We start from the raw sequence: 57,671 nt of genomic DNA on the forward strand, positions 1-57,671 counted from the left end.
AAAACCAATGGACAAAAGGCTTGCGATGTCAGAAGGGGCTAGCGCTATTCCTCCAGCACGAAACTTCATAGGAATAAAGAACAATGTTAGTAAGCACGCAGCTATTATCGGAGTTTGGTTATTTATCGGTACAAAGTTCATCATAAATTTTGTAATAGCTGTTCCTAAAGTTATTCAAAGTAAACTGGTTACAACGTTCGACAAAAAAACAGGAAGCAGCTTCATAGGAGCTTTTACTACCCACTATGTGAAGTATTTTTGTTATTAAGTCATCGGATTGACCTTGTTTAAATAAATAAGTTTTATCTCCGATTACTTCATTTAGTCCGGGGACGTCCGAGCCTAGAACTGGTAACCCTTCAGCCATAGCCTCTACAGCCGCAAGACCAAAACCTTCTACTTTTGAAGATTGCACATACAGATCGAGACTAGATAAGAATCGAGGAATGTCAGATGTGATACCATACCAATGTATACGATGATCGCAGTTCAAATCTTTTGCTTTTTTTCTAAGAACTTGTTTTTTTTCTCCGTCTCCAGCTAGATGGAGGTGGTAGTTTTCTGGTAATTTAGCTATTGCACATATTAATGTATCGTGGTCCTTATAGTGATGAAGCCTACCAACCATTCCTATGTTTATAACTCCTTTTTTTTCTAGCGCCTTATATAATTTAGGTTGTCTAGAGAATCGATGAAGATCTACACCATTGAATATTACTTCATAGCGGTCTTTGTATGCTGGTATGAATTTAACTAATGCTTCTTGAACCTTGTGAGTGATGCAAATAGTTTTGTCATTGCTCATATAAAGAAGGTGCTCCATAAACTTAAATAATGGATAGTCCCTGCGTCGATTAGTTGTGTTATGTTCTGTTTGTATTTTCCTTTTTCCAAAGGAAAATAGAGCGAGGTATATAGAAGGAAATAAATGACTATGTACCAAATCTGGCCATTGGAGTATTTTCCATTTTTCAATTAGAGACAGTGACTTCCAAACATAGCACGTCACTTCACTTTCTTTCAGTTTTTCCTCGAAATCATTGTCTGGATTAAGAATGAGAACTCGTATTTTATATTGAGGCATATGCTGGACTACTAGATCTACAAGAAAGCGCTGTGCTCCACCATTGCTAGATAAGTCATTGATTATGTGTAGTATTTTCATTTAAATACTTTTCCTTGAGTGATAGGATTTCAGAGTTTGAAAAGAAACGTTGTGCTAATTTTGATGAGAACATTTCTTCAACGTACTCGGGTGTAGGTTGAAATTGCGTTTTGAATTCTTTCATTAGTGGCGAGTACCATTTGTTGTCTGATTGATTTTCATAAACAACATCCACGGGGTAACCTAAAAAGTCTTCAACTGCGGAGTTAGCCTTCGTTAGCTTGTCACTTCGAATGACCAACAGTGAGAAGTTATTGTTATGGTATGTTTGATAGCCTACTTCGTGATTAAAAGACTCGTTAAACACATCAATCCCTGTTAGTTGTTTGATCTCGTTGTCAAACCACTGCAGCGCATATTGATGATTCATGTGCTTATCAAATGCTTCTTGGAGTAATTGCGGTCGTTCGGTACGTATTGCGCTGTCATCCTTTAGATATTTGTCCGCCATCCAAAAAGGAAGTGCTTGAAAGAACATTGAGACATTTCGTCCGATCGGTTCACGCACCAGAGAGATAATTCGAACTTTTTTCTTGCGCTTTAACATATGGCTCATCGTTATACGCTTTAGTCGTCGCTTTAACGCATTGATCTGAGGCTTATGCAATTGCGCTCTAACGGGGGATATTTGTTTTTGCGCATCGACGGTCATAAGGTCGTGCAAGTGAATCGAGTTAGGAATGGAATGCTCTAATGCACTCGAACCTACTTTGCCCATTTGATAGATCAATACCGGCTGTTCTTGGCTTTTCAACGTTTGGTACCAAGATAGGTTTACGTTAGTAGGCGTATTTCTGGACATAAAGCGTCTCTCCTTCCTTGGCCTTGGCTTGTGTGATTAAGACGCCAAGAGATGGAACTGAGTGTTGTATTTGTTTAGATAACGCAAGGTTAACCAGTGATGATTTTGTTGATTCTGAGCGAATGACGGTGATCAGACCATTGGCATACTTACCAAGAATAAGTGCGTCACTCACTGACAATAGGGGCGGTGTGTCGATAATGATTCGGTCATACTTATTTTGAAAATGTTCGAGCAACTTTTTAAAGCGATCAGAAGCCAGTAATTCCTGTGGGTTTGGCGGAACTAGGCCGGCCGGTAATACATCTAAGTTGGCTTCTTTTATATGTGTAACACAATCTTTGATTGGCGTATCCATCGTCAGGATATGCGTTAAGCCAGGGCTTGATTCAGCAATACCGAATCGCTTTGCGATGGAAGGTCGACGTAAATCGCAGTCGATGATCAACACCTTTTCCATTTTTGAAAACGACACCGCCATATTGATACTGGTCGATGTTTTTCCTTCTTCTGGAATAGCAGAGGTAAAGGGCAATATCTTTTGCTTCGTGTTGGTTAATCTGAGCAGAAGCGAGGTTCTGACCGAGCGGCAAGCTTCACTAAATAGTTTTTCTTCATCATCTAAATACGCGCTATAACTGACGCCGTTTTTACGCAAATTGCGTTTTTTGACCATAGGAATCACACCTAAACACGTAACACCAAGTTTTTCCTGCACATCAGCTGTGCTTCGGATAACTTCTCGCATCGTTTCTAAGATGATGACTAGAGCGCAAGCAATGGCAAAGCCAAAAAAGGTGGCAATCAGTACCAGTTTGATTCGTTGTGGTGCCACCGGGAATAGAGGAATGATGGCTTTATCAGTAAAGCGAGCAGTGACATTCTTGTAGTCGCTGGTGGCGTTGGTCTCTTTCTCACGATTTAAGAACGCTTCATAGAGTGCCTTATTGGATTCAACCTCGCGTTTTAACTGTTCGTAACGCGCTTTTTGTGACCCTAACGATTGGAAGTCTGACTTTTTGTTATCGAGTTCTGCTCGAAGCATGTCCTCTTGCGCTTTTGCAGCAAGAAGGTCTTGTTGCTTACTGAAGGAAATGTCACGGATGAGTTGCTGGGTTCTTGATTGAATTTCAGCAAGCTGTGCTTTCGCCTGAATCATTCGATCATGTTTAGGTCCGTAGCGCTGTGCCAGTTCAGAGAGATTTTTGGCTGCCTGTGCTTCCGACAATTTTAGATCGCGGATTTGCGCTTGATTAGCGAATTCATCAATTGACAACAAGCTGTCTAAACTTTGCGAAGATTTACGTCGTAACAGTTGGATTAACGTCTGCGCTTCAATACGCTTATTAACAGTGATATTCAGCTTGCGAGTGAGTTCTTCTAGCTCATTTGCGTAAATTTCATCAATACCGTTTATATCGATCAACCCTTCTTTTAACAAGAATTCTTGCAGCGCTTGCTCCGAGTTACGTAATCGCTCCTCCAATTTTTGAGAGTTATTTGTCAACCAAGTAGCCGCATTTTGTGTAACGACCAATTTGGCTTCAAAATTTGCGTCAATATAGGCTTGGCCGACCGCGTTGGCGATTGTCATCGCAAGCTTAGGATCGGTAGAACGAAAGCGAATTCTGACTAATTGGGTGTTACGTACTGGCTCAATATCGAGTTTACTTCTGAAAGCTTGAAGTGCCTGATAATAGGACTCTGAAAACTGGGCGGTTTCTTTTGGGCTTGGTGCAACATTCAGTAGGTCTTGAACAAAAGGAATCGACTTTATTTGGTCGATTTTTTTATTTACCCCCCCTGAGCTTGTGAACTCAGGTAATTGGGTGAGGTTCAACTCTCTAATGACCTTATCTGCAATATGATTCGATTTTAAAATGGCGATTTGCGTTTGAAAGTACTCTTTTTTTGTCGTGTCGACGCCATATACTTCCTCGATTGAAAGGGCGCTTTTTTGCTCCTCTTGGATGAGTAGCGTAGCTGTAGCTTGGTATATCGATGCTTTGGAGTAGATATACCAAGTACAAGTTAATGAGAACAGAAGCGTGAATGCTGCGATGCTTAGCCAATTCTTTTTAATCGCTTTGAAGTGATGGCCAAAACGAATCAGTTCTACTTTGTTCATCTGGAGATTATTTGGATGAGTCCCGTTCATTTGATTCCCTGTCACTTAAAAGAAGCTCTGGTCAATAAATACAATGTCACCAGGTTCAACGTTGCGGTGCATACTGACTCCTTCCATCGTTTGACCCGTTTTATGCTTGGTTAGGTTAATGCCTTTGCGTGAGGCTCTGTCGGTCAAGCCACCTGCTAGAGCGATGGCCTTCTCTATGGTTAACCCTGGACGGTACTCAAATCCACCAGGTTTCCTGACTTCGCCATTAACGTAAAACAGACGAAAGTTATTGATGGTGACCATCACTTTTGGATTGATGAGATAATCGCCTTTTAAGCCCGTTTCTATTTCGTACTTGAGTTGTTTTGGTGTTTTTTTGATTGCTTTAATTCGGCCAAGGTAGGGGTAATCAAAGTAGCCATCTGACGTTATTAGAATATTTTTAATCGTAAGATCTTCTTCACCATAGACCTGCACGGAAATGGTATCGCCAGTATCGAGTAAGTAATCTTCCTCGTTTGAGTCAGCGTTGACCAAAGTGCTAAATAGCAACAACGCTACACTCATGAATTTGATGAATGCCTTCATTAATAATCCTTTTTACAGAGAAAACTGTGCGCTTAAAGTCCAAATATTTTGTTCGAAGCTATAATCCGATCGGCTAGAGTTTTTATCTTGGTATTGCCAATCGGCTTGCAGCTGTATCCAACGTTTGATCTGATAATCGATACCAAAAGATAGAGTGTACCGATCGTCGTTTCTGGAGATTCCCGTGTAATCATCTTGTTGATAAACAGCACCTAAGCGAGTTGCAAGGTAACTATTCCAATCGTGCTTCAGGTTCAGTCGGTAACGAGTTTGTAGGTTGTAATCGCCATCTTGATCGGGGTTAACCGCCGCTTGAGTGGTTTTCACGCTGACTAGAGTTTGTTCTTGAGGCAACCATTCAAAGCCGATATCCCAACTAAAGCCTTTAAATGTCTCTCGTTTAGCGCTGTCAAAATCTTTGATTTGATAACCGAGTCGAGCGATGCCTTTGGTTTTTCCTGTGACTTCCCATTCGGCACCGGTGTAATAGAAACTGGTGTTGTTATCTTTCGATGGCTGCGCAGAATTTCGGTGCTGATACTCGGTTACGATTTGGTTTGTTCCGACTAACCAATAGGTTCTTGGCGTCGCTCTTAAATAGAACTCCAAATGTGCATTGGGAGCTCGAAAATCGTTGTATTTAGTTTTAGCGTTTGGGCGACCAGGCAAGCCGTCACGATAGTTTTGATAGGTTTTATCACTATAGCCTAAACCGAATTCGAGTCTGCCTTTGGCACCGTTAGATCCAAAGACATAATTGGTTTTTACATCGTTACGGTTGAACTCTATTGGTGCGTCGATTGCGCTACCATTACCTTCGGTAATATCTTCTCCTCGAACTTCATGCTGGGCGCGAAAACGGTAATCAACCACTAAACGATGACGATGATTAAATTCGAAAAAGTTGGAAAACTGAAAAGTGTGGTCGTCGAAGTCGTTGCGATCGTCAGATGAAAAGCCAGCTTTTAACTTATATAAAATATCTGCGCGATAGCGATTCCGTTCTATACGTGCTAGTAAGCTTGGTTCTATACCCCAAATATTGACTGACTCTACATTGCCGGATTTTTCCGCTTTATTGATGTTGTCATCTCCCTCGTAGAAAGTTTTTACGAGGGGAATCAACTCTATACCAGACTCGGTTTGGTAAGCCATCGGTTCTGCGAGCAAGTCAGTAGAAAACAGACTCAATGCTATTGCCATTGTCAGTTTCTTCATAATCTCAACCTTAGTAAGCGTTAGCACCAGTGAAGCCTTTGAAAACGGTCATAAAGATGATTTTGATGTCCATCCAAACCGACCAATGGTGGATGTAATCCAAATCAAACTCGACTCTCTTTTCCATTTTTTCTAAGGTGTCGGTTTCGCCGCGATAACCATTAATCTGCGCCCAGCCAGTAATGCCTGGTTTTACTTTGTGACGTAGCATGTAGCGATCCACGATCTGACGGTATTCTTCATTGTGTGCCACGGCATGAGGGCGTGGGCCGACAATAGACATGGTCCCTTGCAGTACATTGATAAATTGAGGTAGTTCGTCCAAAGAGGTGCGACGTAGAAATCCGCCAAAAGGCGTAATACGAGGATCGTTCTTTGTCGCCTGTTTCACGTTGGAACCTTGATCCATGGTTGTCATTGAACGGAACTTCCAGACTTCAATCTTGCGTCCATCAAGACCGTACCGATGTTGTTTAAAGATGACAGGGCCTTTAGACGTTGCCTTAATGACAATCGCAATGACGAATAGAATAGGGGCGATTAAGACCAAAATAATGCTCGAAAACAAGATGTCTTCAAACCGTTTTACCCAAGAAGAAATTCCAGCAAAAGGTGTATCAAAGACACTTAGTGTTTGAACTTGGCCGATCTGCGCCCAACGAGAATGTAAAAGGTTATAAGTGAAGAAGTCGGGAATCAGATACGTATTTGCGGTGGTATCTGAGAATTGGTTAAGAAGTGACGCAATGCGCTCTTTTGCGTGCATTGGCATCGCGATATAGACGTAATCTACTTCCCCTTTTTTAGCTCGCTCAAGGGCGTGGTCAACAGCTCCTTTAATAGGATAATCAGAATTTGGCAATCTGTCGGAAGATCGTTCGTCGTAAAAGCCATCAAAAAGCACGCCGTGTTCTGTGTGGTTTTGAATTTCGTTAGCTAGGGTAATGCCGTGAGGAGTTTGGCCGATGATGATCGCAGTGCGAGTGTTGAATCCTTTCTTTCTCAAATAGGCTAATCCGGTACGGAATGTTACTCGCCATGCTAAGAACAGAGCGGGCGTAATCGCAAACCACAGCACTAAAATTGTGTTATCAAATAAGGTATGGACTTCAGAAAAATACAGCACAATAAAGATAAGTGCAGAAGTCACCGCCCAAGAAACACAGACAATAAACATCTGCTCTTTAAACGAACTGGTTCGCCAAGAGCGATACAGATTGCCGCTTTCTGCCATAAATAGAAAAGAGATGCCTCCAACGAAAGCCAATATGACGTAATCTTTCCCCATCGCAGTATTCATGTCTTTGAACACTAAAAGCAGCATAAAAGAGACGATGACAGCAAGATCTGAGATGCGATATAAAAAAGCGAACTCCATCTCATGAGAGCGGATAAGTCCTTTTTGTTTCATGACTCAGTTTCCCTTCTGACACGCTACCGCCCTTGGGTGTCTTCCCCAATTGCCGTGTCGTGAACGTTATTAGTAGTTAGTGCACAGAGCATTCTGTGGAATGCTGCTGAGTTTTTTGTCACGTGTAATTTCGTTGATAAGTGTAAAAATTTGCGTTGTTGAGGTAAGTGGAAATAAGAATGATATTTAGCCCTTTGGCTAAGTTTGGCGGGTTAGGAAAAAGCTGGTACTTACTTATGAGGGATGAGGAAAAGTATTAAAAATGAAGTATCAGTACAAAGACAATGGTTTATGTGAGGGTAGAAGAAACGGGTGATTTGATTCGTTCACGATTAATGATTTAGTATCGAATTGCTGATATTTATTAAGATAAAAAAATCCCTCTCAAGTGAGAGGGATTTTTGAGTAAGGACGAATGAACTATTCGACTTCTACGCCGTTTTCTTTGTATAGGCGGCGGCATGCGCGACCATCACTGTGGAACAGGTGACAACGATGAGCTGGAATACCGATCTCGATTTTATCGCCAGTGTCGACTGCAAGCGTGTCCGGCTGACGGAAAATAACGTCGGCGTCCGCGCCTTCTAGATTTAGGTATACTTGAGTTTCGTTACCTAGCTTCTCAACAATCATCACTTCACCGTGAATACTTGCATCAGCTTCAGAAGCGGATAATAGGTGCTCAGGGCGAATGCCTAAAGACATTCGGTCGCCGCGGTTAACTGTTGTACCATCCACTGGAATCCAGAAAGATACGCCGTTAGATAGTTGAACTTTGACGCGCTCTGCTTCTACTTCATCAATGAACACGCTCATGAAGTTCATTTTCGGAGAACCGATAAAGCCAGCTACAAAGCGGTTTTGTGGGTAATGGTAAAGCTCAAGCGGCTTACCAACTTGCGATACATAACCGCCGTCTAGTACAACGATTTTATCTGCCATTGTCATCGCTTCTACCTGATCGTGCGTTACGTAGATCATGGTACAACCAAGTTGGCGTTGTAGCTTAGTAATTTGTGCACGCATGTTTACACGCAGTGCCGCATCCAAGTTTGATAGTGGCTCGTCTAGAAGGAATACATTTGGCTGCGATACCAATGTTCGGCCAATCGCCACACGTTGACGCTGTCCACCAGAAAGTGCTTTTGGTTGGCGCTCAAGCAAGTGGCCTAGTTGTAGGATTTCTGCTGCTTGTTCAACACGCTTGTCGATTTCTGCTTTGTCTGCTTTTGCTAGTTTCAAGCCAAATGACATGTTGTCATATAAGTTAAGGTGCGGGTAAAGAGCGTAAGACTGGAATACCATACCAACACCACGTTTGGATGGTTCGACGTCATTCATGCGCTGGTCACCAATATACAAATCACCTGAAGTAATGTCTTCAAGACCGGCAATACAACGTAAAAGGGTAGATTTACCACAACCTGATGGACCTACGAAAACAACAAATTCACCTTCGTTGATTGTTAGGTCTACGTTCTTAGAAATCAGTACGTCGCCATACGCTTTACAAACATTTTTTAACGTGACACTCGCCATGTAGCTCGTCCTCGATCAATTTTTTATTATTCACCGCTCATCATTATATGAATTATCTAGCGAGCAGTAACAGTAGGAATCGGTAAGTTCTTGCGGTTGGTAAGAAAAGTAGGGTAGCACTTCAATAAAATGTCCTGAATAGAAGTGCTACCCATCATAGCCAAGTACGAGTTTCTCTCCCCCACATTATTCGTATTGTCTCCCCCGTGAAATAATTACCACAAACAACACTAATAATGACATTCCACTCGTCTGGCAATGCAAAACCAGCAAATCTTTTTCCTAATACGTAGGCACTGCTGGGAAAGGGTTCTTACCATCCACTCTTGGATGACTGCAGTTTCTAAGATTGTGCGTAGTGCGACATCCTCCTAATAGAAATAATTGTAGGGGGAGTAGAAAGGGAGGAGTAAAAAAGGAGGAGGAAGAAAGCAGTTGGTCGGAAATCACATTATTGCACCACCTAAAGTTGAAACCGATCACAGGAACTATCCATTTTGTGATTTGAGTCTCTTACCCTTGGCGATTTAGATCACGAAAATACGTCATAATTGTAAGGGCGTAGGGATTAGGAGGATGAGACATATTGGATTATTTCAGATGATATATGTCGAAATACGGCTGAACCTCAATGGACTAGCCCTACATCAAAAATATAAAAAGGATACGAACATGAAAAAGTTAAGCGCTGTAGCACTAGGTACTCTTGTTGCTTTGGGTTCTTTTGGTGCTAATGCTGCCATCGAAGAAGGACAACTTACTATCTGGATCAACGGTGATAAAGGCTACAACGGCCTTGCTGAAGTTGGTAAGAAATTTGAAGAAGACACAGGCATTAAAGTGACTGTGGCTCACCCAGATGGCCTTCAAGACAAATTCCCTCAAACTGCAGCGACTGGCGACGGTCCTGATATCGTATTCTGGGCTCACGACCGTTTCGGTGGTTACGCAGAAGCTGGCCTGCTAGCAGAAATTAAACCTTCTAAGAATATTCAAGAAGGTATCGTTGATTTCGCTTGGGATGCAGTACGTTACGACGGCAAATTGATCGGCTATCCAGTTGCGGTTGAGTCTCTATCTCTAATCTACAACAAAGACCTAGTTCCAAACCCACCAAAGTCTTGGGAAGAGGTTGCAGCATTAGATGCAAAACTTAAAAAAGACGGCAAGTCTGCAATCATGTGGAACCTAAAAGAACCGTACTTCACTTGGCCATTAATGGCGGCTGATGGCGGCTACGCGTTCAAATACACTTCTGAAGGTTACGATGTTAAAGACGCTGGTATCGCGAAAGAAGGCGTTAAAGACGCAATGAGCTTCGTAAAAGGCTTAGTTGATAAAGGCGTAATCTCTGCGGATATGGATTACTCCGTGTCTGAGTCTGCGTTCAACCAAGGCAAAACAGCGATGACGATTAACGGTCCATGGTCTTGGGGCAACATTGAGAAGTCTGGCGTTAACTACGGCGTGACTACGCTACCTAAGTTCCAAGGTCAATCTTCTAAGCCATTCGTTGGTGTTCTAACGGCTGGTATCAGCACTGCGTCTCCAAACAAAGACCTAGCAGTTGAGTTCATTGAGAACTACCTACTAACAAACGATGGCCTACGTATGGTTAACAACGATAAGCCTCTAGGTGCGGTAGCACTTAACTCGTTCCAACGTGAGCTTGATTCAGATACTCGTATCGCAGCAACAATGGACAATGCGATGAACGGCGAAATCATGCCAAATATCCCTCAAATGAACGCATTCTGGGGTGCGGCTAAGAACGCAATCATCAACGTAGTTGACGGTCGTCAAACTGTCGATGCAGCTCTTGCAGATGCAGAAAAACAAATGACTAAATAATTAAGTAAGACCTTTTTAAGGAGGAGGCAACTCCTCCTTACTTTTCTATATTTATTCTATATTCGCTAGCAGGTTCCCTATGCAGTCAGTTCAAGGTACAAATGCTATGACAGCACCAGAAGCCAGCCTTCCGAGCAGCAAAAAAGTGTTCATGAAATGGTCACTTTTAGGCACAGTCGGCATCATCAATGGCTACGCAACAATCCTTATGTATTCTCGCGGTGAGATTGCGTTTGCACTACTTACGCTCATTCTTACCGCTTTAGCGTTGTTCATCTTTGGTAGCAAAAAGACGTACGCACACCGTTACATCTACCCTGGTATAGCAGGGATGATCCTTTTCATTCTTTTTCCTTTGGCGTACACCATAGGTTTGGCGTTTACCAACTATAGCGCGAAGAACCAACTCTCTTTTGATCGCGCTCAGAACGTACTTTTGGACCGAACTTACCAAAGTGGTGATAGCTACCCGTTCACTTTGTATAAAACGGAGCAAGGCCATCAACTTGTGGTTGAAAAAGATGGTGAGCTACTTGCAAGCCCGACTTTTCAGCTTGATAACCTTTCAGCATCGGAGTTTGATCTTTCACCAATTGAAGAAGTGACGGGTGAAAAAGAATCAATCAAGGCGATTGTTAAGAACCGCAGTGCGTTGAGCAGTGTCGATTTACATTTGCCAAGCGGTGATGATATCCGTATGAGTGGGCTGCGCAAATTTGCTGCAGTTGTGCCTTTGTACACATTACAAGAAGATGGTGAAACGCTTTACAACAACCGGACTGAAGAAACGCTACGTCCAAATATGGAAGTAGGTTACTACCAGCCTGTCGATGAAAACGGTCAATTTGTTGGCAGCACAGTGTCACCAGGTTTCGTGGTGAACATTGGTACCCACAACTTTGAGCGTGTTTGGAAAGATGATGGTATCAAAGAGCCGTTTATCAGTATCTTTATCTGGACCATTGTTTTCTCTGCGCTAACCGTATTGTTTACGCTTGTTATTGGTCTTGTCCTTGCCAGTGTGGTTCAGTGGGAAGCACTTAAAGGTCGCTCAGTTTACCGTTTGTTGCTAATCCTGCCTTATGCAGTTCCGGCGTTTATTTCTATCTTGATCTTTAAAGGTTTGTTTAACCAAAGCTTTGGTGAGATCAACATGTTGTTGGAAGGCTTATTCGGAATTAGCCCGGCTTGGTTCTCTGACCCGTTCATGGCGAAAACCATGATCTTAATTGTGAACACTTGGCTTGGTTTCCCTTACATGATGATTTTGTGTATGGGCTTACTAAAAGCGATTCCAGACGATTTATATGAAGCATCAGCAATTGATGGTGCGAACTTTGTCACGAACTTCACACGTATCACACTACCAATGATGTTGAAGCCGTTAACACCATTGTTGATCGCGAGTTTTGCATTTAACTTCAACAACTTCGTACTTATCCAGTTGTTGACTGGCGGTGGTCCAAACATGATTGGTACATCAGAGCCTGCGGGTTACACCGACCTGCTAGTAAGTTACACCTACCGAATCGCATTCGAAGGTGCTGGTGGTCAAGACTTCGGTCTAGCAAGTGCAGTAGCAACGCTTATCTTCCTATTGGTTGGCGCATTGGCACTTATCAACCTACGCGTAACTAAAGTAGCTCAGGACTAAGGAGAAATTACAATGGCAATGGTACAAGGTAAGTCATTAAAGTATCGTGTTTGGGCTACTCATATTGCAATGTGGGCATTCTTGGCACTGATTATTTTCCCTTTACTGATGATCATCGCGATTTCATTCCGTGAAGGTAACTTTGCAACGGGTAGCCTGATCCCAGACAACCCAACACTTGATCACTGGAAATTGGCATTAGGTTTCTCGGTGACTAATCCAGACGGTACAGTTACACCGCCACCATTCCCAGTAATGACATGGTTGTGGAACTCGGTAAAAGTGGGTGGTATTTCTGCAATCCTAATCGTGGCGCTATCAACCACATCGGCTTACGCGTTTGCTCGTATGAAGTTCAAAGGTAAGAACACCATTCTTAAAGCGATGATGATCTTCCAGATGTTCCCTGCGGTGTTGGCACTGGTTGCTCTGTACGCGTTGTTCGACAAACTGGGTCAGTACATTCCTTTCCTTGGTCTGAACACGCATGGCGGTCTGATCTTCGCTTACTTAGGCGGTATCGCACTGCACGTTTGGACCATTAAAGGCTACTTCGAAAGTATTGACTCGTCTCTAGAAGAAGCAGCGGCTCTTGATGGTGCTACACCATGGCAAGCATTCCGTTTGGTATTGCTGCCACTGTCTGTGCCAATCCTAGCGGTAGTCTTCATATTGTCGTTCATCATGGTAATTGGTGAAGTTCCTGTAGCGTCACTACTGCTTTCTGATGTAGACTCGTACACACTTGCAGTGGGTATGCAGCAATACCTATATCCACAAAACTACTTGTGGGGTGACTTTGCCGCAGCTGCTGTACTTTCAGCAGTGCCAATCACTGCCGTATTCTTACTTGCGCAGCGCTGGTTGGTTGGTGGTCTAACCGCTGGCGGTGTAAAAGGATAATCTCTTGTGGTCTGAGATTGATAAGAATAACTAGAAAAGGGCGACCACATGGTCGCCCTTATACTTAGCACGGATATTACAATTTTGGTTTGGCCGCCGATCAGTAATATCTTGGCTTTTATTGGCGTTACGCATAGCTGGCTGTTAGCTTAGTTCCTTACGATTCAATCACTAACAGTTTTTGTAACCATAACCTGAGTTTAGACTCAGGTTTTTTTATGCCTGTTAAAGGCAATTTTGCAATAAGTAGATAGAGATTAGCGGCTTTGCAATGGATTACACAGGGCTTGAATAATGCCCTGCGTAGCACTTCACATAAATAACTAGAGCTTAGTAAAAAGCTAAATTGAGGTAGGGAAGGAAGAGATTAAAACTCTCGGCTGGAAGGTGCGCATCCAACGTATTGAAGCAGCGTGTACAAACTTTCTTGCTGCAGTGCGACGCGACGAAATAGATTAGCAAAGGTAACGTCACCGCCAAAGCAAGTTTGAATGTAATGATTAATTTCTGTTTCGTTATACCCCTCGACGTACATGGTTCTCACCCACTGGTACTCGACCGCTTTTAAATTGGTCAACGTCTCTTCACTTAAGGTCGTTTCTTTTAGTCTCAAGATCCAAACTCTATCCAACTCTAAAATAATGGATGGATTTAAGCAAAGCTAGGTGAAGGATTTATGACAGAGAAGGGCGAGCGTGAAACAAATGGCAAAACCATGATGTTGCTCCACACTCTGGGTCTGGGTAACGTTGAGGTACTTAATAGCGTTCTTAACGGATGCCAGTTACTTGAGATATTTAACGTGTGCTTCCATTTCTTCCCCAATCTCTTTACGCATGTTCATAAGACGGATAGCGGATTGCTCTAAGGCTTTGTCTTCATCTGACTCTGGAATCCATTTCGGTACATCGGTTGGTTTTCCGTTTTCATCTACAGCAACCATGATAACGATACAGTGAGTGGTGAGTCTGTTTTTCATTTGCTTTGGATCACTAGCTTGCACGTCAATCGCAATGTGCATTGAGCTTCGTCCGGTATAAATGACTTTCGCGCTAACTTCGACTAAGTTGCCGACATGAATCGGAGCAACAAACCGAATGCCGCCAGCATATACGGTAATGCAATATTTACCACTCCACGCTGCAGAACAGGCGTACGCTGCCAAGTCGATCCATTTCATTACGGCGCCGCCGTGCACTTTTCCGCCAAAATTTACGTCGCTGGGTTCTGCTAAAAAGCGAAGGGTAATGTCTCTTTGACCACTGCTCATCTGTCTTTCCTTGATGGGTTATTGTTTTCCCAATTTAGCAGCAAGATGAATTTTCGGGAATAGCGAATGAAACAAAATATTAACTTTTATTCGAACGCTGGAAGTGACAAGCCACAGCGTAGTTCTGTGGCTTGAGGTGTAGATGTTAATTGGCGGTAGAGGCAATCTCAGAATTGGACAATAGTTCTCTCTGTCTTACTTTTATTTGCGACAGGATAACGCCAGAGATGACTAACAACCCACCAATAATATGGTAAGCGTAAATTTTCTCACCAATTAGTGTTGAAGCAAGTATGACGGAAACCACAGGCATTAGGTTCATGAACATAGCACTTGAATCAGCACCAATTGAATCAATCGCTTTTACCCACATCAGCGGCGCGAAAATGGAAGCAGCAATACCAGCATAAGCGATTAATGGTAGCGCGTCTTGGCTTGGTAACAGTTGTTCACTAGAGAGCCAAAGTGGTGTGAGCATCAAAACAGAAAAGAAGCCCTGCATGTAAACCAGAGTCAAACTACTGAATGGCATTTTCCAGCGTTTTAGCAGAACACAATAAGCCGCGTATACCATGGCAGCAACGAGCATTAAGCTGTCACCTTGCGTTAAGTCTTGATGTAAAAAGTAAGTGATATCACCGTGACCAAGCATAAGTGCCAAGCCGCCGAGCGAAATGACACCACCGACGATACTTAACATTGATATAGATTTACCGAGCAATGGGACACTTAAAAACACACTGAGCAAAGGAACTAAAGAGGTGATCAGGGCCATATTAGAGGCCGTTGTTGTTAAACCGGCATAGTATCCAAGTGACTGGTTGAGAACCATACCAAGTAACGCAAGAAACGCCAACTTAGCTAAGTAAGGTCGAATAATGTGTCGTTGTTTGATGATTGCAGGCAGGCAAAATGGCGTTAGGAGTACCATTGCGACAAACCAACGGTAGAAACTCATCGCACTTGGTTCAATGGCGCTCGCAGCCATCTTGTTCACTATTGAGTTACCACCCCAAATCATAACGGTGAAAAACGGAAGTAAATAAATCATGAGAACCCTATAGCACAATTATTGATGGCGCTAGTCTGGCAGGTCTTTATAATAAAAAGTATCTCTTAAAAGACATCGTAAGCGATAGGAAGACAATTTTGAAAAAGAGCGCCAGAAATCTTCACCCCTCCTTATCAATCGATCGTGCGCCATCAGATGTATTTATGAATTTCGAAGCGTTTCTCTCTAATACAGAAACACGAATTCATAGCCACCCTTGGGGGCAAGTGCAACTGATCAGCGGTGGGATTCTGGAGATGGATGCAGAAGACACAAGATTTCTAGCACCTCCACATCTTGCTATTTGGGTTCCCGCCGGAGTTCGTCACACTAGCTACAACCGTAAGCCAATCGAATATTGTTCTTTGAACATTGCCCCTGAATTGACGGCGCATTTTCCAACTAAAACGAGCTTGATCAAAGTGACTCCAATCGTGTCATCTATTATTGAGGACTTTCGTCAGCGAGACATTAACGTGGCGCAAACTGATGAAGACAAGCGCTTGGTACAAGTGTTATTGGACCAGCTTGCAAAGCAAGAAGTCGAACATCACTTTTTACCGACTACCGACAATAAGTATCTTGAACCGATTTTAAAAGCAGTAGAAGAATCGCCGACGGATGAGATCAGTTTGGCGGAGTGGGCGGCAAAAGTGCATACCACAGAACGCACGTTAGCGAGACATTGCCAGAGTGAGTTGGGCATGAGCTTTACTGAGTGGCGCTTACGTGTGCGATATTTACATTCTATGGAGTTGCTGCGTAAAGGGCAGACCGTAAAAGAAGTCGCTCTGACGTTAGGTTATAACCAAGCTAGCCCTTTTATCGCGATGTTCAAGAAATACTCCGGCATGACACCGGAGCAATACAAGAATCGATTGTTGTAAAAGTGTAGAGTCTATTTTAAAAAAATTGACAATGCGCTGTATGATGACCGACTCGAAAAGCTGATGGTATTGGAAAGACTTACGTCTATCTTGTGTCAGATTGAGTCAGAATTATAACCTTGAGAATTCGCTTTATTATTATTGCTTTACAACATGCCTGTAAGATTCTTTAGATGATACAATGTGCTAAAATGACAAAAAACTCAATTGACACCGCTTAGATTTAAGTATTGATTGTTATTAGTTTCTTCAGCCGCCAATTTGTCCCTACTTTTCAAGGAAGTAGAGTTGTACTGTGCAACTATAACTCTTCTACCCTCAATCGTGAGTTCCAATGTGGGTGACCATATATTCTGATCGCGATGCGTCACAATAATCACGGTCGAGTTCAATGTTTGAATATGTTGAGCAATACTTTTTTCGGTTGCTTCGTCTAATGCTGCCGTCGCTTCGTCGAAAATGAGGATTGGCGCCTTTTTAATGAGAGCTCGCGCAATTGCGACTCTCTGTCTTTCACCTCCTGACAACCCTGAGCCTCTTTGTCCTACTGTTTGATGTATTCCTTTAGGAGATGAGTCAATAAGTTTGTCCAATTGTGCGTGTCTTGCAAAGCTCTCAACTTCATAATCACTTGCATTGGGATTACCTAACCGAATGTTATCCGCCAATGTGCCAGTAAAAATGACCGGTTCTTGAGCAACATAGGCTATATGCTGGGTGAGCACGTCATAAGGGATATTCTTTAGATCTATCCCTCCGAGCGAAATAAGACCTTGGTCAGGATCATCAAACCTTAGAAACAGGCCCAGTAAAGTGCTTTTGCCACTGCCACTGACTCCATTGATGACGACGGTATCACCTTGTTTGATCTCCGTGCTAGCATCTTCAAAGAGATCTAAATGGCCCACAAGGTTCAGTTCGAACTTATGGTTTTTGGGGGAGGTTGCAAATTGAGGATTAGGCTCAGGCAGAACAGGGACATTCGTTAACTGAGCGTAATTTTTAATTGAGGATTTTACGTCGTTAATCGCAAAGCCTGCCAACGCGAGTTCACCCAAAGGTGCAGCTGCACGGGTAATCAATATCAATAAAGCCAAGACTAATAAGGGTTGAGTAATCGGCTCTAAGACGAGATAGATGGCGATACCTGCAAGGGGTAAAATCGTTGCCAATCCTGATACTAAGGTTGCGATAGAAGCGTTACGATTAATAGTTGAATGAGCTTCTTCTTGTGCGTGCCAACTCTGTTCAATACGCTCGATTGAGCGCTCAGGCCCCGCTGTTGAGCGAAGTAACTCAAGGTGATCTATGAGCTCAAGTGTTGATTTAGTCGCTTGAAGCTCTGCGTCATGTCGGTCGCTATCTGAGCGACTTAGGTATCTTTGCGCCTTGTACTGAACGAGCAGTGCAACTAGTAACAATACGGCACTGAGTAGTGCAATTTCACCTCCTCCAACGACCCCAATACCGATAATTAAAAATATGGGTAACATTGGAGCGTGTAAAAATGTTTGTAGCTGATGAGCAGGAATGGCCATAAAGCCAGGTATTCCTCGTTCTGCTAGTTGAGTGAGCTGAGTTCTATGCTGATCATTAAACCAAGCTAACTTTGCTTTACTGAGCGAATGACCTACTGATGAATAAAGATCCCCAGCCAGTTTCGCACCAGAGAGAAATCCAGAACGAGTTACAATAACGGTAACTATCACAGTTAGAACAGCAGCTATTATGACGTTCAATGGTGAAGCTTGTTCGACAATAGATATTGCAAGAAATGTGTAAGCCGTTGCCTCAAATAATGCAACTAGTCCCCAACCTATAGCGACTCGATATAGACGGTGCTTTGCACTTTGTGGAATTGTCGAATTGGAATAGAGGGTATTGTGAGCCGTCATACTTCTTCATCCTGTCGTTGAGCCTTTCTGTTGAGCATCAATGTAGTGTCTGCAAGTTTCGCGAGTTCTGAGTCGTGAGTAATTATGATCAATATCTTGTCTTGTGTTTTCGCAAACTTCGCGAGATTTCTGATCACAGTGAAGGCCGTATTTTTATCGAGAGCACTGGTTGGTTCATCCAGTAATAGAACGTTGGCTTGAGTTAGAAATGTGTTAGCTATTGCGACACGTTGTTGCTCGCCTCCTGAAAGCACGCTTGCATCAGAATTGAGGTCAATCTTTAATTGAGCTTGTTGCAAAGCTTGGTTCAGCTCGTCGTCACTTGAACTTGGCGTTGATAGTTTCAAATTCTGCCTAATGGTAGTTTTGAGTACACCGATATCTTGGGGCACATAGCGTATGGCGGAGTATCGGGATATCTCAGAGAGTTTAGACAGTTGATTGCCTCCTAAGGTAACGAAGCCTGAAAGAGGTGTTTCTTGACCTGCTAATAGACGTAGTAACGTACTTTTGCCTGCTCCGCTAGGCCCCATGATGGCTGTAAATGAACCCCGTGGGAAGTAGTGGGAGAAGTTATCAATAATATTAACAGTTCCATTAGCCACTACGATATTTGATGCTTGTAGTGATAGCGGTTTTTCTCCCGCGCTCAAACTGCCACTTTCTATTTGTGGTTGCTGTAAAAAGTCGCTGATGTTCTTTGCAGCATTCTTTCCTGCGTTAACGTAGTCCAATCCATGGCCAAGCTTCAGTGCGGGTGATACGACGGCCAAACCAAAAAAGAATAGCGACGCCATTGCCACGGGACTTAATTCATAGCCAATGGTATAGGCCATTGCGAAAGTCGAAACCGCTTGAAGTAATGCGGTAGCAATTGCTGCTGGAAGGGCAACGCTACCAACCCATTTCACTATGCCGTGAGTAAAGCGTCTTGTGGCATCATTATAGCTGTCGAGTGCTCCTGCTTGCGTGCCGTAAATTCGATTTACTCGGATACCTTTTGTGTAGTCGTTTACTGCGGTAACGATATCACCCATTATTGTCATGCGCTCTTTGCCATGTTTAGCGGCGAACCTAGGTAAAAAGAGTAGGTAGTACAATGATGCAATTAGACCAGGGAGCAGAGTAAGCATCGCTACCGGACCTGTGAGATTCAACATGATAAAAATAGAAGTTGCGGGTACGACAATGAATGTCACGAGTTCTGAAGGCAAATGCGCAACCATGTGGTGAAGCGTGCTGATGTCTTCGGAAACTATGCGACGCAGTTGATTATCACCATATTGAGAGATGGTCTTGCTTGGCAAGCGCGTCAAGTGCTGAGCAACTTGGCGACGTAATCGAGTGGAAAACTGCGACTCGGCATCATGAACTAACCACGAGCCCACTGATGAGGCAAGTGCGCTAGCCGCCCAAAGTCCTATGGCACCGTAAATCCATTGGTTTGCAAATTTATCGATAAGGTTTATCAAGCATAGCAGTGCACCAACTTTTGCCACAGCGGCAAGTGCTTCACAAAACGTTCCCAAAGCAAGCTTCTTAATCGATGGCTTTAAGGCTGGCATTAAGCTAGGCGTAACGTAATGTTGGCTGATTTTACTTATCATATTGTCACCTTATCTAGCCTATCAAGCGAAAATAAGGAGAACGTGGTAGAGCATATTGAGCTCTTATCGTTTTTCATATAAAGCCTATGGAAGTGGACGTTGATGGATTATGTTTTGAATTAACTTTGGCCGTAGGTGTTGCGAGCTCTTTGTCTGCTTGAATGTTGAAGATGAGTACTTCCTTTGATTTGTTGTGAATTTTCATGAACAGCCAAATGGGAGTAAGTCCCCCTTAGAAGGCAGGCTAAAGGGGAGGTGGAGGGATTAGAAATCCGCAGTAGCTGACAGCATCACTGTACGTGGTGCGCCAAGAGCTAGGTCCGCATAGTGGGTGGTTGTCCAGTAATCTTCATCCAGTACATTGTTTACGCTAAGGCGCCAAACCACGCTTGTTTCAGCAATTTTTGAGTTGTAGCGTGCGCCAAGATCAAGAATAGTCTGTGCAGGTAATGCCTGAGTGTTTTGTGCATCAATGTATTGTTCAGACATATAGTTCGCTTGGCCGATAAGCGTGAGATCACGCATCGCAGGGAGGTTCCATTCTAATGCGAGTTTAGCTTGTAAATCGGGTAGCTTAGTTGCTTGTTTCCCCTCCTCTGTCACATCTGTTGCTTTTGTAATCTCTGCATCTGTATAGGCGATACCACCGATGAGTGTATAGTCCTTTGATAGTGTGCCGTAGAACCCCCATTCAATACCGCGATTGCGCTGTTCACCACCGAAAGAAAAAATGTTGGTATCCGGATCTTGGTACCCATTTGGCTTTTTAATCTCAAATAAACTGAACGTATGAGCAAAGCCGTCCAGGTCAAGCTTCACGCCTGCTTCAGTCTGTTTGGTTTTTTGGGGTTCAAAAGCCTCTCCTGCGTTTGCAGCGCTAGAGCCTGCTGTTTTCCCATTCGTTAAGCCTTCGGTGTAGTTACCATAAAGCGAAACTGAGCTCGAAACTTTGTATAATGCTGCAAGTGCGGGAGTGTAAGTACTTTCCTTAAACTTGGTGGTAGGAAGCGACATTCCGTTCATTATTATTCCAGATTCATAATCAATGCTCTGGTAACGCAAGCCGAGCGTGATTTGGTATTTCCCATCAACAAAAGATAACGTATCGGCAATGCCATAGCTGACCTGAGTTGAATCGATAGGTAAACCATAGTAGTTGTCGTAAACTGAATTTTCTGGTCCCCAAACAGGATCATAAATATTCGAGTTCCAAGGGGCTGGATTATTATTACCTGTTGGAGAATCATTTTTATCTTCTCTAAAGTAAGTACTATTCAGTACAAGGTGGTGTTCTACTGGGCCAGTGTCAAAGTTGCTACGAACACCTATCTCACCTGAAGTCCGTTTGTTCTCAAGCTTAACTGATCCGAGAGATACCTCTAGGTTACCCTCGTTATCGATGATTTTGATTCGTTGCGGTACATTTGAATGAAAATCTGTACGGCTACCACCCAATGCGCTGTATACAGTTACAGAGTCACTAACGCTTAGCTCCCCGCGAATCATCATCCCTTTATCTTCGCTATCATTGTAGGCCCAACTTGGCGTCAATAATGTGTCAGATGGAGGAGGTGATGGGATTTTGAGACCAGAAGCGATGCTTAACCCACGGTTTGCACCTTCAACTCGCTCTGTACTGTAGTAAAAATCTGCTTCAAGGAAAGCAATGTCATTACGCCAATCAAGGCTTAATGATGCAAGTTGAGTTTTGTTGCTTTGGTTGTTTATCGCGGTGTCTCCATCTTTAAATGCACCGTTGAAACGAATACCAAATTCTTCATTTGTACCAAAGCGACGTCCAATATCGATATGTCCTCCGAATTGAGTGTCCGATAAGTAGCTGCCGGTGAAAGATGTGATTGGTGTTTCTTGTGCTCTTTTTGTCACTAAGTTGATGGTGCCACCAACAGATCCATTCGGTGGCATACCGTTGAGCAAAGAAGCAGGACCTTTAAGTACATCAATACGTTGATACATTTCAGGAGAGGTTCGGTAATAAGGAGCGATACCATACAATCCATTAAACATAACGTCGCTAATGTCTGAGTTGAAACCTCTTATTTTGAAACTTTCTTTGTTTAAGCCGGTTTCACCGCTGGTGAAAACAGAGGGATCAGAAGCTGAGATTACATCTGAGATATCGCGTGCTTGTTGGTCTTGAATGTGTTTTTCTGTGTATCCAATCGTATTGAAAGGCGTTTCCATGAAGTTTTTGTCGCCAAGCATTCCTATATTACTCGCGTGAGAAACTTTGCCAGCGGCATAAACTCTGTTTGCTTCACCATAAACTGTCATTGATTCATCTACGACTTCTTCAGCTTGAGCGATACTAATTGGTACGACAAAAGTACTAAATTGAAGTGAAATAAAGAGGGCGATATGACATGGGCTTGGTTTGTTTTTCTGTGAAGAGTCCATCGCTATCTGATGATAGTCATGAGTCATTATAGATTCCTTTTCTTTGTTTGGGCTAGCTCACATCCGTTCTGACGTCGATTGAGTGTTGAATTACTTAAGATCCAACTCATTGTTATTAGATTTAGCTTTGGTAACCTTTTAGGATGTCTTCAATTATGATTTTCAGAGATGTGATGCTTGCTGAAGTGATGTACCAAGCATCGGCATCAACAAAAACGACGTTGTCGTTTTTCCATGCTTTGGTTTGACGGAGTAGTGGGTTTGCTAAGTGTTCCGCATCAATGACAGGCTTTCCTTCCATTACTGCTGTTCGATCAATGATGTAAAGAATGTCTGGATCAGCTTGGCTAATGAACTCGCTAGAAATTGGCTGACCATGCAAACCTGTCTCCACTTTTTCACTCGCTGGTTTTACCCCCAGAACATCGAAAACGAAGCCATAACGAGACTCAACGCCAAATGAGCTGAAAGCACCATTGTTATGCATGACAACCAAAGCTTTTTCAGAACGCTCTTTCGTAACAGCGCGCACTTCTGCGACTTTTGCATCGATTTCGGCAACTTTCTGTTGGGCTAGCTCCTGCTTTTCAAAGATCTCACCAAGCTCTACAAGGTGTTTCTTAATGGTATCGACGTGATGGTCACGACTATTACGGTAGTTGATGTCAAAATGTAAAGTCGGAGCGAGTTGAGAGAGTTCTTCATACTGATTAGCATGTAGCGGAGTCATCAATACGAGATCTGGTTTTAGGGCATAGATCCTTTCCATATTAGGCTGAACTATCGCACCAAGATCCGCTATCTCAGGTGTGTCTTTGTATTTCGCTAGAAAGTGAGGAACAAAGTCTTTCACCATTCCTGAGATTGGAACATTTAGCTGATCTAAAAAGTCCACTTCGTTCATATCTAATGCTGCCACTCGTTGAGGGCGATGAGAAATAGTAGTTGCTCCGAGATTGTGTTCAATCACGATGAGCTTTTCTAATGGCTGAGTATCTTCAATTTTAATTATTTCCGGCTCGCAACCTGATAAGGTTCCTAGAGCGCAGCAAGCAAGCGCGATACTCAAACGTAGGGGGCTCTTAAACATGGGGTATTTCCTTTTTGTCAGTGAGTTGTCTTTAAACAGGCGAGTAACAGTTTTCATATGTGGCTTCTTGTTCTTATCGTGATGGCTAGGAAATATCCCCCACAAAGGACATTCACCAAAATAGAGACGGTGGTTTTAAAGTTAAATAAGTGCTCTACCAGAAGTTGACCAGACAAGAACATGACAATTGCAATAGCACAAGCAACGAGCAATATGTGTCTGTAGTTCGGTGCGCTAGTAACGGAATAAGCAATATTGGCAATAAAAATTCCCATAAAAGCCGTTGGGCCAATCAAGCTCGTCGAAATTGCTACTAAAATGGCGATTACAGCAAAGAACTTTGGTACATATTGCTTATCATTTAGTCCTAATGACATCGCTTGGTCTCGACCTAGACCTATCACATCTAGCTCGCGTGACCATCTGTTAGCAAAGAGTGCCAAAACGCTTAACGCAATACTGGAAAAAAGTAACGTAGAAGGTTTCGCTCGCTCAAACGAGGTATAGCTGAGCCCTTGAAGGATAGAGAATTCTCCAGGGCTTATTCTGAGCTGGATAAATTGAGCAAGAGTTGTCAGCACCATTGTCAAAACAAAGCCAATCAGCAGAACTTGGTGCATGTCATGTTTAAATCTATTGAGTACCCAAGATTGAATCGTTAAGGAATACAACAGAATGAGTATTGCAGAGACAGCGAAATTACCGACAACACCTAATGTAGCAATGCCAGAAGTGCCCCCTAGTAATAAGAGTAGGGTTTGCCAAACCAGATAAACCGACTCATATCCCATAATGGATGGCGTAAGAATACGATTACCAGCTAAAGCTTGGAAAATAACAGCAGAGATGGCCACGCAGCTGCCCCCAATAACTATGGCACCAAGTTTAATCAGCCTCTTAGGGATGACGTAATCAAAATCCCACCCAGAGCTTGTAAAGATAAAGGCGATAGACAGCATGCAAACGAGTATAATGCTCACTCGCATGTTTGAGTAATGTGATCTCATACTCGTGCTCCTTTCAAAAGAAACACAAGAAACATGACTCCCCCGATAGCACTGGCTGTTAATCCAATTGGGACTTCAAAAGGAAAGGCAACAACTCTGCCTATGACATCGCAAAAAATAAGTAACGAAGCGCCGCCTAGTGCAACGATTGGTAGGGTGTTTTTAAGGTGATCGCCATATTTTAGTGCGACTAGGTTAGGTATGACTAAACCGATAAAATGAATGGCACCTACGGTCACCACTGTTATAGCAACTGTCACGGAAACTAGCATTAGACCCAAGGCGGCAGTGAACGCAATATTAATTCCTAAGTTGGACGCAACATCTTCGCCCATTCCCATCACAGTAAACTTATGTGCATATAAGTAAGTCAGTAGGGTGATGGGTAAAATCAAGAAAATTATTTCATAGTGTTCTTGGACCACTTTGGAGAAATCTCCCATTAACCAACCGGACATACTCTGTAAGATGTTGTTTTGATAAGCATAAAACTCCGCTATAGCACTTAGTACACTACCAAAAATAAGCCCAATCACAGGTATTAACGCAGAGTTACTGAATTTAATTTTTCGTACGATGGCAATGTAGATAAGGCCAGCGGCGAAGCAAAATAGTACGGCGAAGAGCATACGTTCAAGCTTGTCTGAGGATGGAAGCATGACGATAGATACCAAAATACCGAGCTTTGCCGCATCGATACCGCCTGTGGTGCCCGGCTCAACAAAACGATTTCTAACAATATGTTGAAGAATAACACCACATATTGCGAGACCAGATCCGGTAAGAATTAGTGCGATTAGCCTTGGTAATCTGCTAGCAGTAATCGGTAGCCAAGCTTTGTCATCCATGGTCAGCAATAACGACCAATCTAGTTGGTTTGCGCCGACGAAAATTGAAGTTAAGCACAGTATAAAAAACAGGCTTACTACGTGAATACTCATACAGAATCTGCCCCAAAATAAAATGAGTTTCTCTTAACTTATGACTTGGGGATGGAATACGAATAATGAATATCTATTCGCATATAGGTTCTAAATTCCAACAAAACATAACCAAGTTATTTTTTATAAACATTAAGGTCACAATCCAGCCCTCAAAGTATCACTAGGCCATACCTAAAAATTCAACGTGCTGATTTGGCTTTAAAACTGGATTAACTAGCAAAAGAAAAGTGCCGCTTTCAATGCAAAGAGAAAGAGGTTCTCGATTTAAAATTAAAATACAAATGATAATTATTTTCATTATATCTTTGTTTTTTCGGTTAAGCAATGAGGCTCATATATGTTTCTCTAAAAGGATCAATCGCGTATAAAAAACAAGGCAATGGCTAATGCATGTGCTTTTGGGTAAGTGATTAAAAAATAAAGCCAAAGAGCATTAAGCTTTCTTATTGTTTAAGGATGTTTTTCGCTTCAGAAGCTCGTTGGTTGAGGTTTGATTTAAATGGTATGACGATAGTTTGTTCAGGAAGAGGAGTTAGTAGTGACGATGATGTCTAGATGTCGTTTGTATTTTAGGATTTATTAGATACCGCATTAAAATAGCGTCATAAAGTCGTGATGCTTCGCATCTTCAGTGTTAGCGATGTTAATGCGGTAATTTCTAATAAACTAGCGGATTAATGTCTCAACTTGCTTTTGGAGCAAAGTAAAGCTGATTCACAATTCAAAGACATCGTCAGTTGCTTTATTGTTAACCTGTGTTATTCGAGCTTACTTAGTACGTAATTCAAACCACCAACTACGGCTGCAACCTGTGCATCGTTGCATTCTTCGTCGGTCACCGTTGGGCTGTCTGGGTACACTTCCGTTGTCGTGCCGTAAACGCAATTTGTTACGCCGCCACACAGGCCCAGTTTTACCATTGGGTAGTTGATAACGCCAAACTGTACGACGGGTGAACCAATGATTTCGCCGTTTTCATCTGCTGGTGCAATGTGAGTCACTTTTGCAACTGACTCAATGACCGCTTTTTGGAAGTCAGGCTGAGGGTTTTCACTATCTCCCACCGTGTAAAAGCCATCTGGGATCATACCTTCAATGTACTCAATACCATCACGAGCAGCTAAGGCTGGACGGAACTCAGTTTCGTCAGAATCTGTCGTTTCATGTAGATCAATGTGCATTAACACATCGCCTAAAGTTGCAACGAGCTTCATGAGGTTAGCGGATTCTTCGACAGGACTATCCTTATAGAAAGAGCGGTTTGGATCAATCGCGTTTGGATTCCAGCGGTTGATCACCTCGTAACCCCAAGGGCTTACGCAGGGGGCAACGACAATATTGAAATGCTCTGCATAGCGCTCTGCTTCCGTTTCTACAAACTTTAATGCGCCATGTACACCGCTGGTTTCGTAACCGTGCACGCCGCCTGTGACCAACACAACAGGTTTAGTTGAATCCCAATTGCGTGTTTTGATACAAAACAGAGGGAAGCGTGCCTCGTTGTATGAGAGCGCACCATATTGTTCAACATCAAAATGCCCGCGTAGGGCATCGATTTTACTGACGACTTCATCTTGGTAGCTACGTTTTACTTCTTGCGTTGCTAACCAAGCTTTACGTTCTTCTTCGGTCCAAGGTTGGCCAGGAGTACCGATCGGGTAAATGTATCCACTTTTCATCTATACTTTTTCTTTTGACTGCTGAAAGGTATCACAAGACTAGACCTGTCTTATCTTTACGGCAATATAAAACACCATTTGGGGTGGTACTCTTTGCAAAATCATCACTTTGATGAGTGATTCATTGGTGTTACATTTTGTTACTTACTCAATTTCATATAAGAGACAAAAAATGGCTGGAGCAAGTTTACTCACACTGTTGGATGATATTGCCACGGTGCTTGATGATGTCGCCTTAATGTCAAAAATGGCGGCAAAGAAAACCGCAGGTGTATTGGGAGATGATCTAGCGTTAAACGCTCAACAAGTGTCTGGTGTTGCATCTGAGCGAGAGATTCCAGTGGTTTGGGCGGTTGCAAAGGGCTCATTCAAAAATAAATTGATTTTAGTTCCTTCAGCTTTGCTTATTAGCGCGATTATTCCATGGCTTATCATGCCATTATTGCTAATTGGCGGCTTATTTCTCTGCTTTGAAGGGGCAGAGAAAGTACTTGAGAAAGTGTTTCCTCACTCGCATCCGCACGAAGAAGAAGATGAGCTAGTTAATACTGGCGAGTCGATAGAAGAGTATGAAAAGCGTAAAGTTTCTGGTGCGATTCGGACAGACTTTATCCTTTCAGCAGAAATCATCGTGATTGCGTTAGGTACCGTGACAGGAGCCAGTCTTGTTACGCAAATTTTAGTTGTCAGTTTAATTGCAGTGATTATGACGGTTGGAGTTTATGGACTAGTCGCTGGGATTGTGAAGCTAGATGATTTAGGCCTTTACCTTGAAAGTCGCTCAAACGGTAAAGGTTGGGTGGCGAAAGTCGGAGGGGCCTTGGTCGCTTTTGCACCAAAGTTGATGAAGTTGTTAACCATTGTAGGAACTGCTGCGATGTTTTTGGTGGGTGGAGGAATTGTGGTGCACAACGTGCCAGCCATTCATCACTTTGTAGAGCCGATTATTATGAACTTTAGTGGTCATTCGGTTGCTACAGCCATTTTGCCTATTTTATTGAACGGTATTATCGGCTTTGTGGCGGGGTTGGTTGTGGTTGCGGTATGGACGATGGTTGAAAAGCTTCGTGGTCAATAATCACATCTAAAACATGAGACGATAATAACAAGGGTCATGACTTCTTTTTACAAAAAGCATGACCCTGTTTTATAGGTGAAATGTCAGTAAAGTACTTACTTCACTTTCCACTCGATCTGTTCATTTGCTCGAATAGGCACAACGATATCATTGCCAAATGGCATCGTTTCTGGCACATCCCAAGCGGATTTTTCTAACGTTACCGTATCTGTGTTACGTGCAATGCCGTAAAAATCAGGACCGTTGAAGCTTGCGAAAGCTTCCAAGTTTTCCAACTTGTCTTCTTTTTCGAAGACTTCTGCATAAAGCTCTAGCGCTGCGTGTGCAGTGTAAGAACCAGCACAACCGCAAGCCGATTCTTTTGCCCCTTTCGCATGTGGCGCTGAGTCTGTACCTAGGAAAAACTTCTTGCTACCACTAGTTGCTGCTTCGATCAGCGCTTGCTGGTGGGTTCCGCGCTTAAGAATTGGCAAACAGTAGAAATGAGGTTTAATACCACCCACAAGCATGTGGTTACGGTTGAAAAGAAGGTGGTGGGCAGTGATGGTAGCCGCTACGTTGTCTGAGGCGTTGTTAACGAAGTTTGCTGCGTCGGCGGTGGTGATATGTTCTAGAACGATTTTAAGATTAGGGAAGTCATTGACGATAGGAGCGAGGACAGTATCAAGGAATTCTTTCTCTCGGTCGAAGATATCAACATCGTGATGTGTTACTTCGCCATGAACCAGAAGTAACATTCCGACTTCTTCCATCGCTTCTAAAACGTGATAAATGTTCTTCGCATTGGTCACACCGGAATCTGAGTTTGTGGTAGCGCCTGCAGGATAAAGCTTGGCAGCAACAATGTTTCCGGTGGCTTTAGCCTTACGTATTTCGTCTGGTGTCGTGTTATCTGTAAGGTAAAGCGCCATTAAAGGCTCAAACTGTTCGCCATGTTGCTCTTTAATAATTCGGTCACGGTAGGCTAGGGCGAGCTCAGTTGTAGTAACAGGTGGGACGGTATTTGGCATAATCAGCGCACGGCCATTGTAGCGGCTGATGTCGCGAACGGTGTCTTTAAGAACTTCCCCATCGCGTAAGTGAACGTGCCAGTCGTCAGGACGAGTGATAGTCAGTGTTGTCATTAATTGCTCCCACCATTGAAAAGTTGTCTGATTGGAGCCTAAGCGCCGTATTTGCTTTTGAGCAAACGCTTGCGCTTAGGCGACAGGATGATAGAGGAATTGCCCTCATATTTCATCCCATTTTTCAATTTTATAAAGAGTGAGAGTGTAAGTGGTTACTTCATTGTTAACCAAAGCGCGTGGATCGTACCTGGTAGAAAGAAGAAACACGTCAATATTAGATTAATCAAAAAGTCTTTATTTAGACCTTTCTCCATAAACACCGCGACAGGCGGAAGAAAGATACATAACAAAATCAGAACCAGTTTTCTTGTATCCATAATTAAGCTCCAAATCGATAAATGGGAGTAGTGATAACTTGGGTGAATTATGTGTGTCGTATCACACTTTATCAAACGGTATTTGGTCAAAACGGTGTTAAAAAACGCGAATATTGAGTGTAGTAAATACTTGTCACTAAAACCAAATTTATAAGAATATGGTTTCGAGAAAGTTGCGATGGATGAAGAGGCAGTAGACTCTGCAACTTAATGTGATTTGAGTATACAATACCGCAACAAATAAAAAACACCCGTAGGAAGAAGGCCATGTCGCAACCCGTTTTATCCCAAATTAATGTTTTTCCGGTTAAGTCAGTTGGCGGATTATCGCTGTCGTCCGTATGGGTTGAGAAGCAAGGATTGAGCTTCGATCGTCGCTTTATGATTGCGAAAGCTGATGGCTCGATGATCACTGCGCGAAAGTATCCGCAAATGGTAACCATTAAGTCTGCCCTATTGTCCGATGGAGTGGTGTTTAGTAGTTTGGGTATGGAGCCACTTAAAATCCGTTACCAAGATTTCAAAATGCAGGAGACACCTGCAACGGTTTGGAAAGATACATTTACTGCCTATACCACGACAGATGATGCAGATGACTGGTTTAGTCGTGTTTTGGGGCAGCGCGTTGAGTTGTTGTTTAGTGGTGAGCAATCGAATCGTGTCCGTGAAAAGCTAGGTCAAAACGTCAGTTTTGCTGATGGTTATCCGGTTTTAGTGATCAGCCAAGCTTCACTTGATGAGCTGAACCGAAGAAGTTCAGAACTACACTCAATGGATCAGTTTCGTACTAACTTAGTTGTCTCTGATACTAAACCATTTGAAGAAGATTCATGGAAGCGCATACGAATCGGTGAGGTAGAGTTTGAGTCTCTCAAACCTTGCGAGCGCTGTATCCTGACTACGGTGAATACCCAAAGAGGCACATTCCGTGAGAGCAAAGAGCCGCTCAAAACCTTGCAACAGTTCCGTGCAAACGATGTCGGTGGTGTGTTCTTTGGCCAGAATCTTGTCGCGCGAAATGAAGGCATTATTCGTCAAGGCGATAAAGTTGAAGTATTGGAGTACAAAGAGCCGGAGTTTTACGCAGATAACTCGCCAGTGCGCATGAAGCTTACATGTGTTGAGCGTGAAGAAATTGCCCAAGACTTTGTGACCTTATGGTTAGAGCCAAACAAAGGCTCGTTGCCTAATTACTTGCCAGGACAACACCTGCCAATAGAGGTGAATATTGATGGTAAGAAAGTGGGTCGACGCTATACCTTATCATCCAGTCCTTCTCGCCCGGGTCGTTATGCTATTTCTGTAAAGCGTATCGCGGGTGGAAGAGTCTCTAACTCACTCTTAGACAACTTACAAGTCGGTGATGTTTTAGAGGCAGAACAACCTGACGGTCAGTTCCACCTTAAAACGCATGAAGCGCAGCCTCTGCTGTTACTCTCTGCGGGTAGCGGAGTAACACCAATGTTATCAATGGTGCGTTACTTAGCGGATCACAATCAGTTGGATAATGTGGTTTTCTACCATCAATGTCGCACCGAGAATGATATTCCTTGTCGCTCAGAGTTGGAGCAGTTAAAGCGTGAGCACCCAGGGCTAGAAGTAAAAGTCTGTTTAACGCAACCTGCTGTTGATTGGTTTGGTTTGAAAGGGCGTTTAAGTTTGTCACACATTAAGCAAATCAAAGATGTTGAACAGCGCCAAGTGTTTGTGTGTGGTCCTGATGGTTTTATGGAGAAAGCGAAAAATCTCCTGCTAAGAAAAGGGCTGCCAGAAGAAAACTACCATCAAGAAGCGTTTGGCGTATCTTCAGTCACTTCAAGACCAGAGAAGAGCATAGCGATCGATTTCAATGGGACGAAAGTTGTAGGGAATAATCAGAAAACGTTGTTAGATCAGCTTGAAGACGTAGGGAAGGTTGTTAGCAATAGCTGTCGTGCTGGCTTATGCGGCGCGTGTAAGGTTCAGCTTACGTCGGGTCAAGTACATCATCCGGACGTGCCTGCGTTGACAGATGAGGAACGTGCAATGGGAACCGTATTGGCGTGTTGTGCTGTGCCAGAGACGGACGTAACAGTAACCAACTAGGCGAGAGCAATTTTGTCCTTCGACAAAAACTGTTCCTAGACAAAAAAACGCTGCTATTTTTAGCAGCGTTTTGAGTTTTAAAGAGAGCTGAAAATATCGCTTAGTCGTAAATCGTCGGGATTGGCTGGCGTTTGTGCTGCGTTGCTTTGTAAATCGCTACCAGACGGTCACTCACTTGCTGTGGAACAGGTTTGCCCTCTAAGAAGTCGTCGATTTGCTCGTAAGTTAGGCTTAGCGCATCTTCATCTGCTTTTTGTGGAGCAAGCTCTTCTAAGTCTGCTGTTGGCACTTTCTTCACTAGTTGCTCAGGTGCACCCAATGTAGCAGCTACTTCACGAACTTGGCGCTTACTTAATCCGAACAATGGTGCCATGTCACAAGCGCCATCACCAAATTTAGTGTAGAAACCAGTGATGTTTTCTGCTGAGTGATCAGTACCAAGAACAAGGCCGCCTACGTAGCCCGCGATCTCGTATTGAGCAACCATGCGAGCCCGCGCTTTTACATTGCCTTTTACGAAGTCGACTTTTGCTGCATCAGTTGGTAGAAGATCTGTGCCTTCTAATGCAACGTGAGAAGCCGAATGAAGCCCGTCAACACCTGCTTTGATGTTCACCGATACAGAATGGGTTGGCTGGATAAAAGACAGAGCGAGCTGAGCCTCATCTTCATCTTTTTGCTCCCCGTAAGGCAGGCGAACTGCGATAAATTGGTAGCTATTGTTGCCCGCTTCTTCGTTTAGTTGGTCTACAGCCAACTGAGCTAAACGACCACATGTCGTTGAGTCAACGCCACCGCTGATGCCAAGAACAAGAGACTTACAGCCCGCTTCTTGCAATTTACGCTTAATAAAAGCGACACGGCGTTCAATTTCAAAATGCGGATCAATTGAAGGGAGTACGCGCATTTCGTCACGGATGGATTGTTCCATTTAGGGTTCCTTTTCCTGCAAATATTTCAGACTCTAAAGCACATTTGCTCAAATGGTGATAAACCATACAGTTGAGGCTCATTAAACGCGACTTTAGGGTCAAAAGCTGTAAAGATTAGTAGTATCATACCGAAATCATCAGATTAGAAAACTCTCTTCAACCAGGTAATCACCGGATATGAAAAAAATCGCCATTTTTGGTAGTGCATTTAACCCACCTAGTTTAGGGCATAAAAGTGTTATTGAGTCTTTGAGCCACTTTGATCTTGTGCTACTTGAGCCAAGCATTGCACACGCTTGGGGCAAGAACATGCTTGATTACCCAACTCGGTGCAAAATGGTTGACGCGTTCATCAAGGATATGGGGCTTTCTAATGTTCAGCGTTCTGATGCAGAGCAAGCTTTATACCAACCTGGACAAAGTGTGACGACCTATGCGTTGTTAGAAAAAATTCAAGAAATCTACCCAACTGCCGATATAACTTTTGTCATTGGTCCTGATAATTTCTTCAAATTTGCTAAATTTAGTAGAGCTGAAGAGATTACGGAACGTTGGACTGTTATGGCATGTCCTGAAAAAGTAAAAGTCAGAAGCACAGATATTCGCAAAGCATTGGCCGAGGGTGAAGAGATCGGTGCCTATACAACACCTTCCGTACGTGATTTATTACTTAGTAAAGGCTTATACAGAGAAACATTGTCTGGGAACTGAGAGGTCAGATTTTCATGGTCAGAGTCGTTTTATTTAGTGCATGTGCGCTGCTTGTGGTGACACAAGCTCATTCCGCGTGTAACTATTTTTCTGATCGTTCCGTGGTGTTTGAAGATAACACTCTTCCAATCTGTGAAGAAATTTTAGATTCCATCGGTGTGTTAAGTACTGAAGCGTTGATTTGGTATGCAGCGGAAGCGAAGCTTGAAGGACCAACAGAAAACTATTGGGAGGAGTGGGCGATTAAGCCGGAAGAGACCCCACTTCTAACTCAAAACTTAGAAAAGAATTACTTTGGTCTTGGTTTTTGGATGCCGGAAGAGCTCCGAGACGAAGAGAGTAAAATGGATACAGAAGAGTGGCTTCGTAGTCACGGGTTGATGTTCAGCGTTGGTTTTGGTGATAAATCAGACGGACAGCCAAGAATGCGGTTTGATTATCGTTGGCACGAATATTATGACGCTGACTGGATGATGCAGATAGAAGTACCTTTCTAGACATCTCAAGCAAATGAAAAAAGGGCGTACATTATCAATGTACGCCCTTTTTGTTTTAATCTACTTTCTGTGTCCGTAATGCTGAAGACGTAGCTTGTTGAAGAGCAAGTTATAGCGCTTCTCCAAAGACTAAAAAGCAAAGCTGTTCATATTCTTCGGTGTTACCAGCAAAAAGAGAGTCAACAATTTGCTCTTCCTTCTTCCCCGACAGTTTCATTTTTCTTGCTTCACGTAGTGTTAGTACCAAGCAAAGCTCTTTAGAAATATTCATGTCACAGCCAGGAGTCCATTGATTGATGGTTCTCGTTAACGTTGAGTGCGCTAGTTTAGGAGACAGCGTCAATACTTCATGTCTTACTACTGTCAGTAGATCGGTTTGCAGATCCGAGCGTTCGGCAGTTGTTGCTAGCTTCTCGACGAGCGCTTTTAGTAGCGGTGAAGGCTTCACAAAGCCCGCCTGTTGTGAGAAGTCGTCATTTAAACGCACAGAAAAATCACAACGATATACACGAGAATTAGGTAAAAAGGTGAGGGAGCTCAAACATCCTTGAGGAATCCAAAAATATTGGCCTGGTTCAATGGCATACTCCTGCTTACCCAATTTAATGACGGCTAACCCTTCGATGACAGATAGTAGACTGTGCTTCAGTGCTTTTTTACGCGCAGCTACATCAAGAAAGGGGTATTTAGCGTCGTGAAATTCAATTGCGTAGTTCATTATGAGTACCAGTGTTTTTTGGCGCTAAGGGTAACGTTAAACCCATACGATTCCAACCTGCTGAGAGAATTTTTTAGCATGATAAATGGTGGCTTAACTGGTATGACCATGTTAAAAGTATGGGTTGAAATGCTGCTTGTCAGCAAAACTATGCGTAAAATGTGCCAGCTTTTTTTGATATGTAATGAACAATGACAGCCAATATCGATCCTTATATTGAAATTCGTCCTTACAACGACGAAGAAATTCCAGCAGCGCTGGATCGTCTAATCCAAGATGATGAATTTATCACTGCTATCCTAGAACATCGCTTTGCTAATAAAGCAGCGTGGTTCAAAACGCTAATGAGCCCGATCCTGCGCATCTACCTGAAAGCCAAGTGGAGCAAGCTTGATTCTGTCGAAGCAATTCAGATTGAAGTGAAGAAGTATCTGAAAGATACATTGAATAAGACAACGGATGGCGTCACTTTTTCTGGTTTGGATAAGCTGGATAAAAACACGTCATACCTATTCGTTTCTAACCACCGTGATATTGCGATGGACCCTGCGCTCGTAAACTATGGCTTGTACCAAAGTGGGCACCGTACAGTTCGTATAGCGATTGGCGATAACCTGCTGAAGAAGCCATGTGCGACAGAATTGATGCGACTCAATAAGAGCTTCATCGTTAAGCGCTCTGCTAAAGCGCCTAGAGAAATGATGAAAGCATTGGGACAACTGTCAAGCTATATCAAACATTCGCTTGATACTGGCAATTCAATTTGGATTGCCCAAAAGGAAGGCCGTGCTAAAGATGGAAACGACTTTACTGATCCTGCGATTTTAAAAATGTTCCATGTTGAAGGTCGTAAACAAAAGATCAGCTTTGGTGAGTACACGCGTTCTCTGAAAATCGTTCCTGTCTCGATTGCCTATGAAAATGATCCATGTGACATTGCCAAAGCAAAAGAGCTGTACGAAAAAGCAGAAAATGGCCGCTATGAAAAAGGCGAATTTGAAGATATCGAAAGCATCATTCAAGGTATCGTTGGCTATAAAGGCCGTGTACATGTTGCGTTTGGTGATGTGATTGAGCAAGAGTTTGAAACGCCGGAATCTCTTGCTGGTGAAATCGACCGCCAAATTCACAACAACTACAAGTTGTACCCAATCAACTTGTTAGCTGCTGGGCATGAAGATTCGAGCATCATTACGGAAGCGGTTAAGCGTCATCTCGCGGATAAGTTGGATCAGCTACCTGAAGGCGCAAGACCTTATTTGGTGGCGAGCTATGCTAATCCTGTGAATAACCAAGAGTAATCTTCGTCACTGAACTCGTTGATTCAGAATGCCTTAAAGCCTCGGTCTGCCGGGGCTTTTGTTTATCTGCTCTTTAAGGTGCGACGGCACCACCAAGGGTTAAATTGCTGGGCCATTTTGTGATCCTGTTACCACCTAAATAGATATTCCCTTTCACCGTCATTGTGTCTGGAAATACTTTCAGCGCTGATCCTCCAATATAGAGATTACCATCAACCACTAATCCTTCAGGAAGATCAGAAATGGGAGTGCGAATAACACTTAGATCACCTTTTACTCGAAGTTTAACTGGAAGCGCTTTTAGCGGTGTATCTGTCAGATTTAGGTAACCGCCTAGTTTGATGCCTTTAGGCCAGTTTTCGATCTTACTACCTAGTAGGTTTGCATAGCCTTTTATCTTTGTTCCTGAGCGAATAACTTTGAGTGCGCTGTTAGTTGCTTCCAGACTGCCTTCAACATCAAGCCCTTTAGGCAAGGTTTTGATAGGGGTTTGTGAGATGTTTAAGTTGCCCTTTACCACTAGGCCAGAGGGTAGTTGGGTGTAAGGCTTGTTTCTAAGGTCAAGATTGCCGTAATTATCGATGTGACCAAACTTAGAATAGTAATCTAGCTCATATGCCAAAGGAGACGAGCAGAGCAGGATTGAAGTAAGGCATAGGGAAACAAAACGCATAGTCAAAGATTTAGTTAAATACCGAGATCAACAGGTGCTTATCTTATACTTAAATAAACCTATTATGCATTTTTTGCTTACAGTTTTTGATTCATAACTTAAATATTCAAATTAGAGATGCACGCTAAAAGTGTGCGCTTCTTTACTGCGCTAAGTAACTTCAAGCTTACTAAAATGAGATAAATTAAATGATTGAATGTGAAGCAGACCCAAGTGTAGAGGTGAGAAAAATATCAGTAGATATTTGAATAATATGAGATTCTTCCAAGAACTTCACAAGGGTCCTTGTTAGTATTATTGAGGTTTGAGGGAGATTTTCATGAAGTTAAAAAGTGTATCTATTTTTACCGCTGGTGTTTTTGCAGTACTGCTGTCGGGTTCCGTTTTTGCTAAATCATACAGTACACCAGAAAACAAAGCGCTAATAGTTGCTGACGGTAAGGTAGGTCAGCGTATCTGTTACTACGATGATAAAGCCTACACCACAGGGGCCGTGATTAATGTTGAAGGCGTATTACTGATGTGTACCGCTGAGAACGATTTTGAAACCAATGGCTCGTTAAAGTGGGTCGTGTTCAAAAAAGATAAATAAACGCGCCGAAGTTGTCTGTTTCATTTAGAGCGGTTTAAGATTAAGAGATTGGAAAAATAAAAAGCGAGCATCATGCTCGCTTTTTTCATTAACGCGCGAGTGAGCGAGTTTTTAATTCAAAGATAAGTTTTTCAGCACTTACTTCAAATTTGAATCGAGCCGTCGCTTGGTTCGATTCTTCGGTTATTTCTGAAACATTGTATTCAACATCAGCACATACTGATTTAGCGAGCTCGATGTATTTTTGTAGTTCAGACTCTAGCTCTGTTTTTGTCTGTGCGAAAACCGTTACGTCGGCAACTTCGTCACCTTCTTTGATGATAAAGCCTATCTCGCCAGCACAGCCGCAGGCCTCACATACTTGGTTTTTTTCTAATTCGACACTCATAACGAATCCTCTTGTAAATACTAAGGGTATTCTATCAGGTATTTGATCTGTATCTACAAAAATGACGACTTTTGCGTAAAAAAGGAACAGAATAGGCACTTGTTAAGTAAGGGTTAAAGATTGGATTACTAAATCATCAAGAACGTTAATGTGATATATATCAACATTTAAAATCAATTAACGAACATAGTGACGAGATTTTGCTCAGTCCAGTTGAACTAATGGTTAATTTATAAGACTATTTCTTGATTGATTATTTTTAATAATTATCATTCTTGGTCTTTGAATAGTTTCGATGAATAATTGGCGCAAGGTTTTGATGAGACTAACTTTTCGCCTTATTTTGAGTAGCATGTATTGACAAAAACATAACTGAAAATTACACATTACGCAGTGTAAAGACGTTATGGTTTGGAACTCGACATGATATTAAATAGTCGCAATACATATACCCAAAGCGCTTTCAAGTGCAGCGCTTAGCAACCTGATTTCTAGGTTTTCGCTAATCGAACCGCATCGGCGAGCCGGGTATAATGCTAAGAATGATTTCATTCTGGCCTCATTTAATAGTGAGTTAGATGGATTTACAAAGAGAAGAGCTTAAAATATGCCAAAGCGTAGTAAAGAAGATACCGAAATCACTATCCAAAAGATCATGGATGCCGTTATTGATCAGCTACTCAGATTAGGTTACGACAAAATGTCGTACACGACGCTAAGCCAGCAGACAGGTATATCGCGTACCGGTATTAGCCATCACTTCCCTAAGAAAACGGACTTCACCGCCGCACTGGATGGCCGTATCTTTAAAATGTTTATTGAACACTTAGAGTTTGATAAAGGATTAAATGCATTTTCACAAAGTTGGATTAAAGCGCTGGAAGATGCTGAGTTTCTCGCGATTTTACGACTGCTATTCCATCACATTGTCACCGCTGAAAATGCGCAAGAATTTGCTGCTAATGGTATTGATCGCTTATACAAAATGGTTGAAAGCCAGTTTGGTGCGGGTGGTGACAAAGAGCTTGAGTGGTTGATTGGTCGATCATTGATCCAAATGAGCAAGTAATAGCCTTTAAAGCCCCAAATTCTGCCAATATAAAAGCAAAGGCCCGCAACTCTCATATTGCGGGCCTTTGTCGTATCAAAGTGTTTTCGAGACGGCTTAGAGGAGATACGCTTTATGCTGCGGCATGCACTTGAGGGAAGTCTAGCGTCGGATGTTTTGTCACAATAGAGCGATAGCCATAAACTTGCTCAATGAGCTCTGACGTTAGTGCATTCCATGGCGTGTCATCACAAACTAGTTTCCCGTTATGCAAGAGTACAAGGCGGTCTGCGTACTGAGAGGCTAGATTCAAGTCATGTAACACCACAACCACCGCAGCGTTCTGTGCTTTTGCCGTTTCACGAGCAATTTTTAACGTGTTGTGTTGATGGGCGAGATCCAACGCTGAGGTAGGTTCATCAAGCATTAAGATTCGTTTTTCGCCAGATTGATGTAGTTGTGTCATCACTCGTGCTAGATGCAGTCGTTGCTTTTCTCCACCAGATAAAGACGGGTACAGGCTTTCTGCTAAATGCAATACGTCGGTTTGTTCCATGTAATGTAAAGCCAGTTTAGTGGTTTCTTTATTGGATAGTGATAGCGGTATTGCCCCCAGCTCTACTACTTCTCTGGCTAGAAATGGGAAGGTTAAGGTGCTGTGCTGCGGGAGCATTGCAATATGTTTGGCGCTTTTTTCAGGCTCCCAATCATGCTTTTGTTTACCGAAGTAGGTGATGTGATGATTCGAAGAGATCTCACCGCATAGAAGCTTGAGCAAAGTACTTTTACCTGCGCCATTGGGGCCGAGTAGGGCGGTCACTTCACCAGCTCGGATATCAATGTTGATGTCATCGAGCACCACACGGTTGCCATACGTCATCGAAATGTTTTTCCCCGATAAAACGATCTGGTTCATTACAAAATCTTCCCTTTTTGCTGGAACAATAAGTAGATGAAAAAGGGCGCGCCAATTAATGCGGTCACGATTCCAACTGGTAATTCAGCTGGTGCCACGGCAACACGAGCAAACATATCTGCGGCAGTAAGAAGCAGTGCTCCCATTAAGGCAGATATTGGTAATAGCGTTCGATGGTCAGGCCCAGCGAGCATGCGCCCTAAGTGAGGAATCACGAGCCCAATAAAGCCAATTGCACCACTGATGCTCACCGTAATACCAACACCCAGTGCAGAAAGTAAAATAAGCTGACGTTTGAGTTTTTGAACCGGAACTCCTAAGTGTCTTGCTTCTGATTCCCCTAACAACAGAGCATTCAGCGCCATCGACTTCTTCTGAAACCAGAGCAATAGGATGACGAGTGTTATAGCAGATAGAGCAATCCCTGACCAATTTGCACCAGCTAATGAGCCCATCGACCAAAGCGTCAAATCTCGCAGCATCTGATCATCTGCGATAAAGTTCATGTAGCCAATCGCAGCACCCGAGAGCGCACTGATGGCAACGCCGGCTAACAACATAATTGTAACTGAGGTACCAAACTTACTTGTGCCGAGTTTATAAACGAGAATAGTCGTTAGTGCACCGCCAAGGAAAGCAAAAAGAGGCAGAGCCGCTAAGTTCATTAGTTGCGGATAGTTTTGGCTAAATTCAGCAAATACAACAATAGCGAATGCACCACCAAGAGCAGCGCCAGCAGACACACCAATGATACCTGGCTCGGCTAATGGGTTACGGAACAAGCCCTGCATAACCACACCACAAATTGCCAAAATGGCGCCGATGAACATACACAAAATGGTGCGAGGCAATCGGATTTCGTTAATGACCAACTGAATGTGAGGAGCGAGATCAGAACTGCCTCCCGTTAGGCTACGCAAACTGTCAGCAAAGCTAATGTTCATTGGGCCAACGGTAATAGAGGCGATAGCAATAAATGCTAAAAATCCACTAAGCACTGATAACGTCGTTGAAAGGGGGATGCGTCTTAACAACATGTCATGTCTCTATGGGTAAAGCAGTGCATTCAAGCGTTTAGCTTCTGCAAGGCTTTTAAGGCCCAAACCACCTACCAGAGCATGGCCATCAATCGTTATGATGTCTTTGTTCTTTCCAGCGGGTGTTGCAGCAAGAAGCGGCATTGCTTTTAAAATTGCATCGGCACCACCCAACGTTTCATAGCTGCGACCACTAACAAGAATCACGTCAGGCTGCATCTCTACCATCGCTTCTGTGGATAGAGGCTTGTAAGACGAGAGTTGTGTAGCGGCTGGGTTTTGTCCGCCGGCGAGTTGAATAATTGCATCGGGTGTCGTTTGTGAGCCCGCAACATTTGCAGGTCGCCCTTCATGGATCAGCAGAAAGAGCACTTTCTTTTTCTTCGCTTGATCAGGTTGGTTTGCATTGAGTGCTTGTACTTGCGCCTGGACATCTTGCTTTAAGCTTTCAGCTTGAGCTTTGCGATCCATAAGGTTCGCAATTTGATCAATACGTTGATAAAGGCCCTCGACATTTGCATCAGTATTAACGATTTCTACATCTACGCCAGCCGATTTCAATTGGCTCAATGTTGTTTTCGGCCCCATCTCATCAGAACCAATGACTTTTGTCGGACGTAAGGCGAGCAACCCCTCCGCTGAAAGACGACGATGGTAGCCCACTTTAGGCAGTTCCATTCCTTTTGGTAATTGACTGGTGACGTCGATAGCAACCAAGCTATCTTTAGCGTCGAGTTCAAGCAAGAGTTCAGTGACGGCGCTGCCTGCGCTAACAACGCGCTCTGAGGATGGCGTTTCATTGGCAAAAAGTTGACTACTCGCAAGTAGGGAAATAGCTGCCGTGACAACAGCATGAATAGTGATGCGTGTGTTCTTCATTTTGAAAGGATCTCTATCTTACTTATTTTTATGATGGCTCTTCAGTGAGTAACTGAGTTGCTTGAATTCCGTTTTCTTGTAAAAAGCCGAGAAGTTGTACTAGCGACTGAATATTCGCGGTTTTTTCTGCTCCAATTACAATCGGTTTATCGCTTGACTTACTCTCTTCTAACAGCGCGAGGGTAAAGTTGTCCCAATCGATATATGTCTTGCCGTTAATAGCCCAGTAAGGCTCGTCTTTAAGAATATTTACCGTGATGGATTGCTTATCGACATCTGCAACAGCCTGAGATTCTGTGCTCGGTAAATTGACGTCTAATGAATCGAGTTTGACCGCTGCGGTTAACATCAGGAAAACCATGACGATAAAAATGATGTCTAACAGCGGTGTTAAATCGGGGGTTAAACCGTTACGACTATTTTCTTGTGGTGTTTTAATCATTTAGTTGCTGCCTCAATCTTCTCAGAAGAGCGCAGTGTTACTTTTGAGTGGTCTGGCGAGACATGCTGTAACGAGATACCTTCAAGCCATAAGTTGACGTAGTTTAAAGTGTGCTCAAGCTTGGCGATTACACGATCCGCCCACAAACCAATGATCTGCGCTCCTGAAATGGCAGGAAGTGCGATAATGAGACCCGCGGCAGTGGTGCGCATAGCAAGACCTAGGCCGTCAGCCAAATCATTCGGAGTGATATTCCCCGTTGAAACCGCGATGCCTTTAAACATGTCAATTAAGCCAAGTACCGTACCAAGCAAGCCAATTAAAGGGCTGATGACGCCAATCAGCGTCAGCAAACGAAGGCCGGAATGCAGCTGATGGCGTTTTTCTTGCAGCCAAATACCTGCGGCATCCTCTCTTAAAGATTTCGAGAAAGAATGATGAGCAAGCAACATCGCAACACCACGGTACAGAAGCGGCCGCTTATTCGACAACTCTTCAGCAAGTGCTTCAAGCTCGCTCCCATTTGTTGGGTCTAATCCTGTGAGCTTTTGGCGAATGGCTCGCTTTCCTACACCAAGGCTAATTAACACATGGAATAATCGCTCGGCGATGATCATCACCGTTAGAGCTGAGCAAATGATCAAAGGCCATGTCATCAGCCCAAATTGAGTTTGTAATTCTTGTAGTTGTTCCATTATCCATCCAACTTAAAACGAACAGGTACTTGTACTCGGTGAGCGACTTTTAGCCCACCTGAAATATGTGGTGTAAATTGCCACTGTTTGATCGCACGAAGTGCTGAGGCATCTAGCGACTCTGTGCCGGAAGACTCAATCAAAACCTGTTTAATCTGGTGACCATTCTCATCTAGCCATATCTCATACAAGGCTACACCCTCAATACCGCGTCTCTGTGCAGATCTTGGGTAACGGGGTTGTGTTGGTTGACTCACAAACGTTGGTTTGTCGACCAAGACAGGCTGAGACGTTGCCCCTTTGGATTGGCTCGCAGGTGCGGATTGTTGAGCTACCGTCTCTTTCTTCACTGGTTCCGTTTTTTTCTTTGGTTTCGCTTCGGGCTGAACCTTTTGCTTTGTTACGGTTTTGGTGGGCTCGACCGCTTTAGGTTTAGATTGTTTAACCGGTTCAGGTTTTTTCTCTACTACCTTCTTCTTAACAGCGTCTTTCTTGACGACCTGTTTTTTTACAATCTTCTTTTCTGGTTCAGGTTGGTCTTGAGGCTGCTGCTCTTTTGGTGGCGCTACATTTTCTGGTGTAGATTTTTCGACAGCGGGAGGAGCAGACACAAGATTTAGACTTACCGAACTTGCTGGGTTTCCAGCCGGCATCGCGAACACCTTTGTCTCTTGAGAAACAAAAAGAAGTGCGGCATGGATGGCAAGGGAAGCACCTCCTGCAATGACATATCTTTGTACGTTCACGGAATATCTCGGGAAACTATGAAAACTTGGGCAGATTATTACTTACAATGGAAATAAGATCAATTATCAATTGCATTATCATTACGCTCAAATTATGATTCTTGCAGAATTTTTAAGATCAGCTTCCATCCCTTACATGATGGGAGTTAAGCGAGTATATATGAGCGTCGATATCGATAAGCTTGATGAATCAGTGTTGGGCAGTGATAGTCCTGATCCATTGCGATTTGCTTTTGTTAAGAAGCATTCTGCACATGCCGGGGGAGCGAGCGTACCTGTGCCCTCGTCTCAACAACAGGCGATTTTTTCGAGTATTACGGCTAACTCAATTAAAGCGACCAATAAGCGCTGTCTTTATATTCATGTTCCGTTTTGTCGCGTTCGTTGCACTTTTTGTAACTTCTTTCAAAATGCTGCAAGTCGCACACTGGTTGATGAGTACTTTGAAGCATTAATGCAGGAGCTTAGAGAGAAAGCGGCATTACCTTGGACACAAAATGGTATTTTTCACGCCGTATATATCGGGGGCGGAACGCCAACGGATTTATCTCCAATACAGGTTCGTGTGTTAGGCCAGGCTATCCGAGACCACTTTCCTTTGGCCGCAGACTGCGAAATCACCTTAGAAGGTCGCATCAATCGTTTTTCTGATGAGTTGTATCAAGGCGCTTTAGACGGTGGGTTTAATCGTTTCTCTTTTGGTGTGCAAAGTTTTAATACACAAGTGCGCCGCAGCGCAAAACGTTTAGATGATAGAGAAGATGTCCTCAAACGGGTGAGCGAGATCGCCAAAGAAGACAAAATTCCGGTCATTATCGATTTACTCTATGGCTTACCTTATCAAACCAAAGAAGTGTTAGAGCAAGATTTAAATGATTTCCTCTCGACTGGCGCACACGGACTGGACTTGTATCAGTTAGTGGTTGGTGGGTCAGCTCCCATGCTCAACCTCGTAGAAAAGGGAAAAATCCCGCCACCTGCGACCACACCAGAAAAAGCGGGAATGTATGAGCTCGGTGTGAACTTTATGGCCAAACACCATATGAAGCAACTGAGTGTGAACCATTGGGCAATCGATAACCGCGAGCGTAGTTTATACAATAGTTTAGCCAAGACTTATGCAGAGGTATTGCCAATTGGCTGTGGTGCTGGAGGTAATATCGGTGGCTACGGGATGATGCAACACCGCACACTAGAGACCTATATTAAAGCGGTCAAAGAAGGTCAAAGCACCATCGCGATGATGATGAAGCAAAGCCCTCTAGAACCACTTTTTTCTGCACTCAAATCTGCGTTTGACCGTGGCATTGTTCAAGCAAATCAACTTCCATCATTTATGGGAGAGGACGCGTTCGGGTTTTTATTGCCTCTATTTAAAGTGTGGCAAGCGAAAGGCTTAGTACAACTACATGAACGTAGCGCAGTCCTTACTCTTGCAGGCAGCTTCTGGGCAGTGTCACTGGCTCAAAGTTGTATTCAGGTACTCACGTCAGAGATGCACGAAACCGTACCGAAAGCATCCAATAATTAATGAAAACAAATTGAACAAAAACGGAAGACACAATGGAATCAATCAAGCAACAAGTTGAAGTATTACTAGAGCAAGAACCACAATTATTGCCAGCTGCGATGGCAGAGCGTCTTGGCATTTCCGAGTTTGAGGTTGTTGCGGCTCTACCTCAGGAAATGGTGGCTATTGCACCAGGAGAGCAAGCGCAAAGCATCCTAGAAAGTTTGGTTGGTTTTGGCCCGGTGACGACCATCGTCCACTCTTTTGGTTCTATCTTTGAAGTTAAAGCGCCGTTTCCAAAAGGAAAAGTGGCGCGTGGCTATTACAATTTAATGGGTAGAGAAGGTGAACTGCACGGCCACCTTAAATTAGATAACGTTAAAAATGTCGCATTAGTCAGTAAACCGTTTATGGGTAGAGAGAGTCACTATTTTGGTTTTTTCTCGGAGTGCGGAAGCAATATTTTCAAGGTTTATTTAGGCCGTAACGAAAAGCGCGAGTTGATTGAAGAACAAGTAACCGCATTTCGCGCCCTACAAGCCGAATTAAAAAAGTAATCACAAACATAATCGAGGCTTAACTCGAATACTAATTAGTAAAGTCAGGTATCAATATGGATCAACAAGTTAAACAAGAGCGTTTGCAAGGTCGTTTAGGGCCAGAGATCAAAGAGTTTCGTCAGGAGCGCCGTACACTTCAGCTTGCAACTGTCGATGCAGAAGGTCGCCCGAATGTAAGCTACGCGCCTTATGTCCAAAACCAGGAAGGTTATTTCGTTCTCATTTCTAAAATCGCTCGTCATGCCCGTAACCTTTTAGAAAATCCAAATGTTTCATTGATGATGATCGAAGATGAAGAGTCTTCAAAGCAGCTGTTTGCTCGTAAGCGCTTAACTTTTGATGCGGTAGCAAATGTAGTTGAGCGAGACACAGAGATGTGGCAACAAGTTGTTGAACAAATGAAAGAGCGTTTTGGTGAGATTATTGATGGTCTAAGCCAGCTAGAGGATTTCGTTTTGTTTAACTTAAAGCCAGAATCGGGGCTATTTGTTAAAGGTTTTGGTCAGGCGTATCAAGTGTCTGGTGATGATTTAGTAGATTTTGTTCACCTTCAAGAAGGTCACAAGAAAGTCGAAAGTGCCTGATTGTAAACCGATCATATGAATGTCGATCATTTGGCATAATGAACGTTTAAAGGGAGTTAGGTTATACTGACTCCCTTTTTTATATTGGAACAAAAGCATGAAACCTGTAAGCAAGGAATTGAGCGAGATTTGCTATCCGTTTATTTACGAGGACAGTCCGGTTTGTGACTTTGAAATTACAGCAGATGAACTTTGTAGTCGTATTGGCCTTGTTCTCGCTATGGAGTTGGACGAGTTTAGCCGCGATATACTGACAAGAATGCAGCCTAATGTTTATCATCTAAATGGTTCGGTTCGCGGAAAATTAGCGATTACAGAGACGGAAGTTGAAGAGTTAAAGGCCGATTATGCTTTGCTCAAGCAACGCATTGATGGTGGCTTCAAAGGCTTTGTTCTACCCGGAGGACACCCGGCAGCCAGTCAATTGCATTTGTGCCGTTGCCAAGCGAAAAAAACGGTACGAGCATTAGTTGCCGTTGAACATACAGGTAAGAAGCAGCCCGCACCTATTTTGTTTCGTTACGCGAACTTATTAGCGAATGTACTTTACAGCCTAGCTTCTTATATTAATCATGCTCACCAAGTCAAAGAGACGGAATTCGTTTCTCGTAGTTACGCGATGCCAAAGAAGTGAGCTGAGAAATTAGCGGATGTGAGCATCAGGGATAGGACAAGTACTGCATTATATTCTCAAATCAACTCGTCCAATAAGAGTTAAGAAGTCATAGCTTTGGCTTCTAGCTCTTTTGCTCCGCGAAGCATCGCTTCGATTAGTTCTCCTGCATTGAATTTCTCAAGTGCCTCATGCGCGCCAACTTGGTGAGCTCTGTCTACACAGATTTCGCTCGATAACGATGTATGTAAAATGCGGTATGAATGGTTCAGAGAGGAATTATTCTGAACTTCAAATGCTAATTCATAACCGTCTAATCCGGGCATTTCAATATCGCTGACCAGAATATCAATTGGGCGATGAGCCGCAGCGTCACTTTTCATCAGTTCCAATGCATCTAAACCATTTTTACAGATTTGATACCCAATATTGATGCTATCGAGTGCGTCACACAGCTGTTTACGAGCGATGGAAGAGTCATCCACCAATAGAATACTGAGTGCTTTTAGGCGTTCTCGCTCAATATCTGTCAGCATTGGGATCTTTGAATTCTCGTACTGCGGATAAATTTTGGAAAGTAGCAGCTCCACATCCAGCATTTGAACAGTTTTGTCCTCGTAGCGAGTAATTCCAGTCACGAAAATATTTTTTCCAGCGCTCGGAGGTGGTGTTTCAATAGCTTTCCAATCGCACTCAATGATCTTCTCTATACTACGAACCATAAACGCAACCACGGTTCGCAAGCAATCTGTCACGATCAAGTAGCAGCTTTTATATTCTTCTTCACTAATAGGACGAAAGCCAACAGCCGCTGACATATCGATCACTGGTACTGTTAAGTTACGTATCGTAACGGTTCCAATGACGTGATGATGCGAGTAAGGGATCTTTGTCGTTGGCATGTACGGGACGATTTCACGGACTTTTAGCGTACCGATAGCGAAACTCTGTTGCAGGGTGAGCTTAAACATCAACATGCCCTGAGATTGATTCGCTTTGCTAACGACTTTTGCCATGAAAATAACCTTATAAACACCACCGAATTGTGTCTAATCTAATATTATCAGACGAAGGCTTCAACCATCGGAGAGACAAATGTGAGCTTTTTAGACAATCTTTTAGAGACATAGTGATTAACTGAGCAAAACTTGTTTGTATTTTAAACTCATTATGTAGACGATTTTATATTCCTCGTGTATTGGGGCCTTTACCGCTGAGCTATTATTAAGAAATGTTTGGTCTGTTAAAAAGGATTGGGTACACTTGCGCGACCAGAATAGTGAGAGATAGAACAATGGCAAATACAGCAGCCGCATTACATATTCTTGTGAAGCACAAAGAGCAAGCGGAAGACATAATCAAGCAACTGAAAAAAGGCGCAAAGTTTCAGACATTAGCGAAGAAGTATTCAACTTGCCCGTCAGGCAAACGCGGTGGTGACCTTGGTGAATTCCGCCGTGGTCAAATGGTACCTCAATTCGACAAAGTGTGCTTTTCTGGCGAAGTGTTAACGCCGCATTTAGTTAAAACCAAGTTCGGTTGGCATGTTGTGAAGGTGCTTTACAGAACATAAGGCTTGGTATCGACCTAAACATTGTCAGATGAAACCCACAAGCATTAAATATCATCTGTACGGTCTCTTTTCACCAATCACTACCGTTATGACATGGCAGATACATTCTGATTTGCCATGCTCCACCAAACGCTAATCTTTCCAAACTAGAAACTCATTTATATGCAGTTAACTTGGCTTTTCTCATAAGTCGTTATCCTATTTCAAGCTTTGGTATGAGAATACGTTTGCTGGTTGTATCAATTATCAATGCTATTCCTTGCTGGCGAACTTTGGTTCATGTTCGGGCGCCATTCGCATATGATAGCGACCTTATAAAAATTAACCCCGTTCATAATTTAAGATGTCCCTGACTCATAAAGACTATTTTAAAATCGCATTTCCTTTCATTGTTTCTACTGTTACCCAACCATTGTTGGGGGCGGTGGACACCGCGGTGATCGGTAAACTCGGTGTGGCTGAGATGATTGGTGGTGTGGCGATCGGCACCGTCATCATGAACACCTTGTATTGGTTGTTTGGCTTTTTCCGCGTAAGTACTACGGGGCAAAGTGCAATCGCATTAGGTAAAAATAGCCCAGAAGATCAAGCGAGCAGCTTATTTCGTCCTTTCGTGCTTTCGCTTTGCCTTGGCTTGATTTTCATTGCGTTGCAGTCCGTGATTTGGATGGGGGCAGAGCTGATTATCTCCCCTGATGCAGTCGTGGCCGAAAACGCGAAGATTTACTTCGATATCATGATCTTTGGTGCACCGTTTGTACTGCTGAACTACACCGTGATTGGTTGGCTGATGGGGCAGGCGAAAGCCAAAGAAACCTTGCTCACGCAAGTGTTTGGTAACGTGCTGAACATCGTGCTGGATATCGTCTTTGTGTTGTACTTCGATATGGGCATTGCTGGTGTTGCGGTGGCGACACTTATCGCGCAAATCTCGACGTTTGTTATTGGTGCGGTACTGGTGCTGAAAACTTGTCGCTTCCCGCTGTTTGATTACATTCAAACAGCAAAAATGACGCGTAAAGATCTCAAAGTTATCGCGTCTTCCAATATGGATCTGTTGCTTCGAACAGTGTGTCTATTGGTGTTCTTCAACATGATGGCGCGTGTGGGCTCTCAGCTAGGCTCTGATGTGCTCGCTGCGAACGCAATCTTGATGCAAGTGACCTTTATCGTCAGCTACATGTTCGACGGTGTGGCGAATGCGTCGAGCGTCTTCGCAGGTAAAGCCGTAGGGCAGAAGAATCCTACATTGCTTGATAACGTGATTAAGCTAAACACGCAATGGACCGCGGCGTTCGTTGTTGTCTTGACCTTGCTGCTGGTGCTGTTCAAACATCAAGTGGTGTCGTTATTTACCACTTTGCCAAACCTTGTTGAGCTGTATCTAGACATGAGCCCTTGGTTATTGGCATTCCCGTTGGTTGCTGGTTTTGGTCTTACGTTTTACGGCATCTTTACCGGTACAGGGACGACGCGACCAGTGCGTAACTCTACCTTTCTAACCATGGTGTTGTTCTTAGTGACCCAATTTATTGCGGTGCAATATTGGGGCAATCACGGTTTGTGGCTGGCATTCACTTTGTTCTACGTTGGGCGTTTTGTCTTCTTGTTCCCATACCTCGGTCAAGTTAAACAAAAGTGTCTTTAATTCACACTGTCACAAACGACCTAATTTAGATGTTCTTAAAACAAGGGTGGAGCCATCTGCCCTTGCTGATAAATCTGAAAAAGGTGATGAAATAACCTTTCCGACTGGTTTCCTTGCTTTAACCCGCATGATATTATCTGTGATGTTATATTATTACATTTAGTTTATGCCGTGATTTCTCAACCAATACTCTCCGTTAATAATCTCAGCCTTACAGACTCAGAACGCACACTCTTCAAAGACATTTCTTTTGAGCTGTTTCAAGGTGAAGTTCTTGCCATTATGGGACCTTCCGGCATTGGTAAATCCATGTTGTCGAAAGCCGTCGCAGGTTTTTTGCCGTCTGATATTTGGGTCGACGGAAGTATCCAGCTTAACAGCAGTGAAGTCGCACAAACTGCCATACTGCAACGTAGTCAACCGCAGCGCCCCGCGGTCATTTTCCAAGATGCACTTAAAGCACTGAATCCATTGGCCTCTGTCGAGCAACAACTGTGTTTGGCATGGACAGGCAACAAAACACGCTTGTCTTCAGCAAACCGAGAAACGGTGACGACCTTGTTGTCTCAACTCGGATTTACGGATCCAAAAGCAGCATTAGCGCAGCATCCAAGCCAGTTATCTGGTGGTCAGCGTCAGCGTATTTGTATTGCGATTGCGTTGCTTGGTAGTGCCAACTTGATCATCGCAGATGAGCCCACCAGTGCGCTCGATCCAATCACCGAAGCGGAGATCCTTGAGTTGTTCCGCAGCAGTGTTCAGCAACGCAACATCAGTGGTTTGTTGATCACGCACGATCTATCTGCGGCTTTGGCGTGTGACAAAGTCTTGGTGATTGCGGACAACACCATGGTGGCTTATGGCGCACCATGGCAAGCCATTCAGCAAAGTTCGCATCCTTTCTGTCAACAACTTGCGCAACTGCTGCCTTAACCTCATCTCTGGAGCCTATTTTGACTAAGCACAACTTGAGCGGGCACATGCAGCCTAAATCGGCGGAAGTTCGCTTTGCGCAAGCCAGTGTTCACTATTACTCCAAATCAAGTTGGTTAGGGGGCAAACCGTTTAAGGCGCTCGAACAATTGGATCTTGCCATTGATACACAGAACATTGCGATTGTTGGTCCTTCTGGTGCGGGTAAATCGACCTTGATTGAGCTTCTATTCGGTCTTCGTAAACCCACATCTGGTGAAGTGTATGTGTGTGGTTATCCGCTATCGCGTAGCTCGGCTAAGCAGCGCCAAGAGTTGTGTCAGCACATTCAATTGATTCCGCAAGAGCCGCAATCGAGCTTGAATCCTTATTACACCGTTCGCCAGATCTTACTGGAGCCTTTGAGCAACATTGGTTTAACGCAAGAACTTAACGAGAAGGTGGAAAAGGTCTTGGCGGATGTCGGTTTGGATCTCACATTGCTGGATCGTAACCCGCAGCAACTATCAGTTGGGCAAGCGCAACGTGTGGCTATCGCCAGAGCTTTAATTGTTGAGCCTTGTGTGTTGGTTGCCGATGAGCCAACCAGCAGCCTAGACCCCGTCAGTCGTAAACAGATTCTCGACTTGTTGGCAGGCATTCAAAAGAGTCGTCAGATGCGCCTGATTTTGGTGACACATGACCTCGATGCGGCACAAACCCTATGCGATGAAATCCTAGTGTTAGACAAAGGACGCGTTGTCGAGCACGGCACGGCACAAAACGTGACAAATAACCCATCACACTTGATCACGAGAGCCTTGATGAGCGCTCAACACAAAAGTAATGAATTCACAAAAACCATTGGAGAGGTTTCTTATGCACCTTAGTACTCCCAAGTTAGCTTTGTCGCTGGCTTTAAGCGCACTGCTGACCGGTTGTTTTGACTCTGGCGAAAGCAAGCCAGAAGCGGAAAAAGCAGCTGCACCGCAAGCAACGGAAATTCGCGTTGCCATGATGCAACCACCACGCACAGGTTTGTCACCACTTTCAGATGACGCGTTCAAACTGTCACGTTGGAGCACGGCAGAAACGCTAGTGAACCTAAACGATCAGTCGGTAGCAGAGCCTATGCTGGCAACAGAGTGGGAACAAGTTGACCCAATGACGTGGCAATTTAAGGTACGTAAAGGCGTGAAATTCCACGATGGTTCTGAGCTTGATGCCAACGCGGTTGTGAACTCTCTACAAAAAGCATTAGATGCCGCACCTAAACCACGCATCTTGGACGGTATCGAATGGCAAGTTCGCGCATTGGACGACTTCACTGTTGAAATCAAAACGACCTTTAACGATCCACTGTTGCCAAGCCGTCTTTCTAGCCCACAGCTAGCGATCCTTTCTGGTGCTGCATATCAAGAAAACGGTCGTGTTGTGCCAATCAAAGCAGGTACGGGCCCATTCGTTCTGACAGAAATCAACGGGACAACCAGCGCAAAACTGAAGCGTTTTGACGGTTACTGGGGTGAAAAAGCAAAAGTAGACAGTATCTTTGCTGAATACGTACCAAACGGTTTTGCTCGTGCTGCAGCACTGCGTACTGGTGAGGCGGATGTAGTGGAAGCCGTTCCTGTTTCGCAAATCGCGATGATGGAATCTTCACAGCTGCACGAAGTCGCAATGCCGCGTACCAACACGCTTTACCTAAACAATAAATCAGATGTGTTTAGCCAGTTCGGTTTGCGTAAAGCAGCGGCTCAAGCGGTTAACCGTGAGCAAATCATCAAAACGGTTTACGAGAACCACGCCGATTCAGCGAAAGGTCTGTTAGGTCCAGCATTGGCATGGGCTCAACCAATTCGTGACGCGAACCCTCGTATGGAAACCATGGAAATGCGCCACGCGAATGGGGAGAAGATCACCATTGGTACGTTTACCGACCGTGCTGAGTTGCCAGAAGTAGCGGTGCTGCTAAAGCAACAACTTGAAGCGGCTGGCTTTGTGGTTGAACTAGACGTTCGTGAATATGCACAAATCGAAAACGATGCTCTAGCAGGTAAGTTCGATGCGTTCTTGTTGTCACGTGCAACGGTGCTGGATTCTGGTGACCCAGTGGCGTACATGCAAAGTGACTTTAGCTGTAAAGGTTCTTACAACCTAGGTCAGTTCTGCTCTGAAGAAGTGGACGCAGCATTGAAACACGCTGATCGTCAGCCGTTGGGTGAGAAACGCCAACAAGCGATCATCGAAGCAGAAAGCAAAATCCTTGAACAATACGCTGTGATTCCACTGCTTCACGAGCGTGTAATCCAAGGTGAGAGTGACCGCGTGAAGAACGCACAACGTGACCCACGTGAGCGTCGCCTGATCGACCAGTTTACTGAGGTGAACTAACTCGATGTCGTCTGTTGCCAACATGCGCTCTCGTTGGAGCGCTTGTATGCCTGAATGGTTTACGCGTTTTTTGTCGCGCTTCCTGTCGCTCGGGGTAGTGGTTGTGTTGGTGGGTTTGATGCCGGATATTGCAGGTATCGACCCAAGCCAATCAATCCTCCGTGCCCGTGCGGGTGCTCAACAATTGCTGACGGCAGAAGCTCTGCAAGCTATTCGAGAAGATCTTCAACTTGACCGCAGCGCTGCTGAGCGAATGTGGGATTGGTTGACGCTTGCCATGCAAGGAGACTTAGGTGTCTCTTGGGTGAGCGGGGCGTCTGTCATGGAGAGCGTTCAACAAACCGCAAAAACGTCGCTATTACTGATGCTTACAGCGTTAGGTATGGCATTTGTAATGTGCATGGCGAGCGTGCTTTACACTGTGCGTCGTTGGCAACAGAATCGTTTAGACAAACATCATGACACGCTCAGTTCGGTGTTGGTTTCATTGCCTGAATACGTGATTGCTTCGTTGCTGATCATGGTGTTTTCCATCTGGTTGGGCTGGTTCCCGCCTTATGGTTGGCAAGGTGTGCAAAACCTCTGGCTACCCAGTTTGGCAATGGCATTGCCTGCTGCTGGCTTGTTCGGGCGCTTGCTCAATGACAGCCTCAAGCGTGTACTAGATGAGCCTTGGGTGATCACTTGGTTATCGGCGAACGTCAGTCAGTTTCAAATCTTACGCTTTGCCTTGTGGCGTGCCGTTAGTAACTTGATTCCTCAAATCGCAATGACGGTGATTGGTTTAACCGGCGGTGCGGTTGCTGTGGAACAGGTGTTCTCCATTCCAGGTATCGGACGACTAATTTTAGGCGCGGCGAAGTCACAAGATCTGCCGATGCTGCAAGGTGGCTTGTTGGTGTTGCTGGTGTTCTCGATGTTGATCAGCAGTGCGAGCATCTTATTGCAACGTTGGTTACTCGGGCACAGTGTCACAAGTGGCAAGCTGATCAGCAGTCACAGCACGTTCCGTTTTACCCAAAGCACCACCAAACGTATTGTCAGTGCGACAATCTTTGCCTTGCTGATTGGTTGTGCGGGATGGGCGTTAATGCGCGATCCTTACACTATCCAATTTACCCGCCTTGAATCGCCAAGCTTAGCAGCACCGTTTGGTGCCGATGCGGTCGGGCGAGATCTGCTTGCTCGCGTTGGCGGCGGTATGATGTCGACAATCAAAATGGGCATCATCGCAACGTTCCTAAGTTTGGTGATTGGTTTGTTGCTCGGCTTCGTGACTCGTTATAGCCAAGGCTTAATTGAGATCACCAAAGGTGTGCCATACATTGTGGCGGGTCTGCTGATTGCTGGTCTAACGGGGATGAACCCAAACAGTGCCTTGATTGCGATTGTTATGGTGTCATGGGCACCATTAGCGGCGCACTGTGCAAGTTTGTTGATGGAAGCCAAAGCGCAGCCTTACACGCATCTTGCGCCCATTTGGGGAACCAGTCAGTGGCGAGTACTCCGTTACTACTTGTTGCCTTATGTGCTGCCGCCATTGATTCGTCATGCGTTTCTGCGTTTGCCTTACATTACGCTCAGCCTGACTTCTCTGAGTTTTATCGGACTTGGCGTTAAGCCGCCAGAACCTGAGTGGGGCTTATTGATTGCTGAAAACTTGCCTTACATAGAGCGCTCACCATTGGGTGTCTTGCTACCAATCTCAGGCTTAGTTTTGATGGCAATTGCGGTGAATTTGATTTTTGATGACAAGTGACGAGCAGCGATAAAGTGAAGTGAGCTTCCATATCCCAGATGTAATCAGTAATTTGGTAATTTAGAAAACAAAAGGATGTGTTTTCTGCCAGAAAGTACACAGCACGGTCTATGTATATTGGAAGCACCTATAAATTAACGAGTATAAAAGTTACGCTAACTCAGATGTTTAGGTAGTGTTACTCTTTATACACACGTAATCCTTTATCCGTTAATTCTTGAGTGACCACTTCGGATAGGTTTCGATCGGTAATAATTCCGTCCAATTGCTCGATGTCTAATGCATGAAAGCTCGCTATCTGACCGTATTTAGTTGAGTCTGAGATCAGATAATTGGTTTGTGCCGCCTTGATGATTGCTTTTTTAACGAGAACTTTATTTTCATTAGGTGTTGATAAGCCTTTCAAGCTCCAAGATGAAGTCGAAATAAAGGCGATATCAATATTTAGCCCATTCAAGAACTCTGCGACTTTTCCTCCAATGGTGGATTGGTTCTCGCGGTCAATTTTTCCCCCAGTGTGGTAAAGCTCACATTCACTGTGCGTCATAAGGAAAGCAGCAATAGAGAAGTCATTGGTGATCACTAAAAGATCATTACGATTTGCTATTTGATGGGCGATTTCTAGAGAGGTTGTTCCCGCATCCAAGTAAATCGTAGCGTCTTGACCAATTAACGTAGCCGCCAGCTTACCAATTTGAATTTTTTCATCCGCTTGTTGCTCGACCTTCGCATCATGGGAAAGTTCGGAATGTAGAGCTTGAGCGAGTTGCACTCCACCAGAAACAGAAACGACTTTACCTGAGGATTCAAGCTTCACGATATCACGACGAATGGTCATATGTGATACGCCAAGGTGGTCGGTTAAATCTGAAATGCTTAACACTTCTTGATGTGATAACAGGGATAATATGGTTCTTTGACGTTCTGCTGGGATCATAGTTTCACTTCTATATTCTTGTTTTTCAGTATCCTACCAATCTTTTCATTTGTTGTGAATATCTGTGAATTATGTTCTCAACGTTGTAAGAACAGCCTTCGCTTGTGTTAACTGCTCGGATTATCTCTGCCCATAAAGAGGTATATATCACGATATTGTTAATTTGTGTGAAAAAATGTGATTCAAAGCGAGGTCTTAGTATTAATCTTCACATATAATCACATCAACCAAACAAGAATTAACAAAGTTTAATAGACCAGAAGGCATTGTTTTTATGAGTGAAGTTCAATCTGTAGGTGTTATCGGTTTAGGCTCTATGGGAATGGGCGCCGCAAAGTCATGTGTGCGTGCAGGCCTCGATGTCTATGGTTTCGATTTAAATTCTCAAGCGCTTGAAGAGTTAGGTTCATTCGGTGCAAAAGCTGTTTCTACAAATGCAGTTGAGTTTGCAGATAAGCTTGATTCGGTTCTAGTTCTTGTTGTGAACGCAGCTCAAGTTAACACGGTCTTGTTCAAAACCGGTCTTGCTACAGCGCTTAAGCCGAATACGCCAGTAATGGTTTCAGCAACCATCTCAGCAGAAGACGCAAAACAAATTGAAGCGAAATTGGCAGAACACAATCTTGTGATGCTTGATGCACCGGTATCTGGTGGTGCTGCAAAAGCAGAATTAGGTGAGATGACTATTATGGCGTCGGGAGCGCAAAGCACATTTGATGCACTTGAACCAGTACTCAACGCAACGGCAGCTAAAGTCTACAACATCGGTGAAGCGATTGGCCTAGGCGCAACTGTGAAGATTATCCACCAATTGTTAGCAGGTGTTCATATCGCAGCTGGTGCTGAAGCAATGGCATTAGCGGCACGTGCAAACATTCCTCTTGACCTGATGTACGACGTGGTGACGAATGCAGCGGGTAACTCTTGGATGTTTGAGAACCGCATGAAGCATGTAGTTGATGGTGATTACTCCCCTAAATCTATGGTCGACATCTTTGTGAAAGATTTAAACCTCGTATCGGACACAGCAAAAGATCTCAAATTTCCACTTCCTCTATCAAGCACAGCACTAAACATGTTTTTGAGTGCAAGCAATGCTGGTTTTGGCCAGGAGGACGACAGTGCCGTTATCAAGATTTTTGATGGTATTGAGCTTCCAGGTGTAGAAAACAAACAGAAGTAAGCGCACGTAAAACGGAGAAAAAATGATGTTATTAGGCGTTATCGCAGACGACTTTACTGGCGCAACAGACATCGCAGGTTTTCTTGTAGAAAACGGCATGCGCACAGTTCAGCTTAACGGTATTCCAAAAGAAGAGATTGATGTAAACGCAGATGCGGTCGTGATCAGTCTTAAATCTCGCTCTTGTCCTGTAGATGAGGCAATCGAGGATTCAGTAGCGGCGCTTAAGTGGCTGCAAGCAAATGGCTGTCAGCAGTTTTACTTCAAGTACTGCTCAACGTTTGACAGCACAGCAGAAGGTAACATTGGTCCTGTAACGGATGCACTGCTTGCAGAGCTAGGTGAAGCGTTCACCATTGTCTGCCCATCATTACCAGTGAATGGTCGCACAGTTTTCAACGGCCATCTATTTGTATTCCAAGACTTGCTAAGCAACTCAGGTATGCGTAATCACCCTGTGACACCAATGACTGATTCAAGCCTAGTTCGTATGATGGATGCTCAATCTCAAGGCAAATCTGGCCTGGTGAACTTCCAAATAATTGAACAAGGTCCAAAAGCGGTAATTGAGCGCTTTGAAGAGCTAAAAGTACAAGGCAACCGCTACGCAGTGGTTGATGCATTCAATGCAGAGCATCTTGTCACACTTGGCCAAGCGGCGAAGTCTCTAAAACTGGTAACTGGTGGTTCTGGTTTGGCTGCGGGTATTGCTAAGAAC

55 protein-coding genes (2 of these 55 cut by a window edge) are annotated in these 57,671 nt (G+C 43.8%); 23 read left to right on the forward strand and 32 right to left on the reverse strand.

What is annotated here, in order from left to right:
* From R7O12_RS03290 to malK, 8 genes are all read right to left on the reverse strand, one after another.
* Positions 1–144 carry the 5' portion of an O-antigen ligase family protein gene (locus tag R7O12_RS03290; RefSeq protein ID WP_411913076.1) on the reverse strand. 1,077 nt of this gene lie to the left of the window's left edge, so the window shows 144 of its 1,221 coding nt (coding positions 1–144); it begins with the start codon at positions 142–144; the stop codon falls past the left edge of the window.
* On the reverse strand, positions 119–1,165 hold the full coding sequence (locus R7O12_RS03295) for a glycosyltransferase (protein WP_170897549.1): 1,047 nt from the start codon (positions 1,163–1,165) through the stop codon (positions 119–121). The genes R7O12_RS03290 and R7O12_RS03295 overlap by 26 nt, the downstream gene beginning before the upstream one ends.
* Positions 1,140–1,967, reverse strand: a complete 828-nt coding sequence (locus R7O12_RS03300; protein WP_213899127.1) for a putative capsular polysaccharide synthesis family protein — start codon at positions 1,965–1,967, stop codon at positions 1,140–1,142. The genes R7O12_RS03295 and R7O12_RS03300 overlap by 26 nt, the downstream gene beginning before the upstream one ends.
* Positions 1,945–4,125: a polysaccharide biosynthesis tyrosine autokinase gene (locus R7O12_RS03305; RefSeq protein ID WP_318125614.1), complete on the reverse strand. Its 2,181-nt coding sequence runs from the start codon at positions 4,123–4,125 to the stop codon at positions 1,945–1,947. Before R7O12_RS03305 ends, R7O12_RS03300 begins: the two co-directional genes overlap by 23 nt.
* A gap of 15 nt (positions 4,126–4,140) precedes the next feature.
* Positions 4,141–4,674 carry a polysaccharide biosynthesis/export family protein gene (locus R7O12_RS03310; RefSeq protein ID WP_005375265.1) on the reverse strand — a complete coding sequence of 178 codons (534 nt, stop codon included), beginning with the start codon at positions 4,672–4,674 and terminating at the stop codon, positions 4,141–4,143.
* 12 nt (positions 4,675–4,686) lie between these two features.
* The gene (locus R7O12_RS03315; protein ID WP_031778890.1) at positions 4,687–5,892 is read right to left on the reverse strand and encodes an outer membrane beta-barrel protein; all 1,206 of its coding nucleotides are present in this window, start codon (positions 5,890–5,892) and stop codon (positions 4,687–4,689) included.
* Positions 5,893–5,902: 10 nt separating this feature from the next.
* Complete coding sequence (locus R7O12_RS03320) at positions 5,903–7,303, reverse strand: undecaprenyl-phosphate glucose phosphotransferase (RefSeq protein WP_318125615.1); 1,401 nt, start codon at positions 7,301–7,303, stop codon at positions 5,903–5,905.
* Positions 7,304–7,723: 420 nt separating this feature from the next.
* Positions 7,724–8,842 (reverse strand): maltose/maltodextrin ABC transporter ATP-binding protein MalK, encoded by a 1,119-nt coding sequence (gene malK, locus R7O12_RS03325; RefSeq protein WP_005375271.1) that lies wholly within the window; start codon positions 8,840–8,842, stop codon positions 7,724–7,726.
* A gap of 672 nt (positions 8,843–9,514) precedes the next feature.
* Between malK and malE the strand changes: the two genes are divergently transcribed.
* The 3 genes from malE to malG all read left to right on the forward strand — a co-directional run bounded on the left by malE (position 9,515) and on the right by malG (position 13,250).
* The gene (malE, locus tag R7O12_RS03330; protein WP_005375272.1) at positions 9,515–10,693 is read left to right on the forward strand and encodes a maltose/maltodextrin ABC transporter substrate-binding protein MalE; all 1,179 of its coding nucleotides are present in this window, start codon (positions 9,515–9,517) and stop codon (positions 10,691–10,693) included.
* Between the two features lie 79 nt (positions 10,694–10,772).
* Positions 10,773–12,347 (forward strand): maltose ABC transporter permease MalF, encoded by a 1,575-nt coding sequence (malF, locus tag R7O12_RS03335; RefSeq protein WP_005375273.1) that lies wholly within the window; start codon positions 10,773–10,775, stop codon positions 12,345–12,347.
* A gap of 12 nt (positions 12,348–12,359) precedes the next feature.
* Positions 12,360–13,250 carry a maltose ABC transporter permease MalG gene (gene malG, locus R7O12_RS03340; RefSeq protein WP_005375275.1) on the forward strand — a complete coding sequence of 297 codons (891 nt, stop codon included), beginning with the start codon at positions 12,360–12,362 and terminating at the stop codon, positions 13,248–13,250.
* Positions 13,251–13,617: 367 nt separating this feature from the next.
* On the opposite strand, the gene R7O12_RS03345 is transcribed toward malG, so the two are convergent.
* From R7O12_RS03345 to R7O12_RS03355, 3 genes are all read right to left on the reverse strand, one after another.
* A complete protein-coding gene (locus R7O12_RS03345; protein WP_005375277.1) occupies positions 13,618–13,863 on the reverse strand; it encodes a hypothetical protein in 246 nt (81 codons plus the stop codon).
* 171 nt (positions 13,864–14,034) lie between these two features.
* Positions 14,035–14,520, reverse strand: coding sequence for an acyl-CoA thioesterase (locus R7O12_RS03350; protein ID WP_151515372.1), 486 nt, complete (start codon positions 14,518–14,520; stop codon positions 14,035–14,037).
* A 145-nt stretch (positions 14,521–14,665) separates the two neighbouring features.
* Complete coding sequence (locus tag R7O12_RS03355) at positions 14,666–15,571, reverse strand: DMT family transporter (protein ID WP_318125616.1); 906 nt, start codon at positions 15,569–15,571, stop codon at positions 14,666–14,668.
* A 98-nt stretch (positions 15,572–15,669) separates the two neighbouring features.
* On the opposite strand from R7O12_RS03355, the gene R7O12_RS03360 reads away from it, so the two are divergent.
* Positions 15,670–16,458 carry an AraC family transcriptional regulator gene (locus tag R7O12_RS03360; RefSeq protein ID WP_047101782.1) on the forward strand — a complete coding sequence of 263 codons (789 nt, stop codon included), beginning with the start codon at positions 15,670–15,672 and terminating at the stop codon, positions 16,456–16,458.
* A gap of 203 nt (positions 16,459–16,661) precedes the next feature.
* Here the strand turns inward: R7O12_RS03360 and R7O12_RS03365 are convergent, their stop codons facing one another.
* The 7 genes from R7O12_RS03365 to R7O12_RS03395 all read right to left on the reverse strand — a co-directional run bounded on the left by R7O12_RS03365 (position 16,662) and on the right by R7O12_RS03395 (position 27,098).
* The gene (locus R7O12_RS03365; RefSeq protein WP_033906768.1) at positions 16,662–18,353 is read right to left on the reverse strand and encodes an ABC transporter ATP-binding protein; all 1,692 of its coding nucleotides are present in this window, start codon (positions 18,351–18,353) and stop codon (positions 16,662–16,664) included.
* Positions 18,350–19,960, reverse strand: coding sequence for an ATP-binding cassette domain-containing protein (locus R7O12_RS03370; RefSeq protein ID WP_258477464.1), 1,611 nt, complete (start codon positions 19,958–19,960; stop codon positions 18,350–18,352). The genes R7O12_RS03365 and R7O12_RS03370 overlap by 4 nt, the downstream gene beginning before the upstream one ends.
* Before the next feature lie 264 nt (positions 19,961–20,224).
* Entirely contained in the window at positions 20,225–22,405 is a 2,181-nt protein-coding gene (locus tag R7O12_RS03375) for a TonB-dependent receptor (RefSeq protein ID WP_085569339.1), read from the reverse strand.
* Between the two features lie 94 nt (positions 22,406–22,499).
* Positions 22,500–23,468 carry a siderophore ABC transporter substrate-binding protein gene (locus tag R7O12_RS03380; protein WP_104976460.1) on the reverse strand — a complete coding sequence of 323 codons (969 nt, stop codon included), beginning with the start codon at positions 23,466–23,468 and terminating at the stop codon, positions 22,500–22,502.
* Positions 23,469–23,521: 53 nt separating this feature from the next.
* Positions 23,522–24,475, reverse strand: a complete 954-nt coding sequence (locus R7O12_RS03385) for an iron chelate uptake ABC transporter family permease subunit (protein WP_104976461.1) — start codon at positions 24,473–24,475, stop codon at positions 23,522–23,524.
* On the reverse strand, positions 24,472–25,416 hold the full coding sequence (locus R7O12_RS03390) for an ABC transporter permease (protein ID WP_318125617.1): 945 nt from the start codon (positions 25,414–25,416) through the stop codon (positions 24,472–24,474). The genes R7O12_RS03385 and R7O12_RS03390 overlap by 4 nt, the downstream gene beginning before the upstream one ends.
* Before the next feature lie 761 nt (positions 25,417–26,177).
* Complete coding sequence (locus R7O12_RS03395; RefSeq protein WP_151515377.1) at positions 26,178–27,098, reverse strand: M14 family metallocarboxypeptidase; 921 nt, start codon at positions 27,096–27,098, stop codon at positions 26,178–26,180.
* Between the two features lie 172 nt (positions 27,099–27,270).
* Between R7O12_RS03395 and R7O12_RS03400 the strand changes: the two genes are divergently transcribed.
* Positions 27,271–28,176 (forward strand): DUF808 domain-containing protein, encoded by a 906-nt coding sequence (locus tag R7O12_RS03400; protein ID WP_025768513.1) that lies wholly within the window; start codon positions 27,271–27,273, stop codon positions 28,174–28,176.
* Positions 28,177–28,271: 95 nt separating this feature from the next.
* On the opposite strand, the gene pyrC is transcribed toward R7O12_RS03400, so the two are convergent.
* Together pyrC and R7O12_RS03410 are read right to left on the reverse strand one after the other, a co-directional pair.
* Positions 28,272–29,300 carry a dihydroorotase gene (gene pyrC / locus R7O12_RS03405; RefSeq protein ID WP_064369668.1) on the reverse strand — a complete coding sequence of 343 codons (1,029 nt, stop codon included), beginning with the start codon at positions 29,298–29,300 and terminating at the stop codon, positions 28,272–28,274.
* 155 nt (positions 29,301–29,455) lie between these two features.
* Positions 29,456–29,620 carry a YqaE/Pmp3 family membrane protein gene (locus R7O12_RS03410; RefSeq protein ID WP_005375297.1) on the reverse strand — a complete coding sequence of 55 codons (165 nt, stop codon included), beginning with the start codon at positions 29,618–29,620 and terminating at the stop codon, positions 29,456–29,458.
* Positions 29,621–29,887: 267 nt separating this feature from the next.
* Between R7O12_RS03410 and R7O12_RS03415 the strand changes: the two genes are divergently transcribed.
* Positions 29,888–31,705 carry a hybrid-cluster NAD(P)-dependent oxidoreductase gene (locus R7O12_RS03415; RefSeq protein WP_318125618.1) on the forward strand — a complete coding sequence of 606 codons (1,818 nt, stop codon included), beginning with the start codon at positions 29,888–29,890 and terminating at the stop codon, positions 31,703–31,705.
* 100 nt (positions 31,706–31,805) lie between these two features.
* Here the strand turns inward: R7O12_RS03415 and nadE are convergent, their stop codons facing one another.
* Positions 31,806–32,636: an ammonia-dependent NAD(+) synthetase gene (nadE, locus tag R7O12_RS03420; RefSeq protein ID WP_005375299.1), complete on the reverse strand. Its 831-nt coding sequence runs from the start codon at positions 32,634–32,636 to the stop codon at positions 31,806–31,808.
* A 178-nt stretch (positions 32,637–32,814) separates the two neighbouring features.
* Here nadE and R7O12_RS03425 point away from each other — a divergent pair, with 178 nt between their 5' ends.
* On the forward strand, positions 32,815–33,348 hold the full coding sequence (locus R7O12_RS03425; RefSeq protein WP_005375300.1) for a nicotinate-nicotinamide nucleotide adenylyltransferase: 534 nt from the start codon (positions 32,815–32,817) through the stop codon (positions 33,346–33,348).
* 14 nt (positions 33,349–33,362) lie between these two features.
* The gene (locus R7O12_RS03430; RefSeq protein WP_005375301.1) at positions 33,363–33,845 is read left to right on the forward strand and encodes a hypothetical protein; all 483 of its coding nucleotides are present in this window, start codon (positions 33,363–33,365) and stop codon (positions 33,843–33,845) included.
* Positions 33,846–33,954: 109 nt separating this feature from the next.
* On the opposite strand, the gene R7O12_RS03435 is transcribed toward R7O12_RS03430, so the two are convergent.
* Complete coding sequence (locus tag R7O12_RS03435; RefSeq protein ID WP_005375302.1) at positions 33,955–34,563, reverse strand: hypothetical protein; 609 nt, start codon at positions 34,561–34,563, stop codon at positions 33,955–33,957.
* 191 nt (positions 34,564–34,754) lie between these two features.
* Here R7O12_RS03435 and R7O12_RS03440 point away from each other — a divergent pair, with 191 nt between their 5' ends.
* Complete coding sequence (locus R7O12_RS03440) at positions 34,755–35,864, forward strand: 1-acyl-sn-glycerol-3-phosphate acyltransferase (RefSeq protein ID WP_005375304.1); 1,110 nt, start codon at positions 34,755–34,757, stop codon at positions 35,862–35,864.
* Positions 35,865–35,937: 73 nt separating this feature from the next.
* Here R7O12_RS03440 and R7O12_RS03445 read toward each other — a convergent pair whose 3' ends face one another.
* A complete protein-coding gene (locus R7O12_RS03445) occupies positions 35,938–36,537 on the reverse strand; it encodes a hypothetical protein (RefSeq protein ID WP_318125619.1) in 600 nt (199 codons plus the stop codon).
* A 319-nt stretch (positions 36,538–36,856) separates the two neighbouring features.
* Between R7O12_RS03445 and R7O12_RS03450 the strand changes: the two genes are divergently transcribed.
* Positions 36,857–37,129 carry a YnjH family protein gene (locus tag R7O12_RS03450; RefSeq protein WP_005375306.1) on the forward strand — a complete coding sequence of 91 codons (273 nt, stop codon included), beginning with the start codon at positions 36,857–36,859 and terminating at the stop codon, positions 37,127–37,129.
* A gap of 88 nt (positions 37,130–37,217) precedes the next feature.
* Here R7O12_RS03450 and R7O12_RS03455 read toward each other — a convergent pair whose 3' ends face one another.
* A complete protein-coding gene (locus tag R7O12_RS03455; RefSeq protein WP_005375307.1) occupies positions 37,218–37,517 on the reverse strand; it encodes a YfcZ/YiiS family protein in 300 nt (99 codons plus the stop codon).
* Positions 37,518–38,124: 607 nt separating this feature from the next.
* Between R7O12_RS03455 and R7O12_RS03460 the strand changes: the two genes are divergently transcribed.
* On the forward strand, positions 38,125–38,586 hold the full coding sequence (locus R7O12_RS03460; protein WP_005385033.1) for a TetR/AcrR family transcriptional regulator: 462 nt from the start codon (positions 38,125–38,127) through the stop codon (positions 38,584–38,586).
* Positions 38,587–38,698: 112 nt separating this feature from the next.
* Here R7O12_RS03460 and R7O12_RS03465 read toward each other — a convergent pair whose 3' ends face one another.
* The 6 genes from R7O12_RS03465 to R7O12_RS03490 are packed head-to-tail and all read right to left on the reverse strand — an operon-like array spanning position 38,699 to position 43,280.
* Entirely contained in the window at positions 38,699–39,481 is a 783-nt protein-coding gene (locus R7O12_RS03465) for a heme ABC transporter ATP-binding protein (protein WP_318103654.1), read from the reverse strand.
* On the reverse strand, positions 39,481–40,518 hold the full coding sequence (locus R7O12_RS03470; RefSeq protein ID WP_053350537.1) for a FecCD family ABC transporter permease: 1,038 nt from the start codon (positions 40,516–40,518) through the stop codon (positions 39,481–39,483). The genes R7O12_RS03465 and R7O12_RS03470 overlap by 1 nt, the downstream gene beginning before the upstream one ends.
* A gap of 9 nt (positions 40,519–40,527) precedes the next feature.
* Positions 40,528–41,397, reverse strand: coding sequence for a hemin ABC transporter substrate-binding protein (locus R7O12_RS03475; RefSeq protein WP_005375320.1), 870 nt, complete (start codon positions 41,395–41,397; stop codon positions 40,528–40,530).
* Positions 41,398–41,425: 28 nt separating this feature from the next.
* Positions 41,426–41,839: an ExbD/TolR family protein gene (locus R7O12_RS03480; protein WP_005375322.1), complete on the reverse strand. Its 414-nt coding sequence runs from the start codon at positions 41,837–41,839 to the stop codon at positions 41,426–41,428.
* Positions 41,836–42,534, reverse strand: a complete 699-nt coding sequence (locus R7O12_RS03485) for a MotA/TolQ/ExbB proton channel family protein (protein ID WP_005375324.1) — start codon at positions 42,532–42,534, stop codon at positions 41,836–41,838. Before R7O12_RS03485 ends, R7O12_RS03480 begins: the two co-directional genes overlap by 4 nt.
* Complete coding sequence (locus R7O12_RS03490) at positions 42,534–43,280, reverse strand: energy transducer TonB (RefSeq protein WP_104980097.1); 747 nt, start codon at positions 43,278–43,280, stop codon at positions 42,534–42,536. The genes R7O12_RS03485 and R7O12_RS03490 overlap by 1 nt, the downstream gene beginning before the upstream one ends.
* Positions 43,281–43,440: 160 nt before the next feature.
* On the opposite strand from R7O12_RS03490, the gene hutW reads away from it, so the two are divergent.
* The 4 genes from hutW to R7O12_RS03510 all read left to right on the forward strand — a co-directional run bounded on the left by hutW (position 43,441) and on the right by R7O12_RS03510 (position 46,568).
* Complete coding sequence (gene hutW / locus R7O12_RS03495; RefSeq protein WP_318125620.1) at positions 43,441–44,811, forward strand: heme anaerobic degradation radical SAM methyltransferase ChuW/HutW; 1,371 nt, start codon at positions 43,441–43,443, stop codon at positions 44,809–44,811.
* A 32-nt stretch (positions 44,812–44,843) separates the two neighbouring features.
* Entirely contained in the window at positions 44,844–45,347 is a 504-nt protein-coding gene (gene hutX / locus R7O12_RS03500; protein ID WP_005385051.1) for a heme utilization cystosolic carrier protein HutX, read from the forward strand.
* Between the two features lie 56 nt (positions 45,348–45,403).
* Positions 45,404–45,934, forward strand: a complete 531-nt coding sequence (hutZ, locus tag R7O12_RS03505) for a heme utilization protein HutZ (protein WP_017635270.1) — start codon at positions 45,404–45,406, stop codon at positions 45,932–45,934.
* A 97-nt stretch (positions 45,935–46,031) separates the two neighbouring features.
* Positions 46,032–46,568 carry an ATP:cob(I)alamin adenosyltransferase gene (locus R7O12_RS03510; RefSeq protein WP_005375333.1) on the forward strand — a complete coding sequence of 179 codons (537 nt, stop codon included), beginning with the start codon at positions 46,032–46,034 and terminating at the stop codon, positions 46,566–46,568.
* A gap of 80 nt (positions 46,569–46,648) precedes the next feature.
* Here R7O12_RS03510 and R7O12_RS03515 read toward each other — a convergent pair whose 3' ends face one another.
* Entirely contained in the window at positions 46,649–47,563 is a 915-nt protein-coding gene (locus tag R7O12_RS03515) for a chemotaxis protein (RefSeq protein WP_005385059.1), read from the reverse strand.
* A gap of 215 nt (positions 47,564–47,778) precedes the next feature.
* Here R7O12_RS03515 and ppiC point away from each other — a divergent pair, with 215 nt between their 5' ends.
* The 6 genes from ppiC to R7O12_RS03545 all read left to right on the forward strand — a co-directional run bounded on the left by ppiC (position 47,779) and on the right by R7O12_RS03545 (position 54,833).
* Positions 47,779–48,120 carry a peptidylprolyl isomerase PpiC gene (gene ppiC, locus R7O12_RS03520; RefSeq protein ID WP_081007916.1) on the forward strand — a complete coding sequence of 114 codons (342 nt, stop codon included), beginning with the start codon at positions 47,779–47,781 and terminating at the stop codon, positions 48,118–48,120.
* A 343-nt stretch (positions 48,121–48,463) separates the two neighbouring features.
* On the forward strand, positions 48,464–49,768 hold the full coding sequence (locus tag R7O12_RS03525; RefSeq protein WP_225491762.1) for an MATE family efflux transporter: 1,305 nt from the start codon (positions 48,464–48,466) through the stop codon (positions 49,766–49,768).
* Positions 49,769–49,939: 171 nt separating this feature from the next.
* The gene (locus tag R7O12_RS03530) at positions 49,940–50,701 is read left to right on the forward strand and encodes an ATP-binding cassette domain-containing protein (protein WP_225491761.1); all 762 of its coding nucleotides are present in this window, start codon (positions 49,940–49,942) and stop codon (positions 50,699–50,701) included.
* A gap of 20 nt (positions 50,702–50,721) precedes the next feature.
* On the forward strand, positions 50,722–51,570 hold the full coding sequence (locus tag R7O12_RS03535; RefSeq protein WP_318103650.1) for a dipeptide/oligopeptide/nickel ABC transporter ATP-binding protein: 849 nt from the start codon (positions 50,722–50,724) through the stop codon (positions 51,568–51,570).
* A complete protein-coding gene (locus R7O12_RS03540) occupies positions 51,560–53,074 on the forward strand; it encodes an ABC transporter substrate-binding protein (RefSeq protein ID WP_025768505.1) in 1,515 nt (504 codons plus the stop codon). The genes R7O12_RS03535 and R7O12_RS03540 overlap by 11 nt, the downstream gene beginning before the upstream one ends.
* 4 nt (positions 53,075–53,078) lie before the next feature.
* Positions 53,079–54,833 carry an ABC transporter permease subunit gene (locus R7O12_RS03545; protein WP_411913077.1) on the forward strand — a complete coding sequence of 585 codons (1,755 nt, stop codon included), beginning with the start codon at positions 53,079–53,081 and terminating at the stop codon, positions 54,831–54,833.
* A 178-nt stretch (positions 54,834–55,011) separates the two neighbouring features.
* Here the strand turns inward: R7O12_RS03545 and R7O12_RS03550 are convergent, their stop codons facing one another.
* Complete coding sequence (locus tag R7O12_RS03550; RefSeq protein ID WP_005375354.1) at positions 55,012–55,770, reverse strand: DeoR/GlpR family DNA-binding transcription regulator; 759 nt, start codon at positions 55,768–55,770, stop codon at positions 55,012–55,014.
* Between the two features lie 274 nt (positions 55,771–56,044).
* Between R7O12_RS03550 and ltnD the strand changes: the two genes are divergently transcribed.
* Both ltnD and otnK read left to right on the forward strand, forming a co-directional pair.
* Complete coding sequence (ltnD, locus tag R7O12_RS03555; protein WP_005375356.1) at positions 56,045–56,953, forward strand: L-threonate dehydrogenase; 909 nt, start codon at positions 56,045–56,047, stop codon at positions 56,951–56,953.
* Between the two features lie 25 nt (positions 56,954–56,978).
* Positions 56,979–57,671, forward strand: the 5' portion of a protein-coding gene (gene otnK, locus R7O12_RS03560; RefSeq protein WP_085569494.1) for a 3-oxo-tetronate kinase. It continues 564 nt past the right edge of the window; the window shows 693 of its 1,257 coding nt (coding positions 1–693); it begins with the start codon at positions 56,979–56,981; its stop codon lies beyond the right edge, outside the window.

Source organism: Vibrio sp. Vb1574 (assembly GCF_033338675.1).

Excerpts from the sequence above, each read along its gene's own strand:
- R7O12_RS03295 (WP_170897549.1), bottom strand. The coding sequence starts at position 1,165 with ATGAAAATACTACACATAATCAATGACTTATCTAGCAATGGTGGAGCA.
- R7O12_RS03300 (WP_213899127.1), bottom strand. The coding sequence starts at position 1,967 with ATGTCCAGAAATACGCCTACTAACGTAAACCTATCTTGGTACCAAACG.
- R7O12_RS03305 (WP_318125614.1), bottom strand. The coding sequence starts at position 4,125 with ATGAACGGGACTCATCCAAATAATCTCCAGATGAACAAAGTAGAACTG.
- R7O12_RS03310 (WP_005375265.1), bottom strand. The coding sequence starts at position 4,674 with ATGAAGGCATTCATCAAATTCATGAGTGTAGCGTTGTTGCTATTTAGC.
- R7O12_RS03315 (WP_031778890.1), bottom strand. The coding sequence starts at position 5,892 with ATGAAGAAACTGACAATGGCAATAGCATTGAGTCTGTTTTCTACTGAC.
- R7O12_RS03320 (WP_318125615.1), bottom strand. The coding sequence starts at position 7,303 with ATGAAACAAAAAGGACTTATCCGCTCTCATGAGATGGAGTTCGCTTTT.
- malK (WP_005375271.1), bottom strand. The coding sequence starts at position 8,842 with ATGGCGAGTGTCACGTTAAAAAATGTTTGTAAAGCGTATGGCGACGTA.
- malE (WP_005375272.1), top strand. The coding sequence starts at position 9,515 with ATGAAAAAGTTAAGCGCTGTAGCACTAGGTACTCTTGTTGCTTTGGGT.
- malF (WP_005375273.1), top strand. The coding sequence starts at position 10,773 with ATGCAGTCAGTTCAAGGTACAAATGCTATGACAGCACCAGAAGCCAGC.
- malG (WP_005375275.1), top strand. The coding sequence starts at position 12,360 with ATGGCAATGGTACAAGGTAAGTCATTAAAGTATCGTGTTTGGGCTACT.
- R7O12_RS03350 (WP_151515372.1), bottom strand. The coding sequence starts at position 14,520 with ATGAGCAGTGGTCAAAGAGACATTACCCTTCGCTTTTTAGCAGAACCC.
- R7O12_RS03355 (WP_318125616.1), bottom strand. The coding sequence starts at position 15,571 with ATGATTTATTTACTTCCGTTTTTCACCGTTATGATTTGGGGTGGTAAC.
- R7O12_RS03365 (WP_033906768.1), bottom strand. The coding sequence starts at position 18,353 with ATGACGGCTCACAATACCCTCTATTCCAATTCGACAATTCCACAAAGT.
- R7O12_RS03370 (WP_258477464.1), bottom strand. The coding sequence starts at position 19,960 with ATGATAAGTAAAATCAGCCAACATTACGTTACGCCTAGCTTAATGCCA.
- R7O12_RS03375 (WP_085569339.1), bottom strand. The coding sequence starts at position 22,405 with ATGACTCATGACTATCATCAGATAGCGATGGACTCTTCACAGAAAAAC.
- R7O12_RS03380 (WP_104976460.1), bottom strand. The coding sequence starts at position 23,468 with ATGTTTAAGAGCCCCCTACGTTTGAGTATCGCGCTTGCTTGCTGCGCT.
- R7O12_RS03385 (WP_104976461.1), bottom strand. The coding sequence starts at position 24,475 with ATGAGATCACATTACTCAAACATGCGAGTGAGCATTATACTCGTTTGC.
- R7O12_RS03390 (WP_318125617.1), bottom strand. The coding sequence starts at position 25,416 with ATGAGTATTCACGTAGTAAGCCTGTTTTTTATACTGTGCTTAACTTCA.
- R7O12_RS03395 (WP_151515377.1), bottom strand. The coding sequence starts at position 27,098 with ATGAAAAGTGGATACATTTACCCGATCGGTACTCCTGGCCAACCTTGG.
- R7O12_RS03400 (WP_025768513.1), top strand. The coding sequence starts at position 27,271 with ATGGCTGGAGCAAGTTTACTCACACTGTTGGATGATATTGCCACGGTG.
- pyrC (WP_064369668.1), bottom strand. The coding sequence starts at position 29,300 with ATGACAACACTGACTATCACTCGTCCTGACGACTGGCACGTTCACTTA.
- R7O12_RS03410 (WP_005375297.1), bottom strand. The coding sequence starts at position 29,620 with ATGGATACAAGAAAACTGGTTCTGATTTTGTTATGTATCTTTCTTCCG.
- R7O12_RS03415 (WP_318125618.1), top strand. The coding sequence starts at position 29,888 with ATGTCGCAACCCGTTTTATCCCAAATTAATGTTTTTCCGGTTAAGTCA.
- nadE (WP_005375299.1), bottom strand. The coding sequence starts at position 32,636 with ATGGAACAATCCATCCGTGACGAAATGCGCGTACTCCCTTCAATTGAT.
- R7O12_RS03425 (WP_005375300.1), top strand. The coding sequence starts at position 32,815 with ATGAAAAAAATCGCCATTTTTGGTAGTGCATTTAACCCACCTAGTTTA.
- R7O12_RS03430 (WP_005375301.1), top strand. The coding sequence starts at position 33,363 with ATGGTCAGAGTCGTTTTATTTAGTGCATGTGCGCTGCTTGTGGTGACA.
- R7O12_RS03435 (WP_005375302.1), bottom strand. The coding sequence starts at position 34,563 with ATGAACTACGCAATTGAATTTCACGACGCTAAATACCCCTTTCTTGAT.
- R7O12_RS03440 (WP_005375304.1), top strand. The coding sequence starts at position 34,755 with ATGACAGCCAATATCGATCCTTATATTGAAATTCGTCCTTACAACGAC.
- R7O12_RS03445 (WP_318125619.1), bottom strand. The coding sequence starts at position 36,537 with ATGCGTTTTGTTTCCCTATGCCTTACTTCAATCCTGCTCTGCTCGTCT.
- R7O12_RS03450 (WP_005375306.1), top strand. The coding sequence starts at position 36,857 with ATGAAGTTAAAAAGTGTATCTATTTTTACCGCTGGTGTTTTTGCAGTA.
- R7O12_RS03455 (WP_005375307.1), bottom strand. The coding sequence starts at position 37,517 with ATGAGTGTCGAATTAGAAAAAAACCAAGTATGTGAGGCCTGCGGCTGT.
- R7O12_RS03460 (WP_005385033.1), top strand. The coding sequence starts at position 38,125 with ATGCCAAAGCGTAGTAAAGAAGATACCGAAATCACTATCCAAAAGATC.
- R7O12_RS03465 (WP_318103654.1), bottom strand. The coding sequence starts at position 39,481 with ATGAACCAGATCGTTTTATCGGGGAAAAACATTTCGATGACGTATGGC.
- R7O12_RS03470 (WP_053350537.1), bottom strand. The coding sequence starts at position 40,518 with ATGTTGTTAAGACGCATCCCCCTTTCAACGACGTTATCAGTGCTTAGT.
- R7O12_RS03475 (WP_005375320.1), bottom strand. The coding sequence starts at position 41,397 with ATGAAGAACACACGCATCACTATTCATGCTGTTGTCACGGCAGCTATT.
- R7O12_RS03480 (WP_005375322.1), bottom strand. The coding sequence starts at position 41,839 with ATGATTAAAACACCACAAGAAAATAGTCGTAACGGTTTAACCCCCGAT.
- R7O12_RS03485 (WP_005375324.1), bottom strand. The coding sequence starts at position 42,534 with ATGGAACAACTACAAGAATTACAAACTCAATTTGGGCTGATGACATGG.
- hutW (WP_318125620.1), top strand. The coding sequence starts at position 43,441 with ATGAGCGTCGATATCGATAAGCTTGATGAATCAGTGTTGGGCAGTGAT.
- hutX (WP_005385051.1), top strand. The coding sequence starts at position 44,844 with ATGGAATCAATCAAGCAACAAGTTGAAGTATTACTAGAGCAAGAACCA.
- hutZ (WP_017635270.1), top strand. The coding sequence starts at position 45,404 with ATGGATCAACAAGTTAAACAAGAGCGTTTGCAAGGTCGTTTAGGGCCA.
- R7O12_RS03510 (WP_005375333.1), top strand. The coding sequence starts at position 46,032 with ATGAAACCTGTAAGCAAGGAATTGAGCGAGATTTGCTATCCGTTTATT.
- R7O12_RS03515 (WP_005385059.1), bottom strand. The coding sequence starts at position 47,563 with ATGGCAAAAGTCGTTAGCAAAGCGAATCAATCTCAGGGCATGTTGATG.
- ppiC (WP_081007916.1), top strand. The coding sequence starts at position 47,779 with ATGTTTGGTCTGTTAAAAAGGATTGGGTACACTTGCGCGACCAGAATA.
- R7O12_RS03525 (WP_225491762.1), top strand. The coding sequence starts at position 48,464 with ATGTCCCTGACTCATAAAGACTATTTTAAAATCGCATTTCCTTTCATT.
- R7O12_RS03540 (WP_025768505.1), top strand. The coding sequence starts at position 51,560 with ATGCACCTTAGTACTCCCAAGTTAGCTTTGTCGCTGGCTTTAAGCGCA.
- R7O12_RS03545 (WP_411913077.1), top strand. The coding sequence starts at position 53,079 with ATGTCGTCTGTTGCCAACATGCGCTCTCGTTGGAGCGCTTGTATGCCT.
- R7O12_RS03550 (WP_005375354.1), bottom strand. The coding sequence starts at position 55,770 with ATGATCCCAGCAGAACGTCAAAGAACCATATTATCCCTGTTATCACAT.
- ltnD (WP_005375356.1), top strand. The coding sequence starts at position 56,045 with ATGAGTGAAGTTCAATCTGTAGGTGTTATCGGTTTAGGCTCTATGGGA.